Source organism: Thalassospira australica, assembly GCF_000763295.1.
GTDB lineage: Bacteria > Pseudomonadota > Alphaproteobacteria > Rhodospirillales > Thalassospiraceae > Thalassospira > Thalassospira australica.
Window position 1 is genome coordinate 57,672 of the sequence record NZ_JRJE01000009.1, and the last position, 57,671, is coordinate 115,342.

Consider the following 57,671-nt stretch of genomic DNA (forward strand, 5'->3'; position numbering starts at 1 on the left):
GTTCCATCACCACTCTCCCCACAAGAGTCTTCGCACTGCCAGATCACTCAACAGCAAAAGCCTGTGACAAGGTGCAACCACAGACTTCAAGCAGATTGCGAGAATCTTGATAGCAAGCGAAGCTTTCCCTTTCTAACGTGGGTCATGGCAACGCCCGATATCATTCTAATGAATATCAGAAGGCAAGCAGCCTAATTCAATATTACACCAGAAAGTATATTAGCGGGGATTGAAACAGCGGTTTTTTTGAAAGCAGCAATCCTAATGACCAAAAACAGCAAGAAAACCGGTCAGTTTTTCTTGGTGTCGTCGTCCCAGGGCAGCGCCATGACATCAATGCCTTCGTCAACCAGCTCTGCGGTTTCCTTAAGCGACGCTTCGCCATAAATGCCGCGCTTTTCGGTTTCACCGTAATGTATTTTGCGGGCTTCCTCGGCAAACTTGTTGCCGACATTGTCGCAGTTGGCTTCGACCTGTTTTCGGATTTCGGCAATGGCTGCTTTGGTTGCTTCGGCAACGACTTTTTGCTGCTGTTTTTCGGCGGCGACTTCTTTTTGACGGGATGTGCGCAAACGCGGGGCCATCAAGGCCTTGCCAACATTGGACGTCCCACACACCGGACAGGACAAATCCCCGCCAGATGCCTGCGCCTCATACGTTGCGCCGTCCTTGAACCAACCTTCAAATTCGTGATCATGTTCGCATTTAAGCTGAAATAGAATCATGATGTTACTTATAAAAGCCAAACCATTCGCATGACGAAAACACTTCGGTTATTTGTCATATGGCCTGTAAAACGGCGAAACGCCAGCCACAGACGAAACCTTCAATAAACAAGATTTACAAAAATGTCATCCCAATTGCCATCAAACTGGATCACACAACACACCCCGCCCCCGACTGCGGGCCATGAACAGGCCCTTGATCTGGCATGTGGCAAGGGGAGACACAGTTTCTGGCTTGCCGATCAGGGATGGCAGATCACTGCAATTGATCGCGACCTTTCGCACACCGACACCACCGCGCCCCCTGCCATCACGTGGATCGAAGACGACCTGGAAGCCGGTTATTGGCCGCTTGGGGGCAAGCAATTTGATCTGATCGTTGTGACCAATTATCTGCACCGACCGCTTTTTGATCATTTGCGCACCGCACTGCGGCCGGGTGGGTCTTTGATCTATGAGACTTTCATGATCGGGAATGCACAATATGGTCGCCCACGATCCCCGAAGTTCCTTTTAAACAAGGATGAACTGCGTATGATCTTCTCAGACTGGGATATCCGAGCATTTGAACAAGGCCCGGTGTATCTGGATGGCCCGGCGGAGATCACAGCAGTAAAACAATCAATCGTCGTGCAAAAACCTGCCGAGTAAATTGGATGGTTCCCCCTCCTAAAACGACAAATTGAAACAAATACGCAACAATTTGTTTTTGCAAAATAAACACAACGTTCACAATCTGCGCATTCAGTTTCTGGCATTTTTATCTTGCTGCTTCAGGCACAGGCATTGAGAGAGAAAAGCCATGAATGAAAAATACGAAATCATCGAAGATAGTGACGACATCCCGTCCAATCCGACCAGCAACCCGCGCATTGATGATTTGATCAATGCACGTTTCTCCCGCCGCGGCTTTTTCAAGGGCCTGATGGCAACCTCGGCTGTCGTTGGTGCAGGCATCGCGACCAAGGGTGTCGCCAAGGCACAGTCGCCATCCACCCTGACCTTCAAGTCGATCCCGCAAAAAATTACCGAAACCCACGCGGTTGCAGACGGCTATGACGCCAATGTCCTGATCCGTTGGGGCGACAAGGTTGTTGCCGATGCCCCGGCATTTGTTCCCGGTCAGGTCGATGCCAAGGCGCAGAACAAGCAGTTTGGCTACAACTGCGACTATGTTGGTTATATGCCGCTTCCCGTCGGTTCCGATAATTCCGATCACGGACTTCTGTGCGTCAGCCACGAATACACCAATGCCGAACTGATGTGGTCTGGCCTTAAAGACGGTATGGACGCCTCGGAAGAACAGGCATTGCATGAAATCGCGGCCCACGGTCACTCTGTCGTCGAAGTCAAGAAAACCGGCGGCAAATGGCAGGTTGTTGATGGATCTGGCTATGCGCGCCGCATCTCGCCGATTGATACCGAAATGCAGATTACCGGCCCGGCTGCCGGCCATGACCGCCTTAAAACCAACACCGATCCGACCGGTACCCGTGTCATCGGCACCTTAAACAACTGTGCAGGTGGCAAAACTCCGTGGGGCACGGTCCTGATCTCGGAAGAAAACTTCAACGGTTACTTTGGCGGCGACATTGCCAAAACCAGCGAAGAACGCAATTACAAACGTCTGGGCATCAGCAAAGACAGTTGGTATTCGTGGGTGAAGTATTTCGACCGTTTCAATGTCGAAAAAGACCCGAACGAGCCGAACAAATTTGGCTGGATGGTCGAAATCGATCCATATGATCCGACCTCCATGCCCAAAAAGCGTACCGCGCTTGGCCGCTTCAAACATGAAGGCGCCACCGTCATCATCAACAAGGACAACTCAGTTGTTGCCTATTCCGGCGATGATCAGCGCTTTGACTATCTTTATAAATTCGTTGCGGCGAACAAATACAACCCGAATGACCGCGCAGCGAACATGGATATTCTGGAAAACGGCACCCTTTATGTTGCCAAATTCCACGAAGACGGCAGCCTTGACTGGATGCCGCTGATCTTTGGCGAAGGCCCGCTGACCACGGCAAACGACTTTAACAGTCAGGCAGATGTTCTAATCGAAGCCCGCCGCGCCGCAGACCTTCTGGGGGCAACCCAAATGGACCGCCCGGAAGACGTCGAACCGAACCCGGTCAACGGCAAAGTCTATGTCATGCTGACCAACAATTCCAAACGCAAGGAAGGCAACGCACCCAACCCGCGCGCAGCCAATCCGCATGGTCACGTACTCGAACTCACGCCGCCCGGCGGCATGGGCAAGGATGCCGACCATACGGCAATGCGTTTTACCTGGGACATCATGATCGCAGCGGGCAATCCGTCCAATGCAGATGACAAAGCGGTTTATCATCCGGCAACCGAATCCTGGCTTTCCTGCCCGGACAACATGGCGATTGATCATCGCGGTCGTCTTTGGATTTCATCTGACGGCGCGCAAAAGTCCGACATTCCGGATGGTATGTGGGCAACCGATGTTGATGGACCCGGCCGGGCCCTGACAAAGTTCTTCTTTGCCTGCCCGGTCGGCGCAGAAATGTGTGGCCCGGAATTCACACCGGATGGGAAAACGCTTTTCCTTGCGGTTCAGCACCCGGCAGACGGTTCATCCTATGACGAACCAAGCACCCGCTGGCCTGATTTCCAGGCTGCACTGCCGCCGCGCCCGTCCGTTGTTGCGGTCACCAAATCAGACGGCGGTGAAATCGCAGGCTAAGCGATAACGCCGTTCACCAGACGACCAAAAAAACCCACCGGCCGTTTTGTGCCGGTGGGTTTTCTGCTGGGACGCACATATTTGTTTGGCCAGTGAAGGCGCTATTTGACCGGGGCTGGCATATCGTACGTTCCGTCATTATCCGTGATTTCCATCCAGCTTCGATCCGAAGCCGCCTTGCTTTCAAGTCCTGACCAGTTACCTTCGGCGGTATTGATATTTCCGGAAATATCTGCATTCCAGAACCCGACCACAGCTGGCGTGATGTTCAGGTAAAGCTCCCCATCAACAATCCGCCACAGGTTCGGGTTGGCAGGCACCTTACCGCCCTTGGCAACGCCAAAGGCACAATGACCATCGTATTTCGGCGCGTATTTGGCCGGGTCGGCCAAAAACATGTCTCGGTTTTCCTGTGATACGAATGCCCAGGTCGCGCCGTTATATTCGGCGGTGATATCAGCCTTACCCGGCACAGCATGGGGCTGCATCATGCCGACATCCTTTTGCGGAAGGTTGAAATAGGCCACCACGTCATAGCCACTTATGGCAAAGCCGGTTTCATCGACATATTGCTCACCGGCCAAAGCCGCACCTGACATGGCCACCAGCATTGCTGATCCGATAACAAATTGTTTGAACATTTTCCCTGTTTCTCCAGTTTGGAACCCTGATGACCAAAGATTGACCGACCTCGCACAAAAACTGAAATGACGTTGCGACACTGTTTCGTGAAATCGCGTGAGCACCATCCCTCACCTATATAAAACAATGGGAATTGGCACTTGACCTCAACCTATATTGAGGAATTACACCAAACGGAAAGTTCGAAGATTCACCACAAGGCCCCACAAGGACCCACGAGGACCCACGAGGACAAGGAGACACCATGAGCACAGCATTTCTGGAACATGTGAACATCACGGTTGCCGATCCAGTCAAAACCGCCACCAACCTGTGTAACTGGTTTGGCTGGCATATCCGCTGGCAGGGACCGGCAATCCATGACGGAATGACCTATCATGTCGGCAGTGAGACAAGCTATATCGCAATCTATTCGCTGGGCACGCCAAAGGACAGACAGGAAAGCTCCTATACGACACGGGGTGGGCTCAATCACATCGGGGTTGTCGTTGATGACCTTGATGCGACGGAAGAAAAGATCAAGGCCGATGGCTATGCGCCGTGCAACCATGCCGACTATGAGCCCGGCCGCCGGTTTTATTTCCGTGATGAAAACGACATTGAGTTCGAAGTGGTCAGTTACCCCTGACCACTTCGCCGCGTTACCCTGTTTTAAAGGCAAAACAGATCAGCAGGGCTTATAGGTCTGTCCATTAATGAGCGACGGGACCATGCGCCGGATTTCATCGACCCGTTCAAGATCAATCTCGGCGGTGACAAACCCGGGATCGGTGCCGCCATCGGCCAAAACCTGCCCCCACGGGTCAATGATCAGTGAATGACCAAACGTCTGACGATTGCCGGGATGATCGCCACACTGGGCCGCTGCGATGACAAAGCATCCATTTTCAATCGCCCTAGCTTTCAACAGCGTATGCCAGTGTGCCTGGCCCGTCGTGCGGGTGAAGGCCGCAGGGATGCTCAGGATTTGCGCCCCGGCCTTGGCGTAATCACGGAAAAGATGCGGAAACCGCACGTCATAGCAAATCGAGATCCCGACCCTGCCAAACTCGGTTTCGACCAGATTTGCCGCATCACCGGGACGGAATGTTTTGCTTTCACGGTAGCTTTCGCCATTGGCCAGATCGACGTCAAACATATGAATTTTATCGTATGACGTGATCACCTTGCCATCCGGGCCAATTACAAAGCACCGGTTCGCGACACGGTCCTCGCCTAGCACATTGACATGCAGCGATCCGACAATGAGGGTTGATTTGAGTTCTTCGGCCAAGTCGCAAAAGAAAACCAGACCGGGATGTTCATCTTCGGGAAAGGCGGCGGCACGGACATTTTCGCCACCAAAAGACATCATCGACACGTTTTCGGGAAAAGCGATCAGTCTGGCGCCCGTCGCATGGGCATCACGGGCATATGCCGCCGCATGCGTCAGATTATCAGACATCACATCACGGGAATTGACCTGCACGCAGGCTGCAATGAAACGGGTCATGACGCAGTCTCCTTTTTGTCTTTATCCACCTTAAAGATGGGCCCGTTGGCGCGTCGCGGCAATATACAATTTGAACTGCGCATCATGCTGCAATCCCAACCGATCAACGCCACCACACTGGGCAAACTGAACAGATGGAAACATGTGGCATCGGCCATCATGCATCCGCCAGGGAAGACGCACGATACCCTTACCGAAACTCCCATACCGACAAACCGCAAACTTCTTTCTTCACATTACGGAAATTAGTGTATACAGTATTCCGTACACCCAAACAGGATCGAAGATGGAACCTCTTTCCGGTCGAAAAAGTCTGACTGACGAAGTGCATGACCGTTTGGTTGATGCCTTGTGTTCCGGTGCACTCCCTCCCGGGACACCATTGCGTCAGGAAGCCCTTGCCGAGGAACTCAATGTCTCGCGACAACCCGTGTTGCAAGCTCTGGGGTTGTTGCGTCGTGGCGGATTGGTCGAACCCATGGGACGGCGCGGTTATCGCGTTGCGCCGGTGGATGGCAAACTGGTTCGTCATGTTTATGACCTGCGCGAAGCATTTGACGGGCTTGCCGCCCGCCTTGCTGCAGAATCCAACGCATCGGACCGGGAATCGGCTTTGCGGGCTGCCATTTCACAGGGACACCACGCTCTGGGCAGCGGCGACACCGCAAAACTTGTTGCAGCCGATGTCGCATTCCATCAAACGATCTATCGTTTGTCGGGCAATCCCTTATTGCCCGAAGCATCAGCCGTAGTCTGGCTTCAGATCAGACGCGTGATGCATGCCTATATCCAGACCGGCTATCCACTTGATCCGATCTGGACCGAACATCAAGCCATCGCCGATGCAATCTGTGTCGGCGATGGCAAACGTGCCCAGATACTTGCCGTTGAACATAGCCGAAACGCCAAGCACCGCCTGGTCTCGAATATGAAGGATACCGATCACCAAGCCAATTAATCGCCCGCAAAAGGGCATCAGCCGCGACACAACAAACAACAATGTGCGGCGTGGAGGAAACACCATGAAACTGAGTGAGCCTGAACTCAATAAGTTCCGCGAAGACGGCTTTGTCTTTCTGCCTGAATTGTTTTCACGCGACGAAGCAGCCCTGCTTCTTTCCGAAGCCAAGCAAATATATGCCTCTGACCGCGAAGAGGTATGGCGCGAAAAATCCGGCGTCGCACGCACAGCATTTGCCGCACATACCTATAACGAAGCCCACCGCCGACTTGGTGCCCATCCACGCCTGATTGAACCTGTCGTCCAGTATCTGGAAGAACAGGTCTATATGCATCAATACAAGATCAACGCCAAGGCGGCCTTTGATGGCGCGGTCTGGCAATGGCATCAGGATTACGGCACCTGGCAGCGCGATGATGAAATGCCGGAACCGCGCGCTTTTAACATCGCCCTTTTCCTTGAAGATGTCACACCGGCCAATGGCCCGTTGCTGTTTATTCCCAAAAGCCACGAGGCAGGCGTGCTTCAGGCTGGTCACGATCTTGAAACGACATCCTATCCGCTCTGGACGCTGGATCGCGAAACGGTCAGCAAACTTGCAGCAGATGGTGGGTGCGAAGCCCCGATTGGACCTGCGGGTTCTGTTGTGATGTTCCATGGCAATCTGGTGCATGCCAGCCCGCCCAACATCAGCCCCTTTGATCGCACAATCGTCTATCTCAGCCTGTGCGCGGTTTCCAACCACATCCGTGCGTTCAATCGCAAACCGTGGATCGCCCATCGTGATTTCACCCCGATTGAACCGCTTGCGGATAACTGCCTTGATGAGCTGGTCGCAAAACGCACCGCTGCCTGATCCAGCTTCCGGAGAACAACATGAATCTCGACGCAAAACTGCGCAAGCGTGCTGATGATGGCAACCCGGTTCGGGTTGCCATCATCGGGGCAGGCAAATTCGGATCGATGTTTTTAAGTCAGGCCGGTCATCATCCGGGCTATCATGTTCTGGGCATTGCTGATCTGAGTATTGATCGTGCCAAGGCGGCCTTGCGTCGTGTGGGGTGGTCCGATGATCAGTTCGCCGCAAAGGATGCGGCAGCCGCCTACAAGGATGGCACCACCTGGATCACTGAAGATGCCGATGCCCTGATTGCCGCTGACGGGCTTGAGGTCATCATTGATGCCACAGGAAGCCCGGCGGCGGGCATTCGCTTTGCGCTTAAGGCCATCGAACATGGTCGTCATATCGTCATGGTCAACGTTGAGGCCGATGTTCTGGCCGGGCCGCTTTTGGCGAAACGGGCCGAGGCCGCAGGACTTGTTTATTCCATGGCCTATGGCGATCAACCTGCCCTGATTTCAGAAATGGTTGATTGGGCCCGTGCCATCGGCCTGCCGGTCACCTGTGCGGGTAAGGGCACAAAATATTTGCCGATTTATCATCACGTCACGCCCGATGACGTCTGGCATCACTACGGCCTGACACCCGAACAGGCCCAGGCGGGCGGCATGAACCCGCAGATTTTCAACAGCTTCCTTGATGGCACAAAATCCGCCATCGAGATGGCCGCAGTTTCCAATGCCTGTGACCTTGTGCCTCAGGATTGCGGGCTGCAGTTCCCGGCCTGCGGGGTGGATGATTTACCGCGCCTTCTGTGCCCGCGTGAAAGTGGTGGCATTCTGGATCGCAAAGGCACGGTCGAGGTGGTTTCAAGCCTTGAACGCGATACCCGACCGGTCTTTCGCGATTTGCGCTGGGGCGTGTATGTAACGTTCGAAGCGCCCAGCGATTATGTTGCACGCTGCTTTAACGAATACGGTCTTCTGACCGATCCAGGCGGGCAATATTCCACCATGTACAAACCCTATCACCTGATCGGGTTGGAGCTTGGCATTTCGGTTGCGTCCGCTGCCCTTCGCGGCGAAGCCACCGGGTCGTCACGCGCATGGTCAGGCGATGCGGTCGCCACGGCCAAGCGTGATCTCAAAGCCGGTGAAATGCTTGATGGTGAAGGCGGTTACACCGTCTATGGCAAACTGACACCTGCCCAGACATCGAAGGCACACAATGCCCTGCCCATCGGGCTTGCACACCATCTTAAGATCAAGCGCCCGGTTGCGGTTGACCAAACCCTGACGTGGGATGATGTGGAATTTGATGCCAAGGACCCGGCGATTGCATTTCGCAAGGAAATGGAAGCCACATTTGGCTGAATTCTGCGGGTACGGCAATCATCAGACAAAACAAAACCCCGGCCAGAACGACCGGGATTTTGTATGACAATTACCTTTGATCCGTCTGCAGATGATCAGGCAGACAGCTTGGTTTCAAGCTTGTCAGCAGCTTCCAGCGCCATCAGCTCATCACAGCCGCCAATATGTTCGTCATTGATGAAAATCTGCGGCACGGTGTGCTTGCCGTTCGCGCGATCCATCATTTCCTTTTTACGACGCGGTTCCATCATCACGTCGATCAACTGGTATTTGGCACCCTTTTCTTCAAGCAGCTTGCGGGCACGCTTGCAGAACGGGCACCATTCGGTGGCATAAACTTCAACTTTTGCCATGTGGCACTCATCCTTTCGTTGGCAACCGATCATCGCTGAGGCCCCGGATTATCGGGTTTGCGGCAATTGATACGGTGCGAAATTTCATTCAGATGGCGGCTATATAACAGAAAATTTGCAATGCGTCATCGCACGACACGTGCAACTGTGATCACAGATACGTGCATGGCGCCTGATTGCTTTAACGCCCGAACACAGGCATTGGCCGTCGCCCCGGTGGTCAGAACATCGTCAACCAACACCACCCGCGCCCCGGCAAGATTGCACTTGATTGCACGCGCGGCATCCACCCCAAATGCACCACCGACTTCGCGTTTGCGTGAGGACGGACCAAGTCCGCCAAGGCTTCTGGTATTACGTGCACGACGCAGAACAAGCCCATCCCAAGACACGCCGCTCATACGCGACAAGTTTGCCGCCAGAAGGCCCGATTGGTTATAGCGCCGGGCAAGCAATCTTCGGCGGTGCAATGGTACTGGAACGATCAGATCCGTGTGATCCCAAATGCCATGACCGGCCTGAAACAACCAGCGCGCCAATAACGGTGTGAGGTCACCACGGTCCGCATGCTTGAAGCGCAACAGGTAATCTCGGCTGCAATCATCATAAACCAGTGCCGCCCGCGCCATGTCAAAAGCCGGTTTCCTTTGCAGACATCCCGCGCACAATGTGTTGGCGCCATTCCCAGACGGATCAAAGATGTTAGCGCTATCATCAAGTTCAAACGGATAGCCACAACACGCACATTGCGGCGCTGTGATAAATCGCAATCCGGCCCAGCAATCGGCACAGACTGCGTGGGTGGTATCAGTCACATCGCCACAGCCCCCGCAACGGGGCGGCAAAATGGCATCTATCCCACCCTGAACGATCGTGCGCAGCAATTTTGCAACCAAGCCAGTCCCCAAGCCCGTTCTGCCAAAACAACAGCATAGCACACGTCTTGATTGAATTACCGGAAATCAAACAACACATTCGACCTCAGCTCCGCAACCGCAAGATCGACAAAGCATCGCACCTTTGCCGGGGCCGTTTTGCCTTCAGGATAGACCAGATGTACCGGCACCGGGTCGGGGGCATAATCATCAAGCACAGTGCAAAGCTGCCCCGACGCAATATGGGGGGCTGCCTGATAGGATAGAATGCGGGTAATACCCCAACCATCCATGGCCGCATTGCGCGCGGCCTCGATCGAATTGGTTTCCCAGCGCGCATCGGGCGAAAACTGCACCATCTTGCTCCCCGCACTTGCCGGCTTGAATTGCCAGTCAAGCCGTGCCGAGGAACCGGTCGTCGATATGATTTCGTGATCAGATAAATCAGCCGGTGTTTCCGGCATCCCCTGACGCGCCAGATAAGCCGGGGACGCACAGACAAGCGGCTGTACCTGCCCGACCTTGATTGCGGTGAGCGATGAGTCAGAAAGATGCCCAATTCGCACGGCAAGATCGATGCCTTCTTCGACGATATTGACGAAACGATCAAAGAGAAGAAGGCGCGCACGCATGTCGGGATACTGATCAAGATACTGACCGACAATCGGCGCGATATGCATCTGCCCGAACTGCACCGGGGCCGTAATGCTCAGCATCCCGGTGGGCCGTGCATAGGCCCCGCCTGCCATTGCCTCGGCATCGGCCAGATCGCCAAGCAGCCGCTTGCAGTCCGCATAATAGCGTGCACCGGGTTCGGTCAGTGTGACCGACCGGGTTGTCCGGGTCAGCAAACGCGCGCCTGTTATGTCCTCAAGAAACGCAACGGCCCTTGTGACAGCCGGTGGACTTTGTCGCAATTCCCGGGCTGCGGCGGCAAAGCTGCGTGCTTCGACCACATGCACAAAGACATTCATCGCCTGAAAACGATCCATCACACAGTCCTTAATCATTCCATTTAGTGGAATAGTAAATTCCAAATAAAGATAATTCTATCCCCAAATAGAAACAATCATACTGCGTTCTCGAATTCACCCCATGTGAACGCCCAAAACGGAGGACGTCTTATGAAGCTGCATTATTTTTCACTTTCCGGACATGCCCATCGCGCGCATCTGTTCCTGAGCCTGCTTGGCATCGATCACGAAGTCATCAATGTCGACTTGGCCAACGGCGCGCATAAATCCCCCGAATTTCTTAAACTGAACCCGTTCGGTCAGGTTCCTGTTCTCGAAGACGGGGATGTTGTCATCGCCGATTCCATCGCGATCATGGTCTATGCCGCCAAAAAAACCGGGGCGACCGAATGGCTTCCCGAGGACCCCGAAGATGCGGCAAAAGTTCAGCAATGGCTTTCGGTCGCAGCAGGTCAGATCGCTTATGGTCCCTGTGCAGCCCGTCTTTTGACGGTGTTTGGCGCCCCGTTTGACGCCGACGAAGTGATCACACGTGCGCACGTTATCCTGAAACTGATCGAAGACCGCCTAGCGGCACATGACTGGATCGCACTTGCGCATCCGACCGTCGCCGATATCGCGCTTTACAGCTATATCGCCAACGCACCGGAAGGCAATGTCGACCTTTCCCCCTATGAGAATGTGCGCCGCTGGCTGGCCCGTATTGAAGCGCTGCCGGGCTTTGTGCCTTTTGAGCAGACGGATGCCGGACTTCGCGTCACGTCATGATCCACCATAGCCGCGCATGACGGATCATGATGGATTGGGCCGGTCGTTTGCGGGTTTATTCCCCCTTTCGCGCTACCGTTGGACAAGACAAACAGATCGGCCCATCCGGATCTTTTCGTTAAACAGGACACCGAAATGAACAAACCCGCGACAACTTCCCCCGCGTTTGCGCCAGATCACACCAATGACGGCCCCTGGCACCGTGGCGAAATCCAAATGCAGGAACGGGCCGGTGTGCGTGAACAAATGGCGGATGTCGGGAAGCGCGTTTTGCGCGATCACCTGATCGAGCAGCATCGTCAGTTTTATCCGCAACTGCCCTTTGCCGCGTTTGGCACGGTGGATGAAAATGATGATGTCTGGGCCACATTGCGCGCCAATCATCCCGGCTTTCTGTTTTCGAACGATCCTGATCACCTGATGGTCAAACTGCCCCGCGACCAAAGCGACCCGGCGGATGCCGGGATGAATGATGGCCAGGCGATTGGCATGATCGGGATCGAGCTTCATACACGGCGGCGCAACCGCCTGAATGGCAAAATCATGCGCCAGTCCAATGATCAGTTTGCCATACGCGTCGGCCACAGTTTTGGCAATTGCCCGCAATATATCCGGCTGCGTGATTTCAAATTCTTTGGCGATCCACAAGCAGTGCCATCATCGCGTCCGGAAACATCAACGGAATTAACGACGCGGGCACGCGACATGATCGCCAAGGCCGATACTTTTTTCGTCGCAACCTTTGTGGATCGCGATGGCAGAAATCGTGAAGTCGATGTGTCTCATCGCGGCGGAAAACCGGGCTTTGTTCGCATTGATTCCGATGGCACCCTGACCATTCCCGATTTTGCCGGGAACCTGTTTTTCAATACATTGGGCAACATCCTGTCCAACCCCAAGGCCGGATTGGTCTTTACCGATTTTGCCACCGGTGATGTGCTTCAATTGACCGGTGACGCAGAAATCATCACCGAAGGCCCGGAAGTTGATGCGTTTCTTGGGGCAGAACGCCTTTGGCGGGTTTTCCCGCGCAAAGTGGTCTGGCGGGCGTCGGCTTTACCAATTCGTTGGCGCGCACACGAAGACAGCATATCCCCCAACAGCCTTCTGACCGGTGACTGGGAAAGTGCCAAAAGGAAGCTTTCCGCACGCAAGGCGGCACATGCGTGGCGTTCTTTTCGGATTACGCGGATTACCCGGGAAAACCACCTGATCAAATCCTTTCATCTTGAACCTGCGGATCAGAACGGCATTCTTTCTTTTCAGCCCGGTCAACACCTGCCGATCCGTGTGATGGTAGCGGGCCATGACAAACCGTTGATCCGGACATACACCCTTTCAAGTGCGCCATCTGACGATTGCTATCGCATCAGTGTAAAGCGCGAAGGAACGGTATCAAATCATCTGCATGACATACTTCGGGTTGGCGACACCCTTGAAGCCCGCGCACCCGCCGGGGACTTTTCCCAGCAGACGAACGCGAAACGCCCTATGGTCCTGATGGCAGGCGGGATCGGCATCACTCCCATGATTTCCATGCTACGCCATGCTGTTTATGAGGGATTGCGCACACGTCAATTTCGAACAATCTGGCTGTTTTATGCGGCACGCAACATTTCTGATCGTGCCTTTGATACGGAAATTGTCGAACTGGTCAAAGCCGCCAAAGGCAACATCCGCATTGTCAGGATTCTAAGTGATCCCGATGGCGCAACACCGCGCAAGGATTATGAAGCATCGGGCTTCATCGACATGGATTTGTTGCGGGCGGTTCTGCCGTTTGATGATTTCGACTTTTACCTGTGTGGCCCACCGCCCTTCATGCAAGGAATTTATGACGGACTGCGCGGATTGAATATCGCTGATGAGCGTATCCACGCAGAGGCATTTGGCCCGGCGTCCCTGACACGCAGTCGGGATACCACCGGCGCGTTGCCCGAACTGCCCGAAACAACCAACAAGGCCACCACGGTCAAATTTGCAAAGTCAAACCAATCAGCGGTCTGGCAACCGGAGGCGCAAAAGACCTTGTTGGAACTTGCCGAGGAAGCCGGTCTTGCGCCTGAGGCAAGCTGCCGGGGTGGGAATTGCGGCACATGCCGGACCAAGATCATGCAGGGAAGTGTTACCTATAAAAACCGTCCCGGTGCAAAGGTTGGTATGGACGAAGCGCTGATCTGCTGTGCTTTTCCCGCCGAGCCAGAAGACGGCAAAGAGACAACGCTTGTGCTTTCCTTATAGGCGGGCGGATTTATGGTTCTTGGATTGCAAGCGTGTCAGCAACACTCTATCTAGGTCGTAATATTTGAAACGACATTTGCCGGAGCATCCCGCCCCATGGCCGATCCGATCACTGTCTTTGATCGAGACATCCTAAAGCTGCGCCGCGACCGCGCAGCCACCAAGGCACAGGATTACAATTTCCTGTTTGCCGAAACTGCCGAGCGGCTTGCAGATCGCCTTGATGACACCACGCGCAATTTTCCGCTGGCTGTTGATCTGGGCTGTCATAGTGGTGAGCTGGGCCAAATCATTGGCGCGCGTGGCGGTATCAAAACCCTGTATCAAACCGACATTGCAGAAGGCTATGCCCGTGCGGCAAAGGGCAACAATGGCAAGGCCTCCCTCGTTGCCGATGAGGAATTTCTACCCTTTGCCGAAGGATCTCTTGATCTGATCCTGTCAAACATGTCGCTGCATTGGGTCAATGACCTGCCGGGGATGTTATTGCAGGCCCGTCGCGCACTGAAGCCCGATGGACTGTTTTTGGCCTGCATGTTGGGTGGAGACACGCTGAAAGACCTGCGCGAAGCCCTGATGACCGCCGAGGCCGAAGAAGAAGGCGGCGTGTCCCCGCGCGTTTCACCCTTTGTCGATGTGAAGGACGCCGGCGCCCTGCTTCAGCGCAGCGGCTTTGCCCTGCCGGTGGTGGATGCCGATGACATCACAATTGATTATCCCGATGCACTGAAACTGATGCGTGACCTGTCAGGCATGGGCGAAAGCAACCTGATTGCCAAGAGATCCAAAAAATTCACCAAACGCAGTACACTTGCCCGCGCAGCAGCGATTTATCACGAACGTCACGCCCGCCCCGATGGCCGCGTCCATGCCAAGTTCCAGGTGATCTTTCTGACCGCATGGGCCCCGGATGAAAGCCAACCCAAACCGTTGCGTCGTGGATCTGGGCAGGTCAGCCTTGTTGATTTTCTGGGTGATGACGCCAAGAAACAATAGCCACCGATCACGGGTTTATTTCCCGGTCAACACCATGTCGCGGATCTTGGTCGCCATTTCAAAATGGTCAAGCTGGTGGGTTTTGATCCACCAGATTGCGGCCTCCATCAAGGTATCCGGGTCATCATTGCTATTGGAAAAAAAAACGCATAGAAGGACAGACCGACATTCGGCCCCTTTTGCGCGATTTTCTTGTCGCAAACAGCAATGATTTTTTCGCGCAGGCTCTGACGCATGATTGCTCCGTATAACGATTGTGGCTTCAAGGGATTGATGTATGGCCTTTTTGCCGGGAAATTGGCAGTCTGATACCGCTATTCACATGACAGTTTCTGTCAGGACAGATTTTCGAAAGACCCGCGATGCAACTTCCAAACCCCTTGATCCACGGAAAACTGATCAAACGCTATAAACGGTTTCTGGCCGATGTCGAACTTGATAACGGTAAGGTCATTACCGCCCACTGTGCCAATCCGGGCGGGATGATCGGATTGAAGGAACCGGGTATTGATGTCTGGCTGTCGCAATCAGACAATCCGAAACGCAAACTGAAATACAGTTGGGAACTCTGCCAAATCGGAGATGCATGGATCGGTATCAACACCGCCCACCCAAACGCGATTGTCGAAGAGGCGATCCTTGCCGGCAAGATACCGGAACTGGCGGGGTACGAAAGCCTCAAGCGCGAGGTCAAATACGGCAAGAATTCACGGATCGACATTTTGCTGTCCGATCCGGACAAGGGCCTTTGTTATGTCGAGGTCAAAAACGTTCACCTCAAACGCGACGACGCTGTTCCGGGATTGGCCGAATTCCCGGATGCAGTTACGGCACGCGGGGCAAAGCATCTTGATGAAATGGCCGATATGGTTGCAGAAGGCCACCGGGCGGTGATGTTCTATCTGATCCAGCGCACCGATTGTGACCGGTTCACACTGGCAACAGATATCGATCCGCATTACGGCGCACGCTTCAAGGACGCCTGTGCCAACGGGGTGGAGGCCATTGCATATGACTGTTCGATTGATACCAATGCGGTGACCGTGCAAAGCGCCCTTCCGATTATTCAACCTTAAGCATACAACACCGCGCATATCAGCCAATCCTTGCCAAGGAAGGCCTCTGCCTTTATGTCATTGGGCTATAAAACGAGGGCAAACCCCTCATACATCTAGCCGAGTTTAAGGAGATTTTCGGGTGGCGAACGGAACAGTCAAACTTCACGGCCCCGAAGGATTTGAAGGCATGCGCGCCGCTGGCAAGCTGGCAGCCGAAGTGCTTGATATGATCACCCCGCATGTGGTCCCCGGTGTCACCACCGGTGAACTTGATCGCCTGTGCGATGAATATATCCGCGATCATAATGCGATCTCTGCCTGCCTTGGTTATCGCGGTTTTCCGAAATCGACCTGTACATCGATCAACCATGTGGTCTGCCACGGCATTCCCGGCGACAAGAAGCTTGCCAATGGTGACATCCTTAATATTGATGTCACGGTCATTCTTGATGGCTGGTACGGCGATACCTCGCGTATGTTCATTGCGGGCACGCCCAAGGTCATGGCGCAACGTCTTGTCGATGTAACTTACGAATCCCTTTGGCGCGGTATCAATGCCGTGAAACCGGGCGCGACCCTGGGCGATATCGGCCATGCCATCCAGTCCTATGCCGAAAGCGAACGTTTCTCGGTTGTCCGTGATTTCTGTGGGCACGGGCTTGGTCAGGTGTTTCATGACGCACCTAATGTCCTGCATTACGGCAAGCCGGGCGAAGGCATGGTTCTTGAGCCGGGCATGATCTTTACGATTGAGCCGATGATCAACCAGGGCACTTATGCGTGTAAAATTTTGCCCGATGGCTGGACAGCTGTGACGCGAGACCGCAAACTGTCTGCACAGTTTGAACATTCGCTCGGCGTGACGGAAGACGGGTTTGAAGTCTTTACCCGATCCCCCGCCGGTCTGGATAAGCCGCCCTATGAACAAGGCAAAGCTGCCGAGTAAAGGGTAGAACCAAGGGGAAGCGGAATTGAGCGAAGACGAAAATCGCAAAGCTGCTTCCGCGCCTTCCTCTGGATCGAAATCCACAGCTTCGGAAATCGATGATGGTACGCGGGTCTTCTTTGATCAGACCCGCGATACACTGGCGTCAGACATAACCCCGGCGCAAAAAGCTCAAGCCCCCACATCCCCGGAAACAAAACCGGCAAAGCCCCACTTTCACGGGCATCGTCAACGACTGCGCGAACGCTTTATCAAGGGCGGGGCAGATGCACTGGCCGATTACGAATTGCTTGAACTGATGTTGTGCATGGCAATGCCGCGTGGGGATGTTAAGCCACTGGCAAAGGCCCTGATTGCGCAATTTGGCACCTTTGCCAATGTCCTTTCCGCCCGCCCGGACGACCTTAAAAACGCCAAAGGTCTAGGGGACGCTGGCATTGCCGCAATTAAAATTGCCGAGGCCAGCGCACTTCATCTGTCACGCGAACGCGCAATGGAACAACCCGTCATCGCCAGTTGGGAACAGCTGATTGATTATTGCCGGGCGCGGATCGGGCATCTGAGGACTGAAGAACTGCATCTGTTGTTTCTGGACCGCAAGAACCGCTTGATTGCCGATGAATGTCATCAGCGTGGCACAGTTGACCATACTCCGGTCTATCCGCGCGAAGTAATCAAACGCGCACTGGAATTGCATGCCTCCGCACTTATTCTTGTCCATAACCACCCCAGCGGGGATGCCACCCCGTCCCGCGGTGATATCGACATGACGCGCAAGATCATTGATGCGGCCAAGGCCATGGAAATCACCATGCATGATCACATCATCATCAGCCGTGCGGGATATAATTCGTTCAAAACACTGGGCCTGATATAGCGCTCAGGCAAACCCACCCATCCAAAAGAGTTAAACACATGCCCCATATCGGTTTGTTTGCACTGGTCGTGCGCGACTATGACGAAGCCATTGCGTTTTATACGCAAAAAATCGGCTTTGAGCTGATTGAAGATACCAAACTTGATGGCAAGAAACGCTGGGTGGTTATTGCCCCCAAAGGGGCAAAAGAAACCCGCATTCTATTGGCACAAGCCAGTGACAATAAGCAGACCAATGCGATTGGCAATCAAACTGGCGGACGGGTTGGGTTTTTCCTGAACACCGATGATTTTGCGCGTGATCACAAACATATGGTCAATGCCGGGGTACGTTTTCTTGAAACCCCGCGCAATGAACCATACGGTACGGTAGCCGTGTTTGAAGACCTGTATGGCAACAAGTGGGATTTGCTCGAACTCAAATCCTGAGACGTTCTACCAAAAAGACGGACCGGTATTATGTGGGGACTACCGGCCCGTCACGTCAGCAATGCAAAATGGCATACTGACAAGTTTTGATAACGCGAGGATAAAAACGATCAGAAGGTGTAAACCAACACCACACCTGCACTGAGAACATAGTCGTCTTCGGTGATCGGACTGTCGGTATATTCGTCAGACAGATACTCGAAACCACTGACCCCGACGACCGCGAACGATTCTGTCACCGGATAGGTCACGGTCAAATCAAGATGCGGGATAAAAGTTGAGTTGGGCTCATAGAACGCCCTGTTGCTGCGAACAGCATTTCTTCGCACACCCACCATATGTTCGACCAGTTCCTGACTTTGCCAAGTCAAACCGCCGCCAAGGTTAAAATTCACTTCATTCCAGTTCATCGGGATGTAGTAGCTGACATCGACTTCATGGCCGCCATAGGCATCATTGACATCCATCAGGTGAGTGGCGGTTAACTCACCACGCCACAGTCGCAGGGAACCGCTGGCCCCGACTTCAACTGCCATGTCGCGTTTTTCAAGACCACGCAACTCATCATTGTCGCCGGGATCAAACGGCTTGTCACGCAGGGCCGCAATGACCGAAACACTGGCAAACTCGTTCTGCCAGGCTTTAACGTCAATGCCATCCGTACCGACATGCAGGCGCTCCGCATCATAGGCAACCAATGGCAACCCGCCGAGTTCGACGGAATCCGTGCCACGATACGGGTTGCTGCTGACCTGCCCCATTACGCCAAGCTGCCAATCCCCACCAAGCCACGGATCGTTTTGCGAACCGGCTTTTGGATTGACCTGTTCACGCAGGATTTCCTTTTTGCCGGTATTTGCAGATTGAGCCAGGGCACCATCGCTCAGGACCAGAAAGACTGCGAAGGTGCAGATACCCAGCCCGCCAAGCAACATCATATCGCCAAGACGGCGCGAACAAATATGCGATAACATGTGTCGAAACATCCCTTGTGTGGTTGATGTCGCGACACTGCCCCAGCAATCAAATCAATGCGTCCGGCTCTATAATCTCGTACGCGGAAAGTCTGTAAATGGCGTATGAATGGTCATTCGAACGTACCAAACTGTTGTTTACCCACCATGTTCACGGCGATAAACGCTTGGCGTGCGGCCGGTAATCTTCTTAAAGGCAAGATTGAATGTGGATTTGGAATTGAACCCGACCTCGGTTGCGATATCGAGGATCGTACGGTGCGGTTCAGCGAGCAAAAGCGCGGCCGCTGCACGAACCCGAACAGTATTGATGAATTCAAAAAAGGACTGTCCCAGGCGGTTATTGAGCGTGAAGGATAATTGATTGGGCGTCACCCCAATCATCCCCGCCAATTTGGGCATGGTCATCAAAGGATCAAACAGGGTGTTGTTATCGGCGACCAACCTGTCAAGTTGACGACAAATGCGTTCCTGAACATCTTCATCCACGAAAGGACGCTTGCAGGACGCTGTACTGACTTCCGGCCGGTGGTCATGCCTTACTGTCTGCTTTGCTAGTGCCGCTGTGAAATATTCAGACGGCCCGATATTACCGTGCTCGAGCATGGCCATATTCCCAAACCTGCCCGGACGAAATGGCTGACTTGCAAGCAAAAAGCTCAATCGTAAAAGGGTCAGGACAAAGCACACATTTATCAGAAGAGTCGACCAATGCATGTCACTTGCCGCAAGTTGGAAAACCTGTGACAGGATAAATGCAACAAGCACAGTATGCAGGCATAGCACAACATTAAGCCCCCACCGCCTGCGCATCATACTGTGATGGTCTCCCGCCCGCTTGAGACTTCGGGCGCTGGCATAGATACAGCGGCTTAGCGCGACATGATAACAGACTGCAAAGACAAACAACCCGATCAGCAAACCGGTTGCAATGACGCTTGCAAGCAAATCATTGGCAAATGTGATGTGAAGGGGGCTGCCTGAAAGTATGCCATCACCGTGATGAATAAAGACAATACCAACCATCACCGCTGCAATCAGGCAAACACAGGGAAGTATGAGAAAATGTTTCCAGGGGTGAGCGTGAGAATGCCCTGAAAGCTCCCGAAAATAGAGATACATGGACGGGCCCAGTGCGAAATAGGCACTGAACAGGACCGGCTCCAATATTAATGCGATTGCTGTTCCGCCAAACAGCAAGATGATGTCACGCAGAAATGATGCACTGACCGCAAGCAGAAACACCATCATCCAGCGGTTCACATGCCATGCGCTTGTACCTTCATTGCGTAAAACCAGAAAAAGAAAACCGGCCTGCAACAAACCGATGAGTGCGATTGCAAACGCAATAATATTATTGTTTTCAAGCATCGAGACATCATCAGTTCGGAATTACCCTTTTGGGCCCTATACCACGGTGATCAATGGCGTTTTGCAACAGGATCGGTGTCATGATGTGGAAAAGATCACCACGACCAAAAATCTACGGGTTAACCCGTAGCGTCTTGCCGCAATTATCTCAATGCCTATTCGCATAGGCGCGCAAAGATTATAAATCTGTCAAAATGATTGCTGCCGCGCTGGGGTTACCCCTTGGCGTTTAGAAGAAACTGTTTGATGTCGACTTCATCGCACTGCTCGGGACGCAAGTATTTGCGCCCGTAGTCGCGATAGGTTCCCGTTGCCAGAAACAGTTCAAACAGGTCGTTATCGATCTGCCCCTTGTCACGCATGTCGGCCAGAATTGCGATACATTCCGAAAGGAGTTTCGGGCGTTTATACGGGCGATCAACGGCGGTGAGTGCCTCAAAGATATCTGCAATCACCATGACCTTTTCCAGGATTCCCATATCCTCGCCAGTCAAACCGTGCGGATAACCAGATCCATCCATTTTTTCGTGATGGTTGCCCGCAATTGCCGGAATGCGTTGCAGTTCGCGCGGATAGGGCAATTGGGCCAGCATATCCTGCGTGATCACAACATGGTCGTTGATCACCTGTCGTTCTTCGGAAGTCAGTGTTCCGGTCGGCACCGAAAGGTTATAAAGCTCGCCCCTGTTGAAGCCGAGATAGATGTGATCTTCGCGATCCATCAACAGCGTTTCTTCGCCCGGTTCGCGCTGTGTCACCAGATCGGCATCTGTGAGGCGTTCGTTTTCCGACCACGAAAGTCCCAATGTTCGGTCAAAATGGCGCGTCCATTTTATTTCTGCAATGTCATGCAGGGCATAGATCGCATCGGTATCAATTTCCGCATCGCCGATATTGGCATCCGCCACCAGCGCGAACTGCGCTTCGAGTTCTGAGACCTTTTTGTTGAAGTCCGCTTCACATTCAGCGGCATCTTCTCCGGCAAGCTGGCGTTTGAGCATATCAATCTCGGCATCACGCCTGAGCACTTCAAAGCGGGTGCGTACTTCATGAATGCGATTGTGAATGGTTTCAAGCTTGGTCGCCTTTTCCATCACATGATCTGGCGTTACGATTTTGCCGCAATCATGCAGCCAGGCCGCCAGATCAAGCTCATACCATTCCATATCGGTCAGATAGAAATTGGAAAATGGCCCCTGCTTATCATCCACCGCGGCCTGTGCCAGCATACGCGCAATCACCGGAACACGTGAACAATGGTCGGCTGTATGCGGGGATTTGGCGTCAATCGCGTGACCAAGAACGCGCACGAAACTTTCCATCAGGTCACGCTGGGCCACCAGCAATCTTCTGTTTTCAATGGCCACAGCCGCCTGACTGGCAAGGGCATTGATGATCGGCTCAATTTCAGCATCAAACGCAATCACGTTGCCATCGTGATCGCGCGCGTTGATCAACTGCAACACGCCAATAACAACACCACGCGTATTCTTGAGCGGCACCGTTAAAAAAGATTTGGACCGATAGCCTGTCTTGGCATCAAAGGCGCGCGTGCCGGAAAAATCAAACCCATCGGTGGCATAGGCATCCTTGATATTGATCGACTTGCCACTTAGCGCGACATAGGTGGCGATGTTTGTGTGGTTCGGGCGCCCTTCATCATCATAAAGCGGCAAAGGGGGAAATGGTTTTTCAGCTTCGCGCCCGGATACAAAGAACGTATTAAGCGTATCATTCATCAGAATGCGAAATTGAAGTTCGCTTTCTTCGCGATTAACAAGGTAAAGCGAGCCACCATCCGCATTGGTGAAGTTCCGCGCAGCCATCAGAATTTTCTGATTGAGCCCTTCTCGTCCTTGCTCGGCGGACAGTGCAATCCCCAAATCGACAAGCTCGGCCAGATAGTTCGCATCTGCCTTGCGCCGCTTTGTCCCGTCTGCCTGGTGGTGCTTGGCCCCGTCGCTTTCACGCGCCATATAAATTCAGCCTAATCAGTATTCGGATCAATTGCGTCACCGCAGGGTAAGTGCCGTCCGTCTAGCCGGTCTAACTTAAATAAGTTGCTACTTTTCTAACAGAACACAAGTTTACCTGCAGCAAAATTGCCCTCGCAATACTGCCATACCCGTCTGCAGGGTTGCCAATTGCCCCGGAATGGACTATCCGACGCGGTGAAAGCGTGCCGGCCAAAATGATCGTGCAATTGATCACGCATTCCGATCATCTCCCGGCGCCCAACCATCTTGCCCGGAGGCGACTGCATGATCCCCCGTTATTCCCGTCCGCAGATGACATCTATCTGGGAACCGGCGAACAAATTCCGTATCTGGTTCGAAATTGAAGCCCACGCCGCAGACAAACTGGCCGAACTGGGTGTTATCCCGGCAGAATCCGCCAAGCTTGTCTGGGAAAAAGGCGACAAGCCCTATACCCAGGACCGCATCGACCGCATTGACACCGTCGAAGCCGAAGTCAAACACGATGTCATCGCGTTTCTGACCGAACTGGCCGAACAGGTTGGCGAAGAAGCCCGCTTTGTCCATCAGGGCATGACCAGCTCGGACGTTCTTGACACCTGCTTTAACGTGCAGCTTGCCCAGGCAACCGACATCCTGCTTGAAGACATGGACAAACTTCTGGCTGCCCTTAAAAAGCGCGCCTATGAAACCAAAGATGTCCCTTGCATGGGCCGTTCGCACGGCATCCACGCAGAACCGGTGACCTTTGGCCTTAAGCTTGCGACCTTCTATGCCGAGTTCAAACGCAACCGTGACCGTTTGGTTGTTGCACGTGACGAGATCGCGACTTGCGCAATTTCCGGCGCTGTTGGCACATTCGCCAACATTGATCCGAGTGTTGAAGAACATGTCGCAGAGAAACTTGGCCTGAAGCCGGAACCGGTTTCGACCCAGGTGATCCCGCGTGACCGTCATGCAGCCTATTTCGCAGCCCTTGGCGTCATTGCATCGTCGATCGAACATCTGGCAACCGAAATCCGCCATCTGCAGCGCACCGAAGTTCGCGAAGTTGAGGAATTCTTCTCCAAGGGGCAGAAAGGCTCCTCGGCGATGCCGCACAAGCGTAACCCGGTTCTGACCGAAAACCTCACCGGTCTTGCCCGTCTGGTTCGTTCGATGGCGCTTCCGGCAATGGAAAACGTTGCCCTTTGGCACGAGCGCGATATTTCGCACAGCTCTGTCGAACGTAACATCGGCCCGGATGCAACCGTGACCCTTGATTTCGCCCTGATGCGTTTGACCAACGTTGTTGAAAACCTCGTTGTCTATCCTGAACGCATGGACGAGATCCTTAATCAGATGGGTGGCCTGGTCTTCTCGCAGCGTGTGCTGCTGACCCTGACCCAATATGGTGTGTCGCGCGAAGATTCTTATCGCATCGTTCAACGCAACGCGATGAAAGTCTGGAACCGCGAAGGGGATCTTCTGTCTCTTTTGAAAACCGACGAAGACGTCACCGCGAAAATCCCGATGGACAAGCTCGAAGCACTGTTTGACCTTGGCTACCACACCAAGCATGTCGACACGATCTTTGCCCGTGTCTTTGCGGATTAAGCAAAACACCAAAGCCTGCATTCAAAGCCCCGGTCATCTGGCCGGGGCTTTTTTGTTGTCGTCCATACGCCCGCATCTCTTTTTTGTCGCTCACCCCTTTGACATTGCACCTTGTTGGTGCTGAGCTATATCGAACTGAGGATATTTGATCCGGTAACGGCACTCGAATGAAAGGGATGAAACATGAAACTGACCATTGAAGGGTGGGACGACGGCGCACCGATCCCAACCAAATTTGCGTTCGGGAAAATCCCCGCAGAAGGACGGTTTGAAACATCTGACAATGTCAGCCCCGCCATTTCCTGGACCGACGTTCCCGCAGGCACCCAATCCTTTGCCCTGATCTGCCACGATCCTGACGTGCCGTCATCGGGTGAAGACGTCAATATCGAAGGTCGGGAAGTCCCGGCCAGTCTGCCGCGTGTCGATTTCTTTCACTGGGTTCTCGTCAATATCCCGGAATTCACACGCAAACTAGAAGAAGGCGTTGCATCCAACGGCATCACCCCGAAAGGCAAACCGGCGGGCACGAGGGCCTATGGCGACGCTGGCCTGAATTCCTATACGGACTGGTTTGCCGGGGATGCAGATATGGGCGGCAATTATGCCGATTACGATGGCCCCTGCCCACCGTGGAATGATTCAATCATTCACCACTATCATTTCACTGTTTATGCACTTGATACCGACCAGATCGATTTGCCCGACAACTTCACTGGTCCCGATGCACTGGCCGCGATCAAGGGGCACGTCCTTGATCAGGCGAGTTACATGGGCACCTATACGATGAACCGTGATTTAAAGGCGTAAGACGAACCGCTGCGGTTTGAGCGTTTTTGAAGATACCGGTCCCTAAACGTCAGCCTGCATTCAAACTGATGCGCAATCAAAAAGCGGCCCGTTAACCCACGGGCCGCTTTATATTCTTCGAACCGTCAAAAACGCGTTTGACCGCATCGTCACAATGTTCCGGCGCGCGCCATATCTTCAAGCGCAATTTTCACCGCTTGCGCACGGTTGGAGACATTCAGTTTACGGTAAATGTTTTTAAGGTGGTATTTGACCGTGATCTCGCGCAGGTCAAGGTGACGGGCGATGTCCTTGTTCGGGCGCCCTTCAGACAGTAATGCCAGAACTTCGCGTTCGCGCGGGGTCAAGCGGGCAAAGTCGCCCTCATTACCAAACCCACCTGCCATGCGGCTGTCGCCTTCGCCGGTGCCCATCATGCCATCGCCGATATCTGTCAGGATTGATGATGGAAGATATTTGTCGCCAGCCAGAACCAGTTGCACGGCATTGGCCAGGGCCTGCCCGCGCAGGGTTTTGGGGATAAAGCCATGTGCACCGGATTCAATCGCCTTGCGAACATCTTCGCTGCGATAGGCCCCCGACAGCAGAACCACATAGGTTGAACTCGCAACCTTTTCCAAGGTGCGCTTCAGCCCTTCAAGGCCATTCATGCCCGGCATCCGCAGATCAAGCAGAACCAAATCGAATGTATTATTTTCTGCAATCAGATCAAGTGCCGGTTCCAATGCACCGGCTTCGGCCACTTCGCAGCCCTCAAAGTACTGCTGAAACAACAGTGATATTGCTTCACGAACCAGGTCGTGATCGTCCGCCAAAAGGATACGCAAAGCTCTTGCCTCTCTTCTACCTAATCGGCCTCTTCACCTACCTGTGAAGAATACCACACCAAAAGGTTGCACCCACTATATCTTTTTTCTGGTGCAGGATACGAGACAGCCTAATGGTTTGCAAACTAGAAGTTTTTAGGCAAGAGCCACGCGGTACCCGGATCAAGAAAGAACTTCGGCCCGTGCAACAGGACGCAGTTCTTCCAGTTTTGCATTCAACGTTGATACGGTGACATCAATGTTCTTGCGTCCAAAGTCTGCCAGCAACAAGGCCACCACACCGTTATCACGTGGGTTCGCCACCACTTCACCGATAATCTTTTTGGTATAATCGACGCATTCTTCGGAATTCATCCCCATCTGTTCGCCTGCCCAACCGATCAGCATTTTATAAAGATGGGTTTCGACGCGAAAATCCTGTTCAAGATCAAAGCTGTATTTTGCCTCAAACCCGCGTTCACGTTCGTTAAAGTTGCTCATTTCGGTCCTTCCTGCATGTTGATCACCTTGCCACTCGGGCGCACAGGTGTGGGAATCAATTGTCTCTGACTTTTATTTGTGGACAAACAACACCATTTTCACCCCTGCCCCGCATACTTTTGAATTTGACAAATGACGTGCTGGCACGCTTTGATCTGGCTCATGTGTACAGTCATTATTTTACGCCGTCCCGACCATGACTGGCCGGTGATCCTTGGCGCCAATCGCGATGAAATGAACAACCGCCCCTGGAAGGCCCCCGCGCGCCACTGGGAAGATCGGCCTGATGTGGTTGCCGGTTTGGACGAAACCGGTGGTGGCACCTGGCTTGGCGTGAACGAGTATGGCGTGGTTGCCGCCGTTCTGAACCGTTATGGCACGCTTGGTCCGGAAGACGGGAAACGCTCACGGGGTGAATTGCCCCTTGAGGCACTTGACCATGCCGATGCGATTGATGCCGCACAGGCACTTGCCGAACTGGATGGCACGGCGTATCGGGCCTTCAACATGGTCATCGCAGATAATCGTGATGCCTATTGGCTGGCCAACCGCGGAACAGGCCAGATCGAAATCACCGACATCCCCGAAGGACTGTCGATACTGACCGCGCACGACCTGAACGACACGCAAAACAGCACACGAACAAAACGCAACCTGCCACGTTTTATCAGTGCACCGGCACCAAACCCCGAAGCCGATGACTGGTTCGCCTGGCAAGCCCTGTTGGCCGATACCGGAACCGAAGCTCCGGACCCCGATCATCACGATATTCGTGCCGATGCCATGCTGGTGCGCAGCAATATCGGGTTTGAGACAGTCTGTTCTTCGCTGATCGGACTTCCGGCGATTCCCACCACCGAGCACGAACTTCCCCGTCGTCCTGTATGGCTTTTCGCAAACGGCCAGCCCGATAAAGAGCCATTTCATCGTGTTGATGTCTAAATCTGCACTTTGGACATCACTGTAAAATTGATGTGTTTCCAGCAGGTTGCACTGCGGGAAAACCGTTAATTTTTCTGATGGTATGACGGTTGCAAATTTTGATTATCAAGTTTGCGTAAATAGAGCTTAAGCGACAATTGAGTTTCTCGCCAAGCACTGCTATACGGAGGGCGCGAATTTCAGGGTGCCTGCCCTATCACATGGCGGGCCTAGATGTGAAAGATCCCGCCAATGTCCAGAAAGCAGCCCATCTACGAGGGTAAAGCCAAGGTTCTTTACGAAGGTACAGAACCCGGAACGATCATTCAGTACTTCAAGGATGACGCGACAGCGTTTAACGCCCAGAAGCGCGGCACCATTGCCGGCAAGGGTGTCCTGAACAACATGATCACCGAATTCGTGATGACCCGTCTGGCAGAAATCGGTATCCCGACCCATTTCATTCGCCGCATGAACATGCGCGAACAGCTTTGCAAGAAATGTGAAATTGTTCCGATCGAAGTCGTGGTTCGCAACATCGTTGCCGGTTCGATGGCAAAGCGCCTTGGACTTGAAGAAGGCGAACGCCTGCCGCGCCCGATTGTCGAGTTCTATTACAAGGACGATGATCTCGGTGATCCGCTGGTGTCGGACGAACATATCCTCGCTCTGGGCTGGGCAAGTGCTGAAGAGCTTGAGGAAATCGTTGGCATGACGCTGCGTGTGAATGACTATCTTTGTGGTCTGATGCGCGGTATTGGCCTGAAACTGGTGGACTTCAAGCTTGAGTTCGGCCGCGTTTGGGAAGGTGACTTCCCGCAGTTGGTCCTGGCCGATGAATTCAGCCCGGACAACTGCCGTCTTTGGGATGCCGTTACCAACGAAAAGATGGACAAGGACCGCTTCCGTCGCGACCTTGGCGGTGTCGAAGAGGCTTATCAGGAAGTTGCACGCCGTCTTGGTGTCCTGCCTGAATCCGCCGAAATAGAGCAGCTTAAAAAAGACGAAACCAAATAACCCCAAGGCCGCGTTCGCGCGGCCTTTTCTTATAGCTGGTCGATGGGAAATTTCATCGGACAGCGTTTTGTTTGCAAACAGAACCCCGCGCGAGACCCGCGCATGCGAACTTAAAGGAGCTTCTCGTGAAAGCACGTGTTCATGTCACCCTGAAGAACGGTGTTCTTGACCCACAGGGCAAAGCCGTTCACCACGCCCTTCAGGGCCTGGGTTTTGATGGCGTCAATGACGTCCGTCAGGGCAAATTCATCGAACTCGAACTTGATGGCACCGATGCCGCCAAGGCCGAAGCCGAAGTCAAGGAAATGTGCGAGAAGCTTCTCGCCAATACCGTGATCGAAGACTACAGCATCGAGCTGGCCTAATCGCCCGGACGGCCCATGCCAAGGCAGGGCTTTTGTCTATCGGGATCAAGTAACGGACATTAATCGAGAGACGGTATTTCATGAAATCCGCTGTCATCCTCTTTCCCGGGATCAACCGGGAGAATGACGCCATCGCAGCCCTCAAACAGGCCACCGGCACCGAACCGACTGTGGTCTGGCATGGCGAAACCGAGTTGCCAAAGACCGACATCATTATGGTCCCGGGCGGCTTTTCCTATGGCGACTATCTGCGTTGTGGCGCCATGGCTGCCAAATCGCCGATCATGCGCGCCGTTGCTGAACGCGCCAAGGCGGGTGTGACCATCCTTGGTGTGTGCAATGGTTTCCAGATCCTGACAGAAGCAGGCCTGCTGCCCGGTGCGCTGATGCGCAATGCCAGCCTGAAATTCATCTGCAAGAACACACACCTGAAAATCGAAAACACCGACACCCGCTTTACCAACCAGTACAAGGCAGGTGACGTTGTCGATTATCCGGTTGCCCATCACGATGGCAACTATTTCGCGGACAGCGATACGCTTGACCGCCTTGAAGGCGAAGGTCGCGTTGTTCTGCGCTATTGCGATGCGGATGGCACCATCGATCCGGCGACCAATCTGAATGGTTCACAACGCAACATTGCCGGCATCATCAACGAGGCGGGCAATGTTCTTGGCATGATGCCCCATCCGGAAAATGCGATTGATCCGCTGCATGGTGGCACCGATGGCCGCAATCTGTTCAAAAGCTTGGTGGAGGCAGCATCGTGAGCGCCAACGATTTCAACAGCACCCCGATCACGCCGGAACTGGTCAAGGAACATGGGCTTAATGAGGAAGAGTACAAGCTTGTTCTCGAAATCATGGGCCGTGAACCCAACATCAACGAGCTTGGCATTTTTTCGGTCATGTGGTCTGAGCATTGCTCCTACAAGTCCTCGAAGAAATGGCTCAAAACGCTTCCGACCAAGGCAGACTGGGTCATTCAGGGTCCGGGCGAAAACGCCGGTGTCATTGACATCGGCGATGGTCTGGCCGCCGTCTTCAAGATGGAAAGCCACAACCACCCGTCCTTTATCGAACCCTATCAGGGGGCCGCAACCGGTGTTGGCGGCATCATGCGTGATGTCTTCACCATGGGCGCACGTCCTGTTGCCAACCTTAATGCGCTTCGCTTTGGCGAGCCGGACCACCCGAAAACCCGCCATCTGCTGAGCGGTGTTGTCGAAGGCATCGGCGGCTATGGCAACTGCATGGGCGTTCCGACCATCGGCGGTGAAACCGATTTCCACGCGTCCTACAATGGTAACATCCTTGTCAATGCGATGACCGTGGGTCTGGCAAATGCCGACAACATCTTCTATTCGGCGGCGGCTGGTATCGGGAATCCGGTTGTTTATGTCGGGTCGAAAACCGGCCGTGACGGTATCCATGGTGCCACCATGGCATCGGCCGAGTTTGATGATGACAGCGATGAAAAGCGTCCTACCGTTCAGGTCGGTGATCCGTTCACCGAAAAGCTTCTGCTCGAAGCCTGCCTTGAACTGATGGCGACCGACATGATCGTTGCCATTCAGGATATGGGCGCAGCTGGCCTGACGTCCTCGTCATTTGAAATGGCATCCAAAGGCGGCGTTGGTGTTGAACTTTGGCTTGATAAAGTCCCGATGCGCGAAGAAGGCATGACGCCCTATGAGCTGATGCTTTCAGAGTCGCAGGAACGCATGCTGATGGTTCTGAAACCCGGTTGCGAAGATGCCGCCAAGGCGATCTTTGACAAATGGGAACTCGACTTTGCCGTCATCGGCACCCTGACCGACACCAAGCGCATGGTTCTGAAATGGCATGGTGAAACTGCGGGTGATCTGCCGATTGATCCGCTGGCCGAAGCATCGCCCGAATATGACCGCCCATGGGAACCGACCCCGAAACAGGATCGCATTGATCCGGCAAGCCTTTCGGGCAAAGCAAGCCATATTGATGCGCTCAAAACCCTGATCGCGTCGCCTGATCTGGCATCGCGTCGCTGGATCTGGGAACAGTATGACCATCTGGTGATGGGCAATACCATTGTCCGTCCGGGGGGGGATGCCGGTGTTGTGCGTGTCGAAGGCACGAACAAGGGCCTTGCAGCCACCGCTGATTGTACCCCGCGCTATGTCATGGCCGATCCGGTTGAAGGCGGCAAACAGGCCGTTGCCGAAGCCTATCGTAACCTGGTTGCAACCGGTGCCAAGCCGCTTGCCATCACCGACAATATGAACTTTGGCAACCCGGAACGCCCGCGCATCATGGGTCAGTTCGTTGGTGCCTGTCAGGGCATTGGCGAAGCCTGCATCGCGCTGGAATTCCCGGTCGTGTCGGGTAACGTGTCACTTTACAACGAAACCAATGGCGTCGGCATCATGCCAACCCCGGCAATTGGTGGCGTTGGGTTGATTTCCGATCTTTCTCATCATGCGACCATCGGGCTTAAGCGCGATGACAGCGCCTTGATCATGATCGGTGCAGCTACCGGTGAACTGGGCCAGTCACTTTACCTCAAGACCCTTGAAGGTCGCGAAGAAGGTGCCCCGCCACCGGTTGACCTGAATGCCGAAAAACGTGCCGGCACGCTGATACTTGAGCTGATCGAGCTTGGTCTGGTAAGGACCTGCCACGACATTGCCGATGGTGGCCTTTTGGTGACGGTTGCCGAGATGTGCCTTGCGGGCAATATCGGCGCAGACGTGTTCCTGCCGGAAAAAGGCAGCGAAATCGCATGGCTGTTTGGCGAAGATCAGGGCCGCTACGTGATCGCAACCCGCGACCCGGACAAGGTTCTCAATGCCGCAAGCAGCGCGAATGTTGCCGCCGTCATCATCGGCCAAGCCGGTGGCGATGCGCTCAGCATTGATGGCGATGCCAAAGTGACCCTTTCCGAGCTGCGCGAGCTGAGTGAAGGCTGGATGCCGTCCTATATGGCCGAAGCACTTCAGTAAGCAGTCGACAAAACCAACAGAAAACCCCGCCAGAGCAAACTGGCGGGGTTTTGTTTTTCCAATCAGCACATCAATTACTTAAAATTGATCTTCGGGAACAAGCCCTTCTTCTTGGGCGCTTCGGCCGGGCCGACACGTTCGTCAACAGCAGCAGCGATCTTTTCGGCAATTGCGCCATAGGCTTTGCTGTGTTCGCCGTCCGGGTCAGTATTGACGATTGGTTTGCCTTCATCGGCACCCAGACGAATTTTCAGATCCAGCGGGATTTCGCCAAGGAACGCCACGCCAAGCTCATCAGCGGCCTTACGCGCGCCACCGTGATCAAAGACGTGATCGACATGTCCGCATTCCGGGCACTTGTAATAGGACATGTTTTCGATCAGGCCAAAGACTGGTACATTGACCTTGCGGAACATGTTCAGACCCTTTTTGGCATCAAGTAGGGCAATGTCCTGCGGGGTGGAAACGATCACCGCCCCCGTGACCGGCACGCGTTGGGCCATGGAAAGCTGAATGTCACCTGTGCCCGGTGGCATATCCACCACCAGCACATCGATATCCCCCCAATCGGTATCGCGCAAAAGCTGTTCAAGCGCGCCCATTGCCATCGGCCCACGCCAGATAACGGGCTGTTCTTCATCGACCATGAAGCCAATCGACATGATGCGCATGCCAAAGGCTGATGGCGGGATCATTTTACCCTGATTTTCAGATGACGGGGTCGGCTTCGCCCCGCGAAGCCCCATCATGCGCGGCAGACTCGGGCCATAAATATCAGCATCAAGCAAACCAACCTTAAGCCCCTGGGCCACCAGCGAAAGCGCAAGGTTGACCGACGTGGTCGATTTACCGACCCCGCCCTTGCCGGATGCGACCGTGACGATGCTGCGTACAGTTGGAAGCTCAAGCGGCTTTTGCCCAGCCCCTTGCGGGCGTTGCCCCGGCTGAGCGGGTTGGCGTGGCGGGGTTTGTGGTGCCGATTGCTGACTCGGACCTTTGGCACCTTTTGCGCGTTCTGCCGTCAGCGCGACGCGGGCCGTTGTGACCCCGTTCACAGATGCCACAGCCTTTTCAGCAGCCTGGCGCAAATCTTCGAGTGCCGGTCCGCGCTCCGGATCGACTGCGATCATGACATTGACGGTTTCATCATGAATATCAATACCTTGCACCATGCCCTTGGTTGTGATTGATTGGCCGTCTACCGGGTCGATTACAGCATCAAGTGCGGCAGTAATCTGTTCACGGTTGAGCGAAGTCATATTGCGGTCTCCAATTTTTGGCTTAAGTCCGTGATCACACAGAACTTGCAGGCGCGTATCATTGTTTTGCAAGGCAAGCTGTCATATAAGGCCTAAGGGCATGCTCCGTCCAACAAGATTTAATCTGTTTGCTTTGACCTGCAATCTGTCGCTGCCACACTTAGCGTATCAATGACCAGATGTGTTATTGGTGTGGAAAGTCTGATTGGTTCAACACAATCAGGTTATATCAACACACTGGATCTCGTTGGACGGAGCATGCATGGGGGTAAAATCCCCAAGCTCGGCAAACTAAAGATAAACACCGAACGGCAAGAAGAGGAAGAAACTCGATGCCATGGAATAATCAAGGGGGCGGCGGCCCCTGGGGCGGCGGCGGAAACAACGGCGGCGGTCAGAACCCGTGGGGACAACGTCCTTCGGGTGGTGGCGGTGGCGGCGGAAACACGCCCCCGGATTTTGATGAAATGATTCGTAAAGGCCAGGAACGCCTGAAACGGCTGTTCCCCGGTGGAGGCGGATACAAGGGCTTTGTCCTGATCGGTATCGCCGTTCTCGGGTTGTGGCTTTTGACCGGCTTCTATCGTGTCCAGCCGGGCGAACAGGGTGTAACACTTCTGTTTGGCAAATGGGTTGGTACGACGGGCCCGGGTCTGAACTACTTCCTTCCCGCACCGATTGGCGAAGTGATCAAGCCGAACGTGGAACGGACTAACCAGATCGAGGTTGGCTACCGCGGGGCTGGCACGGTGACCTCCAACGGGTCGCGTGATGTGCCGGAAGAAAGCCTGATGCTGACCGGTGACCAGAACATCATTGATATCGACTTTGTTGTTCAGTGGCGTATCAGCGATGCAGGTTCCTACCTGTTCAACGTGCGTGACCCTGAAAACACCATCAAGCTGGCATCGGAAAGTGCGATCCGCGAGGTTATCGGTAAAACCGACCTTGAAGAAGCACTGACGGTTGGCCGTGTCCGGGTTGAAGAACAGACCCGTACCCTGCTGCAGACCATCATGGACGGATATGAGTCCGGTATTTTCATCGCAGAGGTGAAAATGCAGAAAGTGGACCCGCCGCGTGACGTTATTGATGCATTCAACGACGTTCAGCGTGCCCGTCAGGACCGTGATCGTTCCCAGAACGAGGCATTGGCCTATCGTAACGACATTATCCCGCGTGCAAAGGGTGAAGCAGAACGTCAGGTTCTTCAGGCCCGTGCGTACAAGGATCGTGTCACCAAGGAAGCAGAGGGTGAAGCAGAACGCTTCAACTCGATCTACGACTCCTTCCTCACGGCTCAGGATGTGACGACCCGTCGTCTTTATCTTGAAACCATGCAGGAAATCCTGAGCAAGTCTGACAAGATCATCATGGAACAGGGTGCTAAGGGGAGTGGCGTTGTTCCGTATCTTCCGCTTCCGGAAGTTCAGAAACGTGCGAATGCAGGAGGCAACAACTAATGGCAAGTCCTAAAATTATTGCCGCTGGCGTCGTCCTTGTTATCGCCGCTGTCGTTGGTTCCATGTGTGTCTTTACGGTCCGTCAGGACCAGCAGGCACTAGTTCTTCAGTTCGGTAATCCGGTGCATGCCGTTTCCGAACCGGGTCTGCATTTCAAACTGCCGATTCAGAACGTGGAATATTACGAGCGTCGTATTCTCGAACTTGATCCGCCGGTTCAGCAGGTTCTTCTGTCTGACCAGAAGCGTGTCAATGTTGACAGCTTTGCACGTTGGAAAATCATCGATCCGTTGATCTTCCGTCAGCGTGCAACCAACTCTGCCAACTTCGTGCAGCTGTTTGGTCAGCGTCTGAACTCGGTCATCCGTGGCGAGTTGGCACAGGCCCCGCTTGTGACCCTGCTTTCGGACAACCGTGCCCAGATCATGGAAAAAATCCAGACAACGCTGGAGAAACCGGCAGAGGAATTCGGTGTCGAGTTGATTGATGTTCGTATCGGTCGTACCGACCTTCCGCAGGAAACTTCGCAGGCGGTGTATAATCGTATGCGTTCTTCACGTATTGCCGAAGCCGCACAGCTTCGCGCAGAGGGTGAAGAGCTCAAGGCGAAAATCCAGGCAGAAGCAGATCGCGAACGGATCGGCATCATCGCCGAAGCCAACCGTCAGGCAGAAGTTCTGCGTGGTGAAGGTGACGGACAGCGAAACGTTATCTTGGGTAAAGCGTATGGCAAGGACGCGGAATTCTTCGAATTCTATCGTTCTCTCGAAGCCTACAAGATTGCGCTTGATAACGGCTCAACCATGGTGCTTTCACCAGATAGCGAGTTTTTCCAGTACTTTAATAAGTCTGGTCCAGCGACAAGCCGCTAGACAAAACATAAGGGCGACCGTCATATTAGGGCGGTCGCCCTTTTTGTATCTTTAATGATGTCCTGTCAGCGTGCTGCGTAAGACAGGCTTTTAAAACCGCCGGAACCGTCCATGCTCATAAAGGAACTCGCAACAGCCATACTTCTGGCCATCGCGTTGGAAGGCATGCTTTACACGCTGTTCCCCGGCGGCCTTAAACGGGTGATGGAGATGGTGCAGGAAATTCCTGAATCGCAATTGCGTGCAGGCGGATTGATTGCCGCTGTCATTGCAATTGGCGGAATCTGGGCGGTACGGGTCTGGCTTTAAAGCATGTTGCATTTAATCTGCATCATGCTTTAGGACCGGGAAACAGCAGCACTTTGGGCCATTGGCCATGGCATGACGCCAAGAAACCCTTCTTTTTCCCAAGGCTTGCCCAAATTCTGCCAAAGTCCGGCTTAACTTGGTTACTTAAGCGACGGGTAAAATACTTAAATCCCATCGCGCGCTGCTTAGGGTCAGAACCTATACAAAATTACAAATACCGTGAACGCGGCAACGAACAGGATCAAACACATGCTACAAGCATTATACAACCCGGTGCGGACGTCATTTAGCGCAGCACTGGTGATTGTTCTCCTTGGCGTGACCAGTGTTTCGCATACCGCGAATGCCCGCCCCGCTCCTGACAGTTTCGCAGATCTCGCAGAACGACTTCTGCCCAGTGTTGTCAATATCTCTACCAGTCAAATGGTTGCTGAACGTCAGGGACCTGACTTCCAGTTTCCTCCCGGTTCCCCGTTTGAAGATCTTTTCCGTGATTTCATGGACCGCAACGGTCAGGGCGGCCAAGGCGGACAGGCCCCGCAACGACGCCGTGCAACGGCGCTTGGTTCAGGGTTCATCATCTCGGCCGATGGGTACATCGTTACCAACAATCACGTGATCGACGGTGCCGATGAAATTACCGTGCGCCTGCATGATGGCGACACGCTTGACGCCGAGCTGATCGGTCGTGACCCGAAAACCGATGTTGCCCTGCTTAAGGTCGAGCCGGAAGAAGACCTTCCATTCGTTAAATGGGGTGATTCGGACAGTGCGCGCATTGGCGACTGGGCCATGGCGATCGGCAACCCGTTCGGTCTTGGTGGCACAGTAACAGCCGGTATTGTTTCTGCGCGTAATCGCGACATCAATCAGGGTCCGTATGATGATTTCATTCAGACCGATGCATCGATCAACCGGGGTAATTCGGGTGGTCCGCTGTTTAACCTTGAAGGCGACGTGATCGGCATTAACAGTGCAATCTATTCCCCGTCTGGCGGGTCGGTTGGCATCGGCTTTGCCATTCCATCGGGCATCGCGCAAAGCGTGGTCGACCAGCTTAAGGAATATGGCCGGACCCGTCGTGGCTGGCTTGGCGTTCACATCCAGACAGTCACCGAAGACATTGCAGACTCGGTCGGACTTGATGATGCAACGGGTGCCATGGTTGCCGGTGTATCCGACGAAAGCCCGGCCAAGGAAGCAGGCATCAAGCAGGGTGACGTCATCCTGACCTTTGATGGCAAGGAAGTTGAAAGCATGCGCCGCCTGCCGCGCATCGTTGCAGAAACCAAAATCGGCAAGGATGTCGATGTTGTGATCTGGCGTGATGGCGAAAAGCAAACCGTTCAGGTCGAGCTTGGCGAACTTGAAGAAGAAGTCGTCGCCGCAAGTGCCCCTGCATCCGACGAGGAGCCCGCACCCGAAGTCGCCGAAGCCAGCATTCCCGAACTTGGCATCAAGGTTGCCAATGTCGATGACAGCCTGCGTCAGCGATACAACCTTGCCGAGGGAAGCGAAGGTGTCATCGTGACCGAGGTTTCCGGTGAAAGCTATGCTGCAGAAAAAGGTGTTCGTCCCGGCGACATCATCATTGAGGCATCGCACAGCTCTGTCGAGAATGTCGAAGATGTCACCAATGCGGTTAAAGCAGCCCTTGATGACGACAAACGCACCATCCTGATGTTGATCGAAACATCTGCTGGCCCGCGTTACTTTGGCCTGACCCTGGCAGACGACGAATAAGCCGTCGGGTTTAACACAATAAAAAAGGGCGATCTGCGAAAGCAGGTCGCCCTTTTCCGAATGCGTTGAACCGCTAGGACGGGTCCTTTTGGACCATTGCCTTGAACAAAAGAATGCCCTCGCAAAAACTGCGGGGGCATTTTCTTTGTTCATATCCGACTGGCGGACAGAGAGGTCATCTAACTTGCGATCTTTCTTTATCACTGCGACGCCTTACAACTCGGTCGAATCCGAGTAGCTGATAGCGTCGCGATATTTGTCGTCCTCGTGGATCTGCCAATAGAGCGCCATCATTCGCTTTGTAAGCAGGCCTACTTCTCCCGCCCCAAGGGGCTGTTCGTCGATTCTGGATACAGGCATGACGCCCCCGGCCGTTGATGTCACAAAGACCTCGTCTGCCGACTTAAGATCTTCAACCGCGATATCCTGAGCACGGCATTGGATGCCCATTTCTGCGCAGAGATCAAAGATGGTCTGACGTGTAATTCCCAACAGGACGCCCTGATCGGGTGTCGAAACAACTCCGTCCTTAACTGCAAATATATTGAATCCGGGTCCTTCAGCTACATTTCCGCTGGCATCAAGCAGCACTGCAGTGTCCGCCCCTCGTTCATAGGCCGCATAAAGGGCCTTCACCATATCGAGCCAATGGTAGTTCTTGACAGTCGGGTCGACAGAAGATGGCGGGATGCGCAGAACATCCGTCACAGCAATGTGCAATCCACGTTCCATCTGTTCCTTGTTGGCGACAGAGCCGAATGGAATGGCGAACGCAACAAAACGGTTTTCTGCATCCCTGGGATCCCGACTGAAGTCAGAAGATGTGCCCCTGGTACAGATGAATTCCACATAAGCGTTCTCGAGCCCGGACAAAGCCACGCAATTGTGCAGGACATCTGCCACTTCTGCCTTGTCGTATGGAATGGACATATGCAGTTCCGTCATCCCCCGAAAGAAGCGTTCCAGATGATCCCCCAATCTGAAAAAGGCGCCTTTCCACACATGGACAACATCATAGGTCGCATCTGAATGAAGAAACCCATAGTCCAGAACAGAAAGCTTCGCCTCCCGGATTGGCAAATATTGCCCGTCCATATAGGCAACACCGGGTGGGTAGTTACGATGATCAATATGGCGGGAGCTTAGCTTGGGCAATTTGTGCATGACCGGACTTTCGACAAGAGGGTTCGTATTGCATGCTTGAAATTACCAGTCTCTCCTGAGCATTTTGCCTTATAGTGCAGGAATTACCGAGCAGGATGATGCAACATCTAAAAGGTGGACGAACAAAGTGCCAATAATGCTGGATGACACTGACAAGAAGATTCTGGAAATGGTTCAGCGAAACAATCGTCTGACGGCAGACGAATTGGGAGATCATGTCGGAACGTCACGCTCGTCGGTTCAAAGGCGCATGAAACGATTCAGGGATGAGGGCATCATCGAAGCGGATATATCCGTCCTGTCTGCAAAGGCCGTCGGACGCCCCATGACTTTTATCGTTGAAGTCGAACTGGAACGCGAACGAACCGACCTGCTGGATGAATTTCGCCGTTCCATGCTTGCGTTGAATGACGTTCAACAATGTTACTACGTAACAGGCCACACGGACTTCATTTTGATTGTCACGTCCGCGGATATGGCCGCATATGAAGAATTCAGCCGACAGGTATTTACTGACAACCCCAACATCCGAAGGTTTCACTCAAATGTCGTGGTGAATCGCGTAAAAGCAGGCTTGCAAGTGCCGCTTTAGGTTTTCAGCTGGGCAAATTCGATGGTTCAACGGTTGCTAGTTTGGGCAGCAAGCGGACGACCACTCCGTTAAGGATCGCGACCTTATCCTTGCCGTGACCATCAACATACTCGGTAAAGGGCTTTCTTTGGCTGGCCGCCCTTTTTGGGTGACGCAATATATAATCAGGAAACGAAGTCTGCCTTCGCATAGCCCTGCAGATACAAAAGTGCTGTCAGATCACCGTGATTGATGCAAATACGGGCCTGTTCCTGCACCGAAGGTTTGGCGTGAAACGCCACCCCCGTCCCTGCAAGCGAGATCATCTGAAGATCATTGGCACCATCACCAACCGCAATCGCATCCCCAACCGTGATCCCCTGCTTGTCTGAGAGAGTTTCAAGCGCGTCGACCTTGGCCTGACGATCAAGAACAGGTTTTTGCACCTTACCAGTCAGTTTTCCGCCATCCTCAATCAAAACATTGGCCTGATCATAATCAAAGCCAAGCTCGGCCCGCACCGCCCCGGTAAAGAAATCAAACCCGCCCGATACCAGGGCCGCAAATGCACCATTGGCCTTCATCGTCGCAACCAGTTCGCGCGCGCCGCCGGTATATTCGACAGTCTTCCAAGCTTCCTTGAGCATCTCGCTCGACATGCCTTGAAGAAGCCCGACACGCTCGTCAAGGGCCGCTTCGAAATCAAGCTCGCCATTCATCGCGCGTGCGGTGATCGCCGCCACCCGTTCCTTAACTCCTGCGAACTCGGCCAGTTCGTCCAAAGTTTCGCCAGTGACGATGGTGCTGTCCATATCTGCAATCAGAAGCTTTTTGCGGCGCGTTGCGCTCTTTTGGGTGACCGCATCTACCGGAAGCTCTGCCTCTGCCAGGGTCGTATCGGCCACATCAAGCGGGATACCATCAAAACCCAGATCGCATGCTTCGCCATCGGCAAGCCAGACCACATCCCCGACCAGCGCTCCCGCCCCGGTCAGCGCAATGGCAGCTTGGTCAATCACCGCCTTGGTGAGCGCATTTGAATTCGGGGCAGCAATCAGGGTGAGAACCAATTTCATGGTCAGCGGGCTCCTTGACGGATGGGCTTAAAACATATGTGTCGCCTTTATCCGAATTGCACCGGACTGTGGCAAGTGCGTTTGTTGTTTCTGTCGATTTTGTTGATCCGCAGCACGATAAAATGTAGTATTGTTGCTACAATGTTTGTGAGGTGAGCCATGGGAATCACGACAATTTCAAGCCGCGACTTTAACCAAGATACCAGCGGTGCCAAAAAGGCATCAAAGACAGGTCCGGTTGTTATTACCGATCGCGGCAAGCCTTCGCATGTATTGTTGTCGATTGAAGATTACCAACGCTTGACGGGTTCCCTGCCCTCAATCGTTGAACTGCTTGCAATGCCCGGTACAAACGATATTGAGTTTGAACCACAACCAGCCCGGATCAGCATGAAACCGGCTGATCTGTCGTAATGTTCATTAATGTTCATTCTTGATACAAACGTTATCTCCGAACTGCGTCGGGCCGGACAAGGCAAGGCGAGTGAAAACGTTGTGCAATGGGCCAAGTCCGTTGACGCTTCCAGCCTTTATATCTCGGTCATTACAGTCCTTGAAATAGAAACCGGCATTCTGAAAATCGAACGCCACGATGCCAATCAAGCAACAATATTGCGCAACTGGTTCGAAGGCCATGTCCTCAAAGCCTTTGAAAACAGAATCCTGCCGATTGAAGAGGCGGTCGCGAGACGTTGCGCACAACTGCATGTTCCCGATCCAAAATCAGAACGAGATGCATTGATAGCAGCGACGGCCTTGGTTCATGGCATGACAGTTGTTACTAGGAACCTTGCGGATTTTGATCTAACAGGCGCCAAGCTGCTTAACCCTTGGCAATCCGACAAATCAGAGTTGTATTCTTAACATGTCCGCACCTTTCGAACACGATCACCTCCCCATCCTGATCGTCGCAGGTCCCACCGCCAGCGGCAAATCGGCATTGGCCCTTGATCTGGCGGATGCCTTTGACGGGGTGGTGATCAATGCCGATAGCATGCAGGTTTACAAGGAACTGCGCGTCCTGAGCGCCCGGCCTGATGACAGCGAAACATCGCGCGCGCCGCACCGCCTTTATGGGGTGCTGTCTGGGCGCGAGGCGTGCTCTGCCGGGAAATGGCGGGAAATGGCGATGGCCGAGATCGCCGACTGCCATGCAAACGGCAAGTTGCCGATCATTACCGGTGGAACGGGTATGTATCTTAATGCCCTGACACAGGGGATCGCCCCGATCCCTGATGTGCCCCGCCGGATTCGCGATACCGTGACGGATGAACTTGACGCACTTGGGCACGCGGTATTCTTTGAGAAACTCAAACATGATGATCCGGAAACAGCAGCGACCCTTGATGGGACAAACACCCAACGTTTGATTCGCGCCGCCGAGGTTTTCGCCCATACCGGCCGCGGATTGGCAAGCTGGCACAAGGAACCGGTGATCACCCCGCCGGAAAATATGAAATTCAAGAAGCTGTGTTACATGCCACCGCGCGACATTCTGTATGACCGTTGCAATCGGCGTTTTGATCTGATGATCGAACAAGGTGCGATTGATGAGGTGCGTGATCTTCTGACCCTTCGTCTTCCGCAAACAGCCCCTGTAAAGAAGGCCGTAGGCGTCAGAGAGCTTTCGTCCCACCTTGCCGGTGAGATCGATCTGGACACCGCCAAAGAGAAATCCCAGCGCGAAACACGGCGCTATGCCAAGCGCCAATTAACGTGGTTTCGACACCAAATGTCGGACAAGGAAATCATCGACGCGCAATATTCGGAAAGTTTGGCAGCAAAAATGCGTCATGATGTTAACCAATTTCTGTTGACCACGCCAAAGTGAGGCGATAGGTTGGCGCTTCACCCGCCGAAATGGCGGAAAACCGCCGTTTCGGCGGATTTTTCAACTCCAATTCAAGGATAATTGGATCATGTTTCAATCACGCGGTTATCACGCGACACGTTGTTGTCGTTAAGTAAAGAGGCTCGAAAATCATGGCAGAACGTATTTTAAGCGGTTCGGAAGTAGTGTTGCAGGCCCTTGCAGATCAGGGTGTGGAAGTCGTGTTCGGCTATCCCGGCGGCGCTGTCCTACCGCTATATGACGAGATATTTAAACAAAACCGGATTCGTCACGTTCTAGTGCGCCATGAACAGGCTGCCGTCCACGCTGCTGAAGGTTACGCCCGCTCGACCGGAAAGGTCGGCGTTGTGCTGGTAACCAGCGGTCCGGGTGCGACGAACGCCGTTACCGGCCTTACCGACGCGTTGATGGATTCCATTCCAGTTGTCTGCCTGACAGGTCAGGTGCCGACCCATTTGATCGGCAATGACGCCTTCCAGGAAGCTGACACCACCGGCATCACCCGCCCGTGCACCAAGCATAACTATCTGGTGAAAAACCCCGATAAGCTTGCGCGCACGATGCATGAAGCCTTCCATGTTGCGTCCAGTGGCCGTCCTGGCCCGGTTGTGATTGACCTGCCTAAGGACATCCTTGTTGGCAAGGCCCCCTATCTGGAACCGGCACAGGTTCAACACCGCACCTATAACCCGGTGGTCAAGGGTGATCGCAGCCAGATCGAAGAAGCCATGGAAATGCTGGCCTCGGCGAAAAAGCCGATCCTGTATTGCGGCGGCGGTGTCATCAATTCCGGCACGCAGGCCTGCAAGCTTCTGACCGAGTTTACCCGCATGACCGGTGCGCCGATCACGCTGACCCTGATGGGGCTTGGTGCCTATCCCGCGTCGGACAAGCAGTATCTTGGCATGGTCGGGATGCACGGCACCTATGAATCGAACATGTCGATGCATGATTGCGATGTTATGGTCGCGATTGGTGCACGTTTCGATGACCGAGTAACTGGCAACCTTGATTTCTTTGCGCCGAATTCGCAGAAAATCCAGATCGATATCGATCAGAGCTCGATCAACAAAAACGTTCCGGTCGATATCGGCATCATTGGCGATGTCGGGCATGTTCTTGAAGACATGATCAAGGTCTGGAAGGCCAAGCAGTATAAAATCGAAGCCAACGCGCTTGATAGCTGGTGGAAAGAAATTGAAGGATGGCGTGGCAAACACTGTCTGTCCTACAAACAGCCTAAAGACGTTATCAAGCCGCAGCATGTTATCCGCTCGATCCATGCGGCAACACGTGATCGCAAAACCTATATCACCACTGACGTTGGTCAGCACCAGATGTGGGCCGCCCAGCATTTCGGTTTTGAACACCCCTATGAATGGATGACGTCTGGTGGTCTTGGGACCATGGGATATGGCATGCCCGCCGCCCTTGGCGTTCAGGTTGCCCATCCTGATGCGACGGTTGTGTGCTTCACCGGTGATGCGTCGATCATGATGAACATTCAGGAATGCGCGACGATGACGCAGTATCGTCTGCCGATCAAAACCGTGATCCTGAATAACCGTTACATGGGCATGGTCCGCCAGTGGCAGCAACTTCTGCATGGGTCACGCTATTCCGAAAGCTATAGCGAAACCCTGCCCGACTTCGTCAAACTTTCCGAGGCCTTTGGCTTTACCGGGCTGACCTGTGACAATCCGGCCGATCTTGATGATGCCATCAAGAAAATGCTGGAAATTGATGGTCCGGTGATTTTGGACGTCGCTGTCGATGACAAGGAAAACTGCTATCCGATGATCCCATCGGGCAAGCCGCATAACGAAATGCTGCTTGGGCAGGAAACCAACGGCGATGAAGCCATTGATTCCGACGAAGGGATGGTTCTGGTCTGATCCGCATAGACTTCTGTGCGCAACGAACTCATCAAAACCATAATGAAAAGGCCGGTGCGGGCGGCAAGACACTGCCCCCGACCGCGCCCTAGCGGAGCGAAACCGTGAAAGAAACCGAAATTTCGAAACACACCATATCCGTTCTGGTGGATAACGAGTCTGGCGTTCTGGCCCGCGTGATCGGGTTGTTCTCCGGTCGTGGCTATAACATTGAAAGCCTGACCGTGGCCGAGGTTGACGCCGATTCCCACCAGTCGCGAATCACTGTGGTTACCTCGGGCACCCCGATGGTGATCGAACAGATCAAGGCACAGCTTTCGCGTCTTGTCCCGGTCCACAAGGTCAGTGACCTGACCCTTTCCGGCCCAAGTGTCGAGCGTGAGCTTGCGCTGATCAAAGTGATTGCAACGGGTGAACAACGTGTGGAATCGCTGCGTATTGCCGATATCTTCAAGGCACGCGCAGTCGATGCGACCAATAATTCCTTCGTTTATGAGATCATCGGCAGCCCCGAAAAGATTAATGCTTTCATCAAATTGATGGAACCACTGGGGCTTTCGGAAATTTCGCGTACCGGTGTGGCTGCAATTTCGCGCGGCACACTGACGATGTGAGTTTGCCCTGCCCGGTGATCCGCATCGGGCAAGGCATTGGGGCCTGCCCCATAATGATTATTACCATCCGCCACGCCTGAACAATCAGCGTGGTCCAACGTCCAGAGGTATCGAAAGATGCGTGTTTATTACGACCGCGATGCAGATGTTAATCTGATCAAAACCAAAAAAGTTGCCATCATTGGTTACGGTTCGCAGGGCCATGCCCATGCGCTTAACCTGCATGATTCCGGCGTCAAAGAAGTTGTTGTTGGCCTTCGTGAAGGTTCAAGCTCGCGCAAGAAAGCGGAAAATGCCGGTCTGAAAACCATGACCCCGGCTGAAGCTGCGGCCTGGGCAGACGTTGTCATGATGCTGACCCCGGACGAACATCAGGCTGCAATCTATGCCAACGAACTGCGCGACAACCTGAAACAGGGTGCTGCACTTCTGTTCGCACATGGCCTTAACGTTCACTTCGGCCTGATCGAGCCGCGCGCTGATCTTGACGTAATGATGATCGCACCGAAAGGCCCGGGCCACACGGTTCGTTCCGAGTATTCCCGTGGCGGCGGGGTTCCGTGCCTGGTTGCAATCGAACAGAACGCATCTGGCAACGCGCTTGAAGTTGCACTGTCCTATGCATCGGCAATCGGTGGCGGCCGTTCGGGCGTTATCGAAACCACTTTCCGTGAAGAGTGCGAAACCGACCTGTTCGGCGAACAGGCTGTTCTGTGTGGCGGCCTGACCCAGCTGATCAAATACGGCTTCGAAACTCTGACCGAAGCGGGCTACGCGCCGGAAATGGCGTATTTCGAGTGCCTGCACGAAGTGAAGCTGATCGTTGATCTGATGTATGAAGGCGGTATGGCCAATATGCGTTACTCAATCTCCAACACCGCAGAATACGGCGACTATGTCACCGGCCCGCGCGTTGTTGATGCATCGGTCAAAGAACGCATGAAAGAAGTTCTTGCTGACATTCAGGAAGGCAAGTTCGTGCGTGACTTCGTTCAGGAAATGCACTGTGGTCAGCCGATGTTCAAGGCAACCCGCCGTCTGAACGCTGAACACGAAATCGAAGAAGTTGGTGAAAAACTGCGCGCCATGATGCCGTGGATCGCTGCCAACCAGCTCGTCGACAAAGAAAAGAACTAAGCCAGGGCTTAGCGGCTTTTACGCAGACGGCCGTCCCAATGGGGCGGCCGTTTTGCTTTGGTCATTGTGAAGCTGGCTTTATGCCCCGTGCTTCATCTGCCTGACGGGCAAACGCAATTCGGTTGCCGCCCAGATCACAACACACAGGATCGACACACTGACCCCAAGTATGACCACGGCAGACCAACCACCAATGCCATAGGCAACAGCAGAACTGGCAGACCCGCAAGCCCCGCCAAAGAAGTAGCTGGCCATATAACCGGTGGTCAGGCGGCTTCGCCCTTCTGGGTTCAGGCGATAAACCTCGCTCTGGTTGGAAATATGCGCCCCCTGAATGCCAAGATCGATCAGTACGACACCCAAGGCAAATGCAATCAGGGACCATTGTCCCCAATAAAGTAATATCCAACTTGCAACCGTGGTCAGAAGAAACCCGCCCGTACTGAGCCTGGCCCATCCCTTGTCAGCAAGCTTTCCTGCAATACGGGCCGCCAGAATGCCAATCGCACCGATCAGGCCATACAGGCCAATGACGGCTTCTGACATGTCGTACTGGCGCACCAGCATAAACGCCATCGACGTCCAGAAAATGCCAAACACTGCGTATTGCAATCCGCCAATAAGGCTGCGCCGACGCAACACGGCCTCGTCACGAAACAGATGCAGGATCGAGACATAAAGCGTGCGATAGCTTGTATGCGAGGTCGGCGGAATGAGCGGAATAATCCGGTAACAAGCAACCGAATAAAACGCCATCAACACAGAGGCGACAATAAAGACCGACCGCCACCCGGCAAGTTCGGCCATGATGCCCGAAAACGTCCGCGCCAGCAAAATGCCCAACAACAGGCCACTCATAACCGCCCCAACGGCAGAACCACGTTTGTCATCACGGGCAAGATGGGCTGCCAATGGCACAAGAATTTGTGCTGTGACGCAAGTAATACCGACCGAAATGCTAAATGCCACCAGCATCAAAAAGGACGGTGCCAATCCCATCGCCAGCAAGCCCACCGATGTCAGGGCGGATGTGATGGTCAAAAGTTTTCGCCGTTCATGATGATCACCAAGCGGCACAACGGCGATCAAGCCGGTCAGGTAGCCAAGCTGCGCAACGGTCACCAGAAAACCGGCACTGGTTTCACTTAGGCCATATTCACGCGCAAGCAGTTCCAAAAGCGGCTGAACATAATAAAGGCTTGCGACAGACAGGCCGCTTCCGACCGACATAAAGGCCAAAAGTCCGCGCGTCAGGGTGGGCTTGGATTGCATGTAGGATGCACTTTCATCGTGGGCGACCATCACAAGATACCCAGCAAATCAGATGCTTACAATGAAGTCGCTGGCACAAGTGCCTTGCGATCAAAGCAATGATGATGGGCCGACACGCAAGGCAGCTATTCCCAAAGCTTGATGATTGTGGGGTCTTTGGGCTGGATTTACCGGGACGATCTGTTTAATTCTGGCCTTTAAAACTTTAAACCAGATATGAGCATATCGGAATGTCGGACTATATTGATATCGCCCCCGAAGTCGCAAAGGCCCTTGCTGCAGGCAAGCCGGTTGTCGCCCTTGAATCAACGATCATTTCCCACGGCATGCCTTATCCGCAGAACCTTGAAACGGCGCAATCCGTTGAGCAGGACGTGCGTGATAACGGTGCCATTCCTGCCACCATTGCTGTCATCGGCGGCCGTTGCAAAATCGGCCTGTCGCCCGAGGAACTTGAATATTTCGCCAAGGGTACGGACATTTTGAAGCTGTCGCGCCGTGACATTCCGTATTGCATTGCCAAGAAAAGTGACGGTGCCACCACCGTATCAGCCACCATGATTTTGGCCGAGAAAGCAGGCATTCGCGTTTTTGCCACCGGCGGGATTGGCGGGGTTCACCGCGATCTGGCAGGCAATTACGACGTTTCGGCTGACCTGACCGAACTGGGCAAGACCAGTGTGGCCGTGGTATGCGCAGGTGCCAAGGCAATCCTTGATATCCCGAAGACCCTTGAACATCTTGAAACGCTTGGCGTACCGGTCATTGCATATGGCACCGACGAATTCCCGGCTTTCTATTCCGTCGAAAGCGGTCAGAAGGCCCCGCTTCGCCTTGATACCCCGGCTGAACTTGCGGCGTTTCTGCAATCAAAATGGGAATTTGGCCTTGAAGGTGGTGCTGTGATCGGCAATCCGCCCGAAGCTGACAAGGCGCTCGCGCGTGAAGCCATAGAAAGTGCAATTGACGACGCCCTGCTTGAAGCCAAGGAAAAAGGCATTCAGGGCCGCGAAGTCACCCCGTTCCTGTTGTCACGCGTGACCCAACTGACCGATGGCAAAAGCCTGGAAGCCAACATTGCGCTGGTGCGCAACAATGCGCGCCTTGGTGCGCAGATCGCTGTTGCCATGGCACGCTGACCGCAACAATCCAGTCGCCCCCAACATTCAAAAAGCAGGCTGGCGGTTTTGCCAGCCTGTTTTGCATTCAGTCCCTTTGATGACCTTTGCCTTCATAACCCGCTGTGATACGCGCATCGTCAATGGGGGTGCCCCACTGGGTAGCACAGGGCAGGACACCAGCCCACACAGGCCAACCATAGTCTTCGTCGTCATCAACCGGATCACCATCGCGGACCTTTGCCGATACTTCGTCCAGATCGAACCCAAGGAACATGGTCGCCTTAAGCTCCTGTTTGTTGGGCTGGCGAATATGATCCCAGCGCCCCGGCTCCAGTTTTTCGGTAAACAGGCGGGAATGCTCCATCTTGTCGGCGTCGTCAGCGACCAGTTCGCCCTTGCCATAAATCACGACCGACCGATAGTTGGCCGAATGATGGAAGGCCGATCGCGCCATCACCAAACCATCAAGATGCGTAACGCAAAGGCAGGCCTCTGCTCCATCGGCGATGGCGGCCAATATCCGATTTTTTGACGCCCCATGGATATAAATCCGTTCGCCTACCCGCCAATGGGCAGTCGGGATCATCGCAGGACGCCCGTTAACGACCGTTCCAACATGGCAAATCAGAGCATCATCAATGATCCCATGCACAAGCTTGCGGTCATAAGTCGCCCGTTTCGGTCCCCGGATGACTTTTGTGTGCGGATGAACGTCGTATTGATCAGACATGGCGTGGCCTCTTATATGAATTCTGGTGGCGATATTGCCCCTGATCATGGAGCAAATTGGACTTTTCAAAAGGTCCATTATAATAAAAATGATAGAACCAATATTACCTTCAGGATCGCCATGCCGCGCAGTGATTACAGCTGGATTTATCCAAGCCAGCAAAACGACGCCGAAGATCAAAACAGGACGACCGCCTATCGCCGTCTTTATCACGGGATACGGTCTGCCATTCTTGATGGCCGCTTGCATCCGGGCGAACGCCTTCCGGCCAGTCGCGATCTGGCAAAATCGCTGGGGGTGTCACGCAACACGGTTGTGACCAGTTTCGATCTTTTGACATCAGAAGGCTATCTTGAAACACGGGTTGGGGCCGGAAGCTTTGTCGCCCGGTCTCTTCCTGATCGTGACATGCAAACCAGCACGCATCGCATCGCAACTCAACAGGCACATTCCGATCAACGCCTGTTACGATTAAGCCAAAGTGCAAAACGCATGCTGAACTATCAGCGGCGCTTTCCACGCTTTCGCGTTGCCCGTCCATTTAATCCGGCCACACCGGATTTGGATGGATTTCCGTTTGATCTTTGGGCACGCCTGTTACGTCGTTCCTGGCGGGCACCTGACCTTGATTTGACAATTCCCGATGATCCACTTGGCCTTGCGCTATTGCGTGACGAGATTGCCAAATGGCTGCGCCAGTCGCGCGGGGTGAATTGTGATGCCAATCAAGTGATGATTGTATCGGGTGCGCAGCAGGCACTTGATCTGACGGCACGTGCCCTTGTCGATCCCGGCGATATTATTGCTACCGAGGATCCCGGATATGAGGGCATTCGTGGTGTTCTGGCAGCCAGTGGCGGGGTGGTTCACCCCATCACGGTTGATGAGGACGGTTTAAATGTAGATCGTCTTTCCCAAACGCCATCTCCTGCCCGAATTGTAGTGACCACGCCATCGCGCAACTACCCATTGGGCAAAACCTTGTCGCTTGCCCGGCGTCTTGCGCTTTTGCAATGGGCAGAAGAAACCGATGCCTGGATCGTCGAAGATGATTACGACAGCGACTATCGCTATGACGGCCCACCGCTTTCATCGCTTCAGGGATTGGACACCAACAATCGGGTGATCTATGTCGGCACGTTTTCACGTGTGATGTTTCCGGGCATTCGACTTGGGTATCTTGTTCTGCCACCGGCTTTGGTTCCGGCCTTTCGCGGTATACGGGGCTTTGCTGATGGCGTCCCAGGCCCGACAGCACAAGCAGCCTTGGGCGCCTTTTTCGCCGAAGGTCATTTCGGCAGTCATATCCGCAAAATGCGAGTACAATACGCAGAACGTCGTGCCCATTTGATCGAATTGATTTCGTCGTCCGCAGATGATCTTTTGTCGGTGATGCCTTCAGATGGCGGATTGCACCTTTGTGTCCGCCTGATTGCCGGTCATGATGATGTTTTAATGCAGGAAAAACTGATCAAGGCAGGCTTGGATTGCCGTGCATTATCGTCCTACTACCATAATAAGGATGATAAAAATCGACAGAACCTGCCGCAGGGTCTTGTGCTTGGATTTGCCGGTTGGAAAAAAGATGCACTTTCTGAAAGTTTTGGTGAACTGGTCGAAGTCATTCGACGTAACACTTGATGTACCCCGAGCCAGAGAGAGCGCCTCGGCCCCCTCTATACGCTGTCACAGTCGCGACGCTCTCTCCCCTCGGCCGATTTTACACCTTCCCAGCACACCTCACCGTAAATTGCCCAAACCAAGCCAGGAATACCGATGACTGAACGCCCGATCGCAATCATGTGGTTTCGAAATGATCTGCGACTTGCGGATAATCCGGCACTTTTGGCCGCCATCAAATGGGCCGATGAACATGATGGCGTCGTGTTGCCGATCTTTATTCTTGATCCAGTTATTTCCGATCAATTGGGCGGGGCCACCAAATGGTGGCTTGAGAAAAGCCTGACAAAACTTCAGGAAAGCATCGGCAACATCAGCAAGACGAACAGCACCTTGCGCTATTTTGCCGGTGACGCCGGAACGACGATTGAAAACCTTGTCGAGGCACATGCGATCAAGGCCGTCTTCTGGAACCGGCTTTATGACAGACCATCAATCACACGTGATACCGATATCAAGACAACCCTTCAGGACCGTGGCCTGACGTGTGAAAGCCATAAGGCGAACCTTATATTCGAACCGTGGGATGTCAAAACGGGGGCTGGCACGGACTTCAAGGTTTACAGCCCGTTCTGGCGCGCCTGCCAGAAACTGCCCCCACCGCGCGCACCAAAGAAGGCTCCTCAAAGCATCACGGTCTTTGATGGCAAGCTTGATGGTGAAACGGAACTTGCGGCCTTTGATCTGCACCCCAAACCGTTTGACTGGGCCACTGGCCTTGCCGAGCGTTTCTCACCGGGCGAGCAAGGCGCAAAAGATCAGCTTTTTGGCTTTATTGATGACCGGCTTGACGATTATGCCGATATGCGTGACCGCCCAGACCATCGGGTAACGTCTGAACTTTCTGCGCATCTGCGCTTTGGCGAAATTAGTCCCTATCAGGTCTGGCACAGTGCCAGCCATTTTGCCGATGCCAACCCGGGCAAAGGCAAAACCGCATCAAAATTCATGGCAGAGCTTGGCTGGCGTGAATTTGCGCACCACGTTCTGTTCCATGCCACCGACCTGCGCGAAGTTCCGCTACAAGGGCAATTCAAACATTTCCCCTGGGCCGATGACGCCAAGGCGTTAAAACGTTGGCAAAAAGGACAAACGGGCTTTCCGATTGTTGATGCCGGTATGCGTGAGCTTTGGCATACAGGCTATATGCATAACCGGGTGCGGATGATTGTCGGCTCCATTCTGGTCAAACATCTTTTGATCCATTGGTCCGATGGCTTGGCCTGGTTTGATGATACGCTTGTCGATGCCTGCCCGGCCAATAATCCGTTTTCTTGGCAATGGATCGGCGGATGCGGTGCAGATGCCGCCCCCTATTTCCGGATCTTCAACCCGGTCCTTCAGGGGGAAAAGTTCGACCCCAAGGGCGACTATGTCCGCAAATGGGTACCGGAACTGCGCGACATGCCTGAACAATATATCCACAAACCCTGGGATGCCTCCGCGCTTATCCTAAAGGCTGCTGGCGTGACTTTGGGCGCAACCTACCCCGAACCACTGATTGGCCTTAAGGAAGGCCGTGAACGCGCTCTTGCGGCCTATCAGGACATGAAAAAGGCGGTCGGGTAATCCCGACACGCTATTTAACCTGATGCACTATAAAGTATACTATTTCCAGAATGGCTTTTGGTCGGTGAACCCCTGCATCGCCTGTTGCAATCCTTCAAGCTTGTGGTCCGCACGCGCACCAAACCAGCCAGATATCAAACCAACGGCAATCATCCCATCTTTTGAAAGCTGAGGCGCCAACGCTATCAGGCGTTTTTCAGCCACTGCTGCATCCTGCAATTGCCCGAGAATTTCCTGCATTCCGACCAGTTTTGTTCGGAATTTTTTGACTTTCTTGGCGCCATAGATTGCACCGAAGAACTCCGTACCATAACGCATCTGTTTGACATCAAGGCGCAGCGCATGAAGCTGCGGAATGGTCAAATCGGCGATTTGAGCGCGACGCTTGGTCACACGATTGTAGGCCTGATCCAAAAGCGGTTCGGCCATTTCCGATACAGGGGCTGCCATGGCCTTCATCTGTTCGGCACTGGCACCCGATGCCCAGCGCGAATAACTGGCCCATGCTCCAAGAAGCAAAAGCAATTGCCCGTATTCCGGCTGATCAAGCATGTCATGGGCGGCGGCAAGGGCGGCGGCACGCTGTTTTTCTGCTGCCTTGCGCAGTTGGGGGATACCCCCATGTTCCGGGAACCGCGCCTCAATCATCGGCAGTGTCTCCCCAAGGAACACATCCCAATCACGAAGATCATCAAGCCCCTTGCTACATTTCTTTAACAAGCGACGCAGCAAAACAGCTTCGCCCGCAGGCAGGTTTTTCTTAAACAGGTTCAATGCAACACGAAGGCGGCGCATCCCCACCCGCATCTGATGGCATCCTTCGACGTCAATATCCTGACGAACGCAAACTTCGTTGCTCAGGATCATGCGCAGGCCTTGCGCCAGAACAAGTCGAAACGCCGTTTCAGCCGACATATCCGGGGTTAACGCCACCGGGGCTGCCCGATAGGCGCCCGGCCCCCTGCCAAGATAAAGATCACGCCCGCGTGACGCCTTGGAGCGCATGCTAAGCAAAAGCGGGACCGTGCGTTGCAGTTCAAGCGCCAGGTCAAACAGGGCTGCTGGATGGCCTTTTTTCAGTTCGAACTCGACCTCGGAAATGGGGGCTTCTTTGTCACCTGCGCGCACCACACCTTGATCGATGGCAAGTTCCATGACCGCATCGCGGTAGGTTAGATCCACTGCACCGCGCTTGAGGTCACTTTCAAAGATGCGTTCGATTTTCTTCTTTTTTACAAACTTCTTCAGAAGTTTTTTGACGTCCTTGTCGGTAAAGCGATCAAGATCAAGCGCACCCTCTTCAAGCTCAACCGTCCATTCATTGCGTTCCGGCAGGGCTTCGCGCAGGCCGTTGGTGGCCTTGACGGTTTGCTCCCACCCACGTCCGCCCTTTTTACGCAGCCGCACGGCAAGACCCTTGTCTGCCAATGAAAGTTTGGGCGTATCATGATAGATGGAAACAAGATGTGTCGTCAGCAGGCGGCGACCTTCCTTGACCTCGCGCAGAACCGGCGCGTTTTTAAGGCGCGCAACATGTTTCGGATCGATCCGCAATTTAAGTTCGATCTCGATCTGCTTCTCGGTCATCTGGTTTCCCCCAAGCGAGTTTTCATCACAGCGCGGCGCACGCTGTTGCCACCAAGTAATAACCAGTTTTATGTTTCAGCGGGTTGAAACACGCAGCGGAATTGATGGTAGCGGAGTGTAAAATTTTTGCAACAAAAGGCAGAATTCCGCCCGAAATCAAGCATTAAAAAAGCGATCAACAGTTTGCTCAGAAACCTGTTTTCATTCGAAAATGGATTGCTAGCGCAACGTTCCGTTCGGGCGCGAATGAACATCAACTCGATAATTTGCACAATTTCTGGCGATACAAGGGGAAAGCTGTCGAATACTTCGAATCCGATACCGATGGGGATCAGCTAACCGCCTCTACCTTCGAACAGGTTTCATTGTCTTCACAAAGAGTTATCGTGCCGTTGGGACATAAATAGTGAGGGCAAAATGAATTCCAAAAAGAAGATTCAATGTTTGGCAATTATCGCCGTGTCAGCAGTACTGGTCGGGTGTCAAACCACACGCGAAAACAATTTCTCGGAATGGCAGGAAAAACCGCTGGGGAAATCGCGGTTCAATGTTCCGACGATATCAAGCGTTCCGGTAACGAAGCTTGAACAGAACGAACGTAACAATGGTCAGGTCCAGAATGACCGTTGGGAACTGGCATGTGGTCAGGGAGTCGTCACAACCGCATATACATTTGATGGCTGGTTCAAAACCCAATCTGAAGTTCACCTTGCCGACGAACAGGAATTCAGATCTGCATTCGACAGCGCCGAAATTACCATTCAGCAGACATACCCGATCACCTCAAATGCCAACGGCAAGGCCGTTGGCTACTACGCTGATGCCCTGCTTAATGGCAGAACAGAGTGTTCATTTGCCCGGTTCGGCGTACGAGCCACAAAAGGACGGAAAATCTATGACAATGACCAAGGCACCATTGATACGGTTGTAACAGCCTATTATTGCGGACAGTCCGACTTCAACATGGCACGTTTCACCCAGCAGATTGCCGTTATTGACGACCGACAGGCTTATGCGGCACGGGTAAAAGGGATCACCCCAACCAATTGCGGGTCAGAAGGAAACCATCAGGGCGCATCGCCACGAACTGCGGAAACGGATTGGGTGGCCAACACCAAATTGGGAGCTTATAGCGGAACCGTGGCAATGGTATGGGGCAACAGCTTCAAAGACAGCGATCTTGATGCCGACATTTCCATAAAGGATTATGGCGGAACATTGAAATTCACCGGCCCCGAAAGTGATCAGTGCAGCGTACAGTTTCGCGTTACAAAGTATGCCACGCCCGAAGCCGGAACATGGTTTGCCAATTGCAACAAAGGGGATTTCGCATCGGGAGATTTCCGTGTCGACAGCACCCGCCACCTGATTGCAAAAGGCGAGAATGACGACAAGAGCCTGGTTGAGTTTTCATTGTTGTTGCCAAGGCCATAACAAGAACCTGCAACCTAAAGCATCAATGAAAAACAAAAAACCCGGCCAAAAGGCCGGGTTTTTTTGGCTACCGAAAGATGGTGCCCAGGGGCGGACTCGAACCACCGACACGCGGATTTTCAGTCCACTGCTCTACCAACTGAGCTACCTGGGCAAATCCGACTTTCGTCTCCGTTTCCGGAGTGTTCCCTGCGGAACGAGCGGGGTTATACAAACTCCTTTGGGGCTTGTCCAGCCTCAAATCACATTTTTTTTCCCGTCCGCTTCACGATTGAAATTCTTGTTCATCTTCAAGGTCTTCCAGATACTCTGGCGGCTCGCTGGCGGGAATTGCGTAGCTTTCATTCAACCACTTGCCAAGGTCGAGATCAGCACAGCGCTTCGAGCAAAACGGCTTGTATTTTTCATCGACCGGTTTACTGCAAACGGCACAGTCGGAGCTGGCTGTTTTCGTTGTCTTTTTCTCACTCATGTTCGTTTTTCTCCAACCGGTAGATATCGTTTTTGAGCATCCGATCACCTGCAATCTTTGGCGTCGCCCCAAGTACCTTGGTCAATATTTGGAGCGGATCATCCCGCCGCGCAAGCACCTCTGCCACAGGTGGGGCAACATAAATGGTATACCCCCCTGCAACGCCATTACGGGTTTCTGCGACAATGGCGCGCAGTACAGAATTCGCTGCCGCTGACGCCGAAAGCACATCATTGGGCTGCTGGACCCGCATTTTGGCCAAAAGCGATTCGCCTGCCCGCTGGCGGCTAAATTCATAAAGACCAAGCCGGGTAAAGCCGCCAATCTGCACAGCACCATCCAATTCTGCGCCAAAGGCGTTTCTGATTGCAGCTTCAAACTTATCGCGCCCGGCACGTGATTTCATCCTGAGCGGATCAATCACGATCAGACCGCCGATGTTTCTCAGCCGAATTTGATTCACAATTTCCTGTGCGGCACGCACATTGAGTTCAATTGCACGGGCGTCACTGTCACGTCCGACGTCAGCCCCTGCGGCATTCACATCAATCGCACACAAGGCTGTTGCCTGATCAATCGCGATCCAACCGCCGCCTACCAGATCAACACGGACCTCAAGAGCGGATGTTATTTCGCTTTCGACATCCTGATCATCAAACAACAGGCGTGTACCGGTATGGGGCATAATCGCTTCGTCCGGTTTATCAAGCCCCTTGAGCACGCCACGCAAACGCACAAATTCTTCGGTGCCATCGACAATGCATTCGCCCCCGGCGACTAAATGGCGCTCTATCATCTGATCAAGGTCAGACGGGGCCTTTCGCACCAAAAGGGGCTTGGACGGGGTGGCTGCGGCCTTGAGTGCCTTTTGCCATTGCGCTTTCAAGCGGCGGTATTCTGCAACAATGGCATCTGGCGTCCAATCCAGCGCGACAGACCGCAACATGATGCCATCTTCATCCGTTTGCAGGGATTTTAGAACGGAAAGAAGTTCGGAGCGCCTTGCCTCATCCTTGAGCTTGCGGGGCAGTTCCAGATGTTTCGCCCCCGGACGCAGGATCATGCCAACACCTTCGATGGCGATCCGGCCGGTAAGTTTTACGCCCTTGTCCTCGAACCCAAGACGGGAGACCTGAACCAAAACCCACTGCCCCTCATGCAAGGAGCCGTTGTAGCGATCAAGGGGCAAAAGGCCATCGGCCAGACCATCAAGGGCAACCATGGCCGCAGCCATTTCAGGCAACAACTTTGTCACACGTCCAAGATGGATATCAAATCGTACCGGGCCACCCCGGTCGATCCAAAGGCGGGTCAGACGCCCGTCTTCAATCAGGGCCACCCTGCGTTCAAGCGCAACGGCATCAATCAGCAGGCGGTGATGATGGGTGCCGCCAACTGTCATGATCAGTCCTCTTTTGGCGTATAGCCAAGGCCGCGCAAAAGACCGTCCACCTCGCACAGAGACAGTCCGACGACGTTGGAATAAGAGCCCGAGATCGCCTTCACAAAGGTCGCCCCATGGCCCTGAATTGCATAAGCACCCGCCTTGCCCTGCCATTCATCATGCGACAAATAGCGCTTCAGGTCATCGGGACCAAGTGTGCGGAACCTTACCTGCGTTTCGATCACCCGTGATCGTTCGGTGCCATCCGGGGCAATCAGGCACATGCCGCCATAAACGCGATGACGTCGACCGGAAAGAAGGGTCAGGAACTTGCGCGCCTCGGCAGTGTCTTCGGCCTTGCCCAGTGCGCGCCTGCCGCACGCCACAACCGTATCTGCAGCAAGTACAAAAGCCCCGCCATTGCTTTTGGCAACAGCACGGGCTTTTTCTTCGGCAAGGCGCAGGGCCAGTCGGCGCGGACTTTCATCACGCTTCGGCGTTTCATCGATATCGGCAGGAACGACCTGATCTGGCACAATTCCGATCTGCGCAAGCAGCTCAAGACGGCGCGGCGATGCAGATGCCAGTATCAGTTGTGACAAGGCGTGGCTCCCCGATATCGGATCTTTAACCCCGGAAAATAGAGTGTGAGCTTCTCACCCATTTTCCCAAGACAGCAAAACTCGTTGGACGCAAAGGTAAACTGCGCGCCGAACAAGGTCAATTTGCGCCAAGACAGGCTATAGATTACTTGAAACGGAAGGTAATACGACCTTTGGTCAGGTCATAAGGGGTCATTTCGACGCTGACACGGTCGCCTGCGAGAACACGAATACGGTTCTTGCGCATCTTACCCGAAGTATGAGCAAGGATTTCGTGGTCAT

General features: G+C 53.7%; 58 protein-coding genes and 1 tRNA gene (2 of these 59 cut by a window edge). 35 read left to right on the forward strand and 24 right to left on the reverse strand.

The genetic code is table 11. From position 1 onward, the window contains the following. On the reverse strand, positions 1-7 hold the beginning of the coding sequence (locus JF44_RS0107780; RefSeq protein ID WP_052065590.1) for a sensor domain-containing diguanylate cyclase. Its footprint begins 1,397 nt before the window's first position; 7 of the gene's 1,404 nt are visible here — the first part of the coding sequence; it begins with the start codon at positions 5-7; the stop codon falls past the left edge of the window. 283 nt (positions 8-290) lie between these two features. Further along, positions 291-725, reverse strand: a complete 435-nt coding sequence (locus tag JF44_RS0107785; protein WP_033068420.1) for a DUF1178 family protein — start codon at positions 723-725, stop codon at positions 291-293. Positions 726-848: 123 nt separating this feature from the next. Here JF44_RS0107785 and JF44_RS0107790 point away from each other — a divergent pair, with 123 nt between their 5' ends. Together JF44_RS0107790 and JF44_RS0107795 are read left to right on the forward strand one after the other, a co-directional pair. Then, positions 849-1,376 (forward strand): class I SAM-dependent methyltransferase, encoded by a 528-nt coding sequence (locus JF44_RS0107790; protein WP_033068421.1) that lies wholly within the window; start codon positions 849-851, stop codon positions 1,374-1,376. Positions 1,377-1,527: 151 nt separating this feature from the next. Then, complete coding sequence (locus JF44_RS0107795) at positions 1,528-3,441, forward strand: PhoX family protein (protein WP_033068422.1); 1,914 nt, start codon at positions 1,528-1,530, stop codon at positions 3,439-3,441. A gap of 101 nt (positions 3,442-3,542) precedes the next feature. Here JF44_RS0107795 and JF44_RS0107800 read toward each other — a convergent pair whose 3' ends face one another. After that, positions 3,543-4,082, reverse strand: a complete 540-nt coding sequence (locus JF44_RS0107800) for a YHS domain-containing (seleno)protein (RefSeq protein WP_033068423.1) — start codon at positions 4,080-4,082, stop codon at positions 3,543-3,545. A gap of 245 nt (positions 4,083-4,327) precedes the next feature. Between JF44_RS0107800 and JF44_RS0107805 the strand changes: the two genes are divergently transcribed. Next, positions 4,328-4,711, forward strand: a complete 384-nt coding sequence (locus JF44_RS0107805) for a VOC family protein (RefSeq protein ID WP_033068424.1) — start codon at positions 4,328-4,330, stop codon at positions 4,709-4,711. 39 nt (positions 4,712-4,750) lie between these two features. On the opposite strand, the gene JF44_RS0107810 is transcribed toward JF44_RS0107805, so the two are convergent. Next, positions 4,751-5,575, reverse strand: coding sequence for a carbon-nitrogen hydrolase family protein (locus JF44_RS0107810; protein ID WP_033068425.1), 825 nt, complete (start codon positions 5,573-5,575; stop codon positions 4,751-4,753). A 286-nt stretch (positions 5,576-5,861) separates the two neighbouring features. On the opposite strand from JF44_RS0107810, the gene JF44_RS0107820 reads away from it, so the two are divergent. The 3 genes from JF44_RS0107820 to JF44_RS0107830 all read left to right on the forward strand — a co-directional run bounded on the left by JF44_RS0107820 (position 5,862) and on the right by JF44_RS0107830 (position 8,750). Further along, the gene (locus JF44_RS0107820; protein ID WP_033068427.1) at positions 5,862-6,533 is read left to right on the forward strand and encodes a GntR family transcriptional regulator; all 672 of its coding nucleotides are present in this window, start codon (positions 5,862-5,864) and stop codon (positions 6,531-6,533) included. A 64-nt stretch (positions 6,534-6,597) separates the two neighbouring features. Continuing rightward, complete coding sequence (locus tag JF44_RS0107825; protein WP_033068428.1) at positions 6,598-7,392, forward strand: phytanoyl-CoA dioxygenase family protein; 795 nt, start codon at positions 6,598-6,600, stop codon at positions 7,390-7,392. Positions 7,393-7,412: 20 nt separating this feature from the next. Next, complete coding sequence (locus JF44_RS0107830; protein WP_033068429.1) at positions 7,413-8,750, forward strand: NAD(P)H-dependent oxidoreductase; 1,338 nt, start codon at positions 7,413-7,415, stop codon at positions 8,748-8,750. A 95-nt stretch (positions 8,751-8,845) separates the two neighbouring features. Here JF44_RS0107830 and grxC read toward each other — a convergent pair whose 3' ends face one another. The 3 genes from grxC to JF44_RS0107845 form a co-directional block, all read right to left on the reverse strand. Beyond that, positions 8,846-9,103, reverse strand: coding sequence for a glutaredoxin 3 (gene grxC, locus JF44_RS0107835; RefSeq protein WP_033068430.1), 258 nt, complete (start codon positions 9,101-9,103; stop codon positions 8,846-8,848). 125 nt (positions 9,104-9,228) lie between these two features. Then, complete coding sequence (locus JF44_RS0107840) at positions 9,229-10,041, reverse strand: ComF family protein (protein ID WP_272945637.1); 813 nt, start codon at positions 10,039-10,041, stop codon at positions 9,229-9,231. A 14-nt stretch (positions 10,042-10,055) separates the two neighbouring features. Further along, entirely contained in the window at positions 10,056-10,970 is a 915-nt protein-coding gene (locus tag JF44_RS0107845) for a LysR family transcriptional regulator (protein ID WP_033068590.1), read from the reverse strand. A gap of 132 nt (positions 10,971-11,102) precedes the next feature. Here JF44_RS0107845 and JF44_RS0107850 point away from each other — a divergent pair, with 132 nt between their 5' ends. From JF44_RS0107850 to JF44_RS0107860, 3 genes are all read left to right on the forward strand, one after another. Next, positions 11,103-11,720, forward strand: coding sequence for a glutathione S-transferase family protein (locus JF44_RS0107850; RefSeq protein WP_033068431.1), 618 nt, complete (start codon positions 11,103-11,105; stop codon positions 11,718-11,720). A gap of 135 nt (positions 11,721-11,855) precedes the next feature. Then, the gene (locus tag JF44_RS0107855; protein ID WP_033068591.1) at positions 11,856-13,961 is read left to right on the forward strand and encodes a pyridoxamine 5'-phosphate oxidase family protein; all 2,106 of its coding nucleotides are present in this window, start codon (positions 11,856-11,858) and stop codon (positions 13,959-13,961) included. A 96-nt stretch (positions 13,962-14,057) separates the two neighbouring features. Beyond that, complete coding sequence (locus tag JF44_RS0107860) at positions 14,058-14,957, forward strand: methyltransferase domain-containing protein (RefSeq protein WP_033068432.1); 900 nt, start codon at positions 14,058-14,060, stop codon at positions 14,955-14,957. Positions 14,958-14,972: 15 nt separating this feature from the next. On the opposite strand, the gene JF44_RS20595 is transcribed toward JF44_RS0107860, so the two are convergent. Next, positions 14,973-15,065, reverse strand: coding sequence for a DUF6500 family protein (locus JF44_RS20595; protein WP_238318396.1), 93 nt, complete (start codon positions 15,063-15,065; stop codon positions 14,973-14,975). A gap of 254 nt (positions 15,066-15,319) precedes the next feature. On the opposite strand from JF44_RS20595, the gene sfsA reads away from it, so the two are divergent. The 4 genes from sfsA to JF44_RS0107885 all read left to right on the forward strand — a co-directional run bounded on the left by sfsA (position 15,320) and on the right by JF44_RS0107885 (position 18,266). After that, a complete protein-coding gene (gene sfsA / locus JF44_RS0107870; protein WP_033068433.1) occupies positions 15,320-16,033 on the forward strand; it encodes a DNA/RNA nuclease SfsA in 714 nt (237 codons plus the stop codon). Positions 16,034-16,154: 121 nt separating this feature from the next. Next, positions 16,155-16,961 (forward strand): type I methionyl aminopeptidase, encoded by an 807-nt coding sequence (gene map / locus JF44_RS0107875; protein ID WP_033068434.1) that lies wholly within the window; start codon positions 16,155-16,157, stop codon positions 16,959-16,961. 25 nt (positions 16,962-16,986) lie between these two features. Then, positions 16,987-17,838 carry a RadC family protein gene (gene radC, locus JF44_RS0107880; RefSeq protein WP_081944368.1) on the forward strand — a complete coding sequence of 284 codons (852 nt, stop codon included), beginning with the start codon at positions 16,987-16,989 and terminating at the stop codon, positions 17,836-17,838. Positions 17,839-17,876: 38 nt separating this feature from the next. After that, positions 17,877-18,266, forward strand: coding sequence for a VOC family protein (locus tag JF44_RS0107885; RefSeq protein ID WP_033068435.1), 390 nt, complete (start codon positions 17,877-17,879; stop codon positions 18,264-18,266). 110 nt (positions 18,267-18,376) lie between these two features. Here JF44_RS0107885 and JF44_RS0107890 read toward each other — a convergent pair whose 3' ends face one another. From JF44_RS0107890 to JF44_RS0107900, 3 genes are all read right to left on the reverse strand, one after another. Further along, positions 18,377-19,240, reverse strand: a complete 864-nt coding sequence (locus tag JF44_RS0107890; RefSeq protein ID WP_238318397.1) for a MipA/OmpV family protein — start codon at positions 19,238-19,240, stop codon at positions 18,377-18,379. Positions 19,241-19,378: 138 nt separating this feature from the next. Beyond that, positions 19,379-20,611 carry an AraC family transcriptional regulator gene (locus JF44_RS19900; protein WP_052065593.1) on the reverse strand — a complete coding sequence of 411 codons (1,233 nt, stop codon included), beginning with the start codon at positions 20,609-20,611 and terminating at the stop codon, positions 19,379-19,381. Positions 20,612-20,826: 215 nt separating this feature from the next. Further along, a complete protein-coding gene (locus JF44_RS0107900; protein ID WP_052065595.1) occupies positions 20,827-22,587 on the reverse strand; it encodes an HD family phosphohydrolase in 1,761 nt (586 codons plus the stop codon). 285 nt (positions 22,588-22,872) lie between these two features. On the opposite strand from JF44_RS0107900, the gene purB reads away from it, so the two are divergent. Then, positions 22,873-24,183 (forward strand): adenylosuccinate lyase, encoded by a 1,311-nt coding sequence (purB, locus tag JF44_RS0107905; RefSeq protein WP_033068436.1) that lies wholly within the window; start codon positions 22,873-22,875, stop codon positions 24,181-24,183. Positions 24,184-24,366: 183 nt separating this feature from the next. Further along, on the forward strand, positions 24,367-24,993 hold the full coding sequence (locus JF44_RS0107910) for a YbhB/YbcL family Raf kinase inhibitor-like protein (protein WP_033068437.1): 627 nt from the start codon (positions 24,367-24,369) through the stop codon (positions 24,991-24,993). A 149-nt stretch (positions 24,994-25,142) separates the two neighbouring features. Here JF44_RS0107910 and JF44_RS0107915 read toward each other — a convergent pair whose 3' ends face one another. After that, positions 25,143-25,820 (reverse strand): response regulator, encoded by a 678-nt coding sequence (locus JF44_RS0107915; RefSeq protein WP_033068438.1) that lies wholly within the window; start codon positions 25,818-25,820, stop codon positions 25,143-25,145. A gap of 162 nt (positions 25,821-25,982) precedes the next feature. Further along, on the reverse strand, positions 25,983-26,300 hold the full coding sequence (locus JF44_RS0107920) for a DUF1476 domain-containing protein (RefSeq protein WP_033068439.1): 318 nt from the start codon (positions 26,298-26,300) through the stop codon (positions 25,983-25,985). A 162-nt stretch (positions 26,301-26,462) separates the two neighbouring features. On the opposite strand from JF44_RS0107920, the gene JF44_RS0107925 reads away from it, so the two are divergent. The 5 genes from JF44_RS0107925 (at position 26,463) to purL (ending at position 31,583) form a co-directional block, all read left to right on the forward strand. Further along, a complete protein-coding gene (locus JF44_RS0107925; protein ID WP_033068440.1) occupies positions 26,463-27,242 on the forward strand; it encodes an NRDE family protein in 780 nt (259 codons plus the stop codon). 231 nt (positions 27,243-27,473) lie between these two features. After that, on the forward strand, positions 27,474-28,238 hold the full coding sequence (gene purC, locus JF44_RS0107930) for a phosphoribosylaminoimidazolesuccinocarboxamide synthase (RefSeq protein ID WP_033068441.1): 765 nt from the start codon (positions 27,474-27,476) through the stop codon (positions 28,236-28,238). 125 nt (positions 28,239-28,363) lie between these two features. Then, the gene (gene purS, locus JF44_RS0107935; protein ID WP_008891731.1) at positions 28,364-28,603 is read left to right on the forward strand and encodes a phosphoribosylformylglycinamidine synthase subunit PurS; all 240 of its coding nucleotides are present in this window, start codon (positions 28,364-28,366) and stop codon (positions 28,601-28,603) included. Positions 28,604-28,683: 80 nt separating this feature from the next. Continuing rightward, positions 28,684-29,373, forward strand: a complete 690-nt coding sequence (gene purQ / locus JF44_RS0107940; RefSeq protein ID WP_033068442.1) for a phosphoribosylformylglycinamidine synthase subunit PurQ — start codon at positions 28,684-28,686, stop codon at positions 29,371-29,373. Beyond that, the gene (gene purL / locus JF44_RS0107945; protein WP_033068443.1) at positions 29,370-31,583 is read left to right on the forward strand and encodes a phosphoribosylformylglycinamidine synthase subunit PurL; all 2,214 of its coding nucleotides are present in this window, start codon (positions 29,370-29,372) and stop codon (positions 31,581-31,583) included. Before purQ ends, purL begins: the two co-directional genes overlap by 4 nt. A gap of 74 nt (positions 31,584-31,657) precedes the next feature. On the opposite strand, the gene JF44_RS0107950 is transcribed toward purL, so the two are convergent. Further along, positions 31,658-32,842 carry an Mrp/NBP35 family ATP-binding protein gene (locus JF44_RS0107950; protein WP_033068444.1) on the reverse strand — a complete coding sequence of 395 codons (1,185 nt, stop codon included), beginning with the start codon at positions 32,840-32,842 and terminating at the stop codon, positions 31,658-31,660. Between the two features lie 332 nt (positions 32,843-33,174). Between JF44_RS0107950 and hflK the strand changes: the two genes are divergently transcribed. The 4 genes from hflK (at position 33,175) to JF44_RS0107970 (ending at position 37,229) form a co-directional block, all read left to right on the forward strand. Next, entirely contained in the window at positions 33,175-34,305 is a 1,131-nt protein-coding gene (gene hflK, locus JF44_RS0107955; RefSeq protein ID WP_033068445.1) for an FtsH protease activity modulator HflK, read from the forward strand. Next, the gene (hflC, locus tag JF44_RS0107960) at positions 34,305-35,177 is read left to right on the forward strand and encodes a protease modulator HflC (RefSeq protein ID WP_033068446.1); all 873 of its coding nucleotides are present in this window, start codon (positions 34,305-34,307) and stop codon (positions 35,175-35,177) included. Before hflK ends, hflC begins: the two co-directional genes overlap by 1 nt. A gap of 111 nt (positions 35,178-35,288) precedes the next feature. Next, on the forward strand, positions 35,289-35,486 hold the full coding sequence (locus JF44_RS0107965) for a DUF2065 domain-containing protein (RefSeq protein WP_238318399.1): 198 nt from the start codon (positions 35,289-35,291) through the stop codon (positions 35,484-35,486). A 249-nt stretch (positions 35,487-35,735) separates the two neighbouring features. Further along, the gene (locus tag JF44_RS0107970; RefSeq protein ID WP_033068447.1) at positions 35,736-37,229 is read left to right on the forward strand and encodes a DegQ family serine endoprotease; all 1,494 of its coding nucleotides are present in this window, start codon (positions 35,736-35,738) and stop codon (positions 37,227-37,229) included. A 213-nt stretch (positions 37,230-37,442) separates the two neighbouring features. On the opposite strand, the gene JF44_RS0107975 is transcribed toward JF44_RS0107970, so the two are convergent. Next, on the reverse strand, positions 37,443-38,393 hold the full coding sequence (locus JF44_RS0107975) for an aminotransferase class IV (RefSeq protein ID WP_033068448.1): 951 nt from the start codon (positions 38,391-38,393) through the stop codon (positions 37,443-37,445). A 136-nt stretch (positions 38,394-38,529) separates the two neighbouring features. On the opposite strand from JF44_RS0107975, the gene JF44_RS0107980 reads away from it, so the two are divergent. Next, positions 38,530-38,985 carry an Lrp/AsnC family transcriptional regulator gene (locus tag JF44_RS0107980; RefSeq protein ID WP_033068449.1) on the forward strand — a complete coding sequence of 152 codons (456 nt, stop codon included), beginning with the start codon at positions 38,530-38,532 and terminating at the stop codon, positions 38,983-38,985. A 164-nt stretch (positions 38,986-39,149) separates the two neighbouring features. Here JF44_RS0107980 and serB read toward each other — a convergent pair whose 3' ends face one another. Then, positions 39,150-40,040 (reverse strand): phosphoserine phosphatase SerB, encoded by an 891-nt coding sequence (gene serB / locus JF44_RS0107985; RefSeq protein ID WP_033068450.1) that lies wholly within the window; start codon positions 40,038-40,040, stop codon positions 39,150-39,152. A 159-nt stretch (positions 40,041-40,199) separates the two neighbouring features. Here serB and JF44_RS0107990 point away from each other — a divergent pair, with 159 nt between their 5' ends. The 6 genes from JF44_RS0107990 to ilvC all read left to right on the forward strand — a co-directional run bounded on the left by JF44_RS0107990 (position 40,200) and on the right by ilvC (position 45,538). Further along, positions 40,200-40,454, forward strand: coding sequence for a type II toxin-antitoxin system Phd/YefM family antitoxin (locus JF44_RS0107990; RefSeq protein ID WP_033068451.1), 255 nt, complete (start codon positions 40,200-40,202; stop codon positions 40,452-40,454). A gap of 9 nt (positions 40,455-40,463) precedes the next feature. Then, entirely contained in the window at positions 40,464-40,904 is a 441-nt protein-coding gene (locus tag JF44_RS0107995; protein ID WP_033068452.1) for a type II toxin-antitoxin system VapC family toxin, read from the forward strand. 1 nt (position 40,905) lies between these two features. Continuing rightward, entirely contained in the window at positions 40,906-41,871 is a 966-nt protein-coding gene (gene miaA, locus JF44_RS0108000) for a tRNA (adenosine(37)-N6)-dimethylallyltransferase MiaA (protein ID WP_033068453.1), read from the forward strand. Between the two features lie 152 nt (positions 41,872-42,023). Continuing rightward, positions 42,024-43,787, forward strand: coding sequence for an acetolactate synthase 3 large subunit (locus tag JF44_RS0108005; RefSeq protein WP_033068454.1), 1,764 nt, complete (start codon positions 42,024-42,026; stop codon positions 43,785-43,787). A gap of 104 nt (positions 43,788-43,891) precedes the next feature. Further along, positions 43,892-44,401, forward strand: a complete 510-nt coding sequence (gene ilvN / locus JF44_RS0108010) for an acetolactate synthase small subunit (RefSeq protein ID WP_033068455.1) — start codon at positions 43,892-43,894, stop codon at positions 44,399-44,401. 117 nt (positions 44,402-44,518) lie between these two features. After that, positions 44,519-45,538 (forward strand): ketol-acid reductoisomerase, encoded by a 1,020-nt coding sequence (ilvC, locus tag JF44_RS0108015; protein WP_033068456.1) that lies wholly within the window; start codon positions 44,519-44,521, stop codon positions 45,536-45,538. A gap of 78 nt (positions 45,539-45,616) precedes the next feature. Here the strand turns inward: ilvC and JF44_RS0108020 are convergent, their stop codons facing one another. After that, positions 45,617-46,840 carry an MFS transporter gene (locus tag JF44_RS0108020; RefSeq protein ID WP_202901490.1) on the reverse strand — a complete coding sequence of 408 codons (1,224 nt, stop codon included), beginning with the start codon at positions 46,838-46,840 and terminating at the stop codon, positions 45,617-45,619. 200 nt (positions 46,841-47,040) lie between these two features. On the opposite strand from JF44_RS0108020, the gene JF44_RS0108025 reads away from it, so the two are divergent. Further along, positions 47,041-47,949, forward strand: coding sequence for a pseudouridine-5'-phosphate glycosidase (locus JF44_RS0108025; protein ID WP_033068457.1), 909 nt, complete (start codon positions 47,041-47,043; stop codon positions 47,947-47,949). Positions 47,950-48,016: 67 nt separating this feature from the next. On the opposite strand, the gene JF44_RS0108030 is transcribed toward JF44_RS0108025, so the two are convergent. Beyond that, positions 48,017-48,661, reverse strand: coding sequence for a pyridoxamine 5'-phosphate oxidase family protein (locus JF44_RS0108030; RefSeq protein WP_033068458.1), 645 nt, complete (start codon positions 48,659-48,661; stop codon positions 48,017-48,019). A 120-nt stretch (positions 48,662-48,781) separates the two neighbouring features. On the opposite strand from JF44_RS0108030, the gene pdxR reads away from it, so the two are divergent. Together pdxR and JF44_RS0108040 are read left to right on the forward strand one after the other, a co-directional pair. Continuing rightward, entirely contained in the window at positions 48,782-50,302 is a 1,521-nt protein-coding gene (pdxR, locus tag JF44_RS0108035) for a MocR-like pyridoxine biosynthesis transcription factor PdxR (RefSeq protein ID WP_033068598.1), read from the forward strand. Between the two features lie 135 nt (positions 50,303-50,437). Beyond that, positions 50,438-51,910: a cryptochrome/photolyase family protein gene (locus JF44_RS0108040; protein ID WP_033068459.1), complete on the forward strand. Its 1,473-nt coding sequence runs from the start codon at positions 50,438-50,440 to the stop codon at positions 51,908-51,910. A 39-nt stretch (positions 51,911-51,949) separates the two neighbouring features. On the opposite strand, the gene JF44_RS0108045 is transcribed toward JF44_RS0108040, so the two are convergent. After that, on the reverse strand, positions 51,950-53,497 hold the full coding sequence (locus tag JF44_RS0108045; RefSeq protein WP_033068460.1) for a CYTH and CHAD domain-containing protein: 1,548 nt from the start codon (positions 53,495-53,497) through the stop codon (positions 51,950-51,952). Between the two features lie 417 nt (positions 53,498-53,914). On the opposite strand from JF44_RS0108045, the gene JF44_RS0108050 reads away from it, so the two are divergent. Further along, positions 53,915-54,931 carry a hypothetical protein gene (locus tag JF44_RS0108050; RefSeq protein ID WP_033068461.1) on the forward strand — a complete coding sequence of 339 codons (1,017 nt, stop codon included), beginning with the start codon at positions 53,915-53,917 and terminating at the stop codon, positions 54,929-54,931. A gap of 78 nt (positions 54,932-55,009) precedes the next feature. On the opposite strand, the gene JF44_RS0108055 is transcribed toward JF44_RS0108050, so the two are convergent. The 5 genes from JF44_RS0108055 to infA form a co-directional block, all read right to left on the reverse strand. Continuing rightward, positions 55,010-55,085 (reverse strand) — tRNA-Phe (locus tag JF44_RS0108055). 111 nt (positions 55,086-55,196) lie between these two features. Then, entirely contained in the window at positions 55,197-55,403 is a 207-nt protein-coding gene (locus JF44_RS0108060) for a DNA gyrase inhibitor YacG (RefSeq protein WP_033068462.1), read from the reverse strand. Continuing rightward, entirely contained in the window at positions 55,396-56,805 is a 1,410-nt protein-coding gene (locus JF44_RS0108065; protein ID WP_033068463.1) for a ribonuclease E/G, read from the reverse strand. The genes JF44_RS0108060 and JF44_RS0108065 overlap by 8 nt, the downstream gene beginning before the upstream one ends. Positions 56,806-56,807: 2 nt before the next feature. Continuing rightward, positions 56,808-57,389, reverse strand: coding sequence for a Maf family protein (locus JF44_RS0108070; RefSeq protein WP_033068464.1), 582 nt, complete (start codon positions 57,387-57,389; stop codon positions 56,808-56,810). Positions 57,390-57,534: 145 nt separating this feature from the next. Next, positions 57,535-57,671: the 3' portion of a translation initiation factor IF-1 gene (gene infA / locus JF44_RS0108075; protein WP_007092059.1), read on the reverse strand. The gene runs 82 nt beyond the window's last position; only the last 137 of its 219 coding nucleotides appear in the window; its start codon lies beyond the right edge, outside the window — the gene reads right to left on this strand; it ends in the stop codon at positions 57,535-57,537.

Coding starts and splice junctions, on each gene's coding strand:
- JF44_RS0107785 (WP_033068420.1), bottom strand. CDS start 725: ATGATTCTATTTCAGCTTAAATGCGAACATGATCACGAATTTGAAGGT.
- JF44_RS0107790 (WP_033068421.1), top strand. CDS start 849: ATGTCATCCCAATTGCCATCAAACTGGATCACACAACACACCCCGCCC.
- JF44_RS0107795 (WP_033068422.1), top strand. CDS start 1,528: ATGAATGAAAAATACGAAATCATCGAAGATAGTGACGACATCCCGTCC.
- JF44_RS0107800 (WP_033068423.1), bottom strand. CDS start 4,082: ATGTTCAAACAATTTGTTATCGGATCAGCAATGCTGGTGGCCATGTCA.
- JF44_RS0107805 (WP_033068424.1), top strand. CDS start 4,328: ATGAGCACAGCATTTCTGGAACATGTGAACATCACGGTTGCCGATCCA.
- JF44_RS0107810 (WP_033068425.1), bottom strand. CDS start 5,575: ATGACCCGTTTCATTGCAGCCTGCGTGCAGGTCAATTCCCGTGATGTG.
- JF44_RS0107820 (WP_033068427.1), top strand. CDS start 5,862: ATGGAACCTCTTTCCGGTCGAAAAAGTCTGACTGACGAAGTGCATGAC.
- JF44_RS0107825 (WP_033068428.1), top strand. CDS start 6,598: ATGAAACTGAGTGAGCCTGAACTCAATAAGTTCCGCGAAGACGGCTTT.
- JF44_RS0107830 (WP_033068429.1), top strand. CDS start 7,413: ATGAATCTCGACGCAAAACTGCGCAAGCGTGCTGATGATGGCAACCCG.
- grxC (WP_033068430.1), bottom strand. CDS start 9,103: ATGGCAAAAGTTGAAGTTTATGCCACCGAATGGTGCCCGTTCTGCAAG.
- JF44_RS0107845 (WP_033068590.1), bottom strand. CDS start 10,970: ATGGATCGTTTTCAGGCGATGAATGTCTTTGTGCATGTGGTCGAAGCA.
- JF44_RS0107850 (WP_033068431.1), top strand. CDS start 11,103: ATGAAGCTGCATTATTTTTCACTTTCCGGACATGCCCATCGCGCGCAT.
- JF44_RS0107855 (WP_033068591.1), top strand. CDS start 11,856: ATGAACAAACCCGCGACAACTTCCCCCGCGTTTGCGCCAGATCACACC.
- JF44_RS0107860 (WP_033068432.1), top strand. CDS start 14,058: ATGGCCGATCCGATCACTGTCTTTGATCGAGACATCCTAAAGCTGCGC.
- JF44_RS20595 (WP_238318396.1), bottom strand. CDS start 15,065: ATGGAGGCCGCAATCTGGTGGATCAAAACCCACCAGCTTGACCATTTT.
- sfsA (WP_033068433.1), top strand. CDS start 15,320: ATGCAACTTCCAAACCCCTTGATCCACGGAAAACTGATCAAACGCTAT.
- JF44_RS0107885 (WP_033068435.1), top strand. CDS start 17,877: ATGCCCCATATCGGTTTGTTTGCACTGGTCGTGCGCGACTATGACGAA.
- JF44_RS0107890 (WP_238318397.1), bottom strand. CDS start 19,240: ATGTTATCGCATATTTGTTCGCGCCGTCTTGGCGATATGATGTTGCTT.
- JF44_RS19900 (WP_052065593.1), bottom strand. CDS start 20,611: ATGCTTGAAAACAATAATATTATTGCGTTTGCAATCGCACTCATCGGT.
- JF44_RS0107900 (WP_052065595.1), bottom strand. CDS start 22,587: ATGGCGCGTGAAAGCGACGGGGCCAAGCACCACCAGGCAGACGGGACA.
- purB (WP_033068436.1), top strand. CDS start 22,873: ATGATCCCCCGTTATTCCCGTCCGCAGATGACATCTATCTGGGAACCG.
- JF44_RS0107910 (WP_033068437.1), top strand. CDS start 24,367: ATGAAACTGACCATTGAAGGGTGGGACGACGGCGCACCGATCCCAACC.
- JF44_RS0107920 (WP_033068439.1), bottom strand. CDS start 26,300: ATGAGCAACTTTAACGAACGTGAACGCGGGTTTGAGGCAAAATACAGC.
- JF44_RS0107925 (WP_033068440.1), top strand. CDS start 26,463: ATGTGTACAGTCATTATTTTACGCCGTCCCGACCATGACTGGCCGGTG.
- purC (WP_033068441.1), top strand. CDS start 27,474: ATGTCCAGAAAGCAGCCCATCTACGAGGGTAAAGCCAAGGTTCTTTAC.
- purQ (WP_033068442.1), top strand. CDS start 28,684: ATGAAATCCGCTGTCATCCTCTTTCCCGGGATCAACCGGGAGAATGAC.
- JF44_RS0107950 (WP_033068444.1), bottom strand. CDS start 32,842: ATGACTTCGCTCAACCGTGAACAGATTACTGCCGCACTTGATGCTGTA.
- hflK (WP_033068445.1), top strand. CDS start 33,175: ATGCCATGGAATAATCAAGGGGGCGGCGGCCCCTGGGGCGGCGGCGGA.
- hflC (WP_033068446.1), top strand. CDS start 34,305: ATGGCAAGTCCTAAAATTATTGCCGCTGGCGTCGTCCTTGTTATCGCC.
- JF44_RS0107965 (WP_238318399.1), top strand. CDS start 35,289: ATGCTCATAAAGGAACTCGCAACAGCCATACTTCTGGCCATCGCGTTG.
- JF44_RS0107970 (WP_033068447.1), top strand. CDS start 35,736: ATGCTACAAGCATTATACAACCCGGTGCGGACGTCATTTAGCGCAGCA.
- JF44_RS0107975 (WP_033068448.1), bottom strand. CDS start 38,393: ATGCACAAATTGCCCAAGCTAAGCTCCCGCCATATTGATCATCGTAAC.
- JF44_RS0107980 (WP_033068449.1), top strand. CDS start 38,530: ATGCTGGATGACACTGACAAGAAGATTCTGGAAATGGTTCAGCGAAAC.
- serB (WP_033068450.1), bottom strand. CDS start 40,040: ATGAAATTGGTTCTCACCCTGATTGCTGCCCCGAATTCAAATGCGCTC.
- JF44_RS0107990 (WP_033068451.1), top strand. CDS start 40,200: ATGGGAATCACGACAATTTCAAGCCGCGACTTTAACCAAGATACCAGC.
- JF44_RS0107995 (WP_033068452.1), top strand. CDS start 40,464: ATGTTCATTCTTGATACAAACGTTATCTCCGAACTGCGTCGGGCCGGA.
- miaA (WP_033068453.1), top strand. CDS start 40,906: ATGTCCGCACCTTTCGAACACGATCACCTCCCCATCCTGATCGTCGCA.
- JF44_RS0108005 (WP_033068454.1), top strand. CDS start 42,024: ATGGCAGAACGTATTTTAAGCGGTTCGGAAGTAGTGTTGCAGGCCCTT.
- ilvC (WP_033068456.1), top strand. CDS start 44,519: ATGCGTGTTTATTACGACCGCGATGCAGATGTTAATCTGATCAAAACC.
- JF44_RS0108020 (WP_202901490.1), bottom strand. CDS start 46,840: ATGGTCGCCCACGATGAAAGTGCATCCTACATGCAATCCAAGCCCACC.
- JF44_RS0108025 (WP_033068457.1), top strand. CDS start 47,041: ATGTCGGACTATATTGATATCGCCCCCGAAGTCGCAAAGGCCCTTGCT.
- JF44_RS0108030 (WP_033068458.1), bottom strand. CDS start 48,661: ATGTCTGATCAATACGACGTTCATCCGCACACAAAAGTCATCCGGGGA.
- pdxR (WP_033068598.1), top strand. CDS start 48,782: ATGCCGCGCAGTGATTACAGCTGGATTTATCCAAGCCAGCAAAACGAC.
- JF44_RS0108040 (WP_033068459.1), top strand. CDS start 50,438: ATGACTGAACGCCCGATCGCAATCATGTGGTTTCGAAATGATCTGCGA.
- JF44_RS0108045 (WP_033068460.1), bottom strand. CDS start 53,497: ATGACCGAGAAGCAGATCGAGATCGAACTTAAATTGCGGATCGATCCG.
- JF44_RS0108050 (WP_033068461.1), top strand. CDS start 53,915: ATGAATTCCAAAAAGAAGATTCAATGTTTGGCAATTATCGCCGTGTCA.
- JF44_RS0108060 (WP_033068462.1), bottom strand. CDS start 55,403: ATGAGTGAGAAAAAGACAACGAAAACAGCCAGCTCCGACTGTGCCGTT.
- JF44_RS0108065 (WP_033068463.1), bottom strand. CDS start 56,805: ATGACAGTTGGCGGCACCCATCATCACCGCCTGCTGATTGATGCCGTT.